General features: G+C 61.4%; 67 protein-coding genes and 2 tRNA genes (2 of these 69 cut by a window edge). 29 read left to right on the forward strand and 40 right to left on the reverse strand.

Features of this window, described 5'->3' with window-relative positions; translation table 11 throughout:
• The 33 genes from ASE49_RS12715 to ASE49_RS12860 form a co-directional block, all read right to left on the reverse strand.
• Nucleotides 1–300: the 5' portion of a glycoside hydrolase family 19 protein gene (locus tag ASE49_RS12715; protein ID WP_056772993.1), read on the reverse strand. 294 nt of this gene lie to the left of the window's left edge; 300 of the gene's 594 nt are visible here — the first part of the coding sequence; the start codon lies at nt 298–300; its stop codon lies off the left edge, out of view.
• On the reverse strand, nt 297–710 hold the full coding sequence (locus ASE49_RS12720; protein ID WP_056772996.1) for a hypothetical protein: 414 nt from the start codon (nt 708–710) through the stop codon (nt 297–299). Before ASE49_RS12720 ends, ASE49_RS12715 begins: the two co-directional genes overlap by 4 nt.
• A gap of 47 nt (nt 711–757) precedes the next feature.
• On the reverse strand, nt 758–2,236 hold the full coding sequence (locus tag ASE49_RS12725; protein ID WP_156370300.1) for a hypothetical protein: 1,479 nt from the start codon (nt 2,234–2,236) through the stop codon (nt 758–760).
• A gap of 147 nt (nt 2,237–2,383) precedes the next feature.
• On the reverse strand, nt 2,384–2,548 hold the full coding sequence (locus ASE49_RS18290; protein ID WP_156370301.1) for a hypothetical protein: 165 nt from the start codon (nt 2,546–2,548) through the stop codon (nt 2,384–2,386).
• Nucleotides 2,545–4,722, reverse strand: a complete 2,178-nt coding sequence (locus ASE49_RS12730) for a hypothetical protein (RefSeq protein WP_056773008.1) — start codon at nt 4,720–4,722, stop codon at nt 2,545–2,547. Before ASE49_RS12730 ends, ASE49_RS18290 begins: the two co-directional genes overlap by 4 nt.
• 63 nt (nt 4,723–4,785) lie before the next feature.
• Nucleotides 4,786–11,247: a hypothetical protein gene (locus ASE49_RS18575; RefSeq protein WP_200922035.1), complete on the reverse strand. Its 6,462-nt coding sequence runs from the start codon at nt 11,245–11,247 to the stop codon at nt 4,786–4,788.
• A 256-nt stretch (nt 11,248–11,503) separates the two neighbouring features.
• Nucleotides 11,504–13,537 carry a hypothetical protein gene (locus tag ASE49_RS12740; RefSeq protein WP_056773010.1) on the reverse strand — a complete coding sequence of 678 codons (2,034 nt, stop codon included), beginning with the start codon at nt 13,535–13,537 and terminating at the stop codon, nt 11,504–11,506.
• Between the two features lie 95 nt (nt 13,538–13,632).
• Nucleotides 13,633–14,004, reverse strand: coding sequence for a hypothetical protein (locus tag ASE49_RS12745; RefSeq protein ID WP_235522976.1), 372 nt, complete (start codon nt 14,002–14,004; stop codon nt 13,633–13,635).
• A 126-nt stretch (nt 14,005–14,130) separates the two neighbouring features.
• Entirely contained in the window at nt 14,131–14,589 is a 459-nt protein-coding gene (locus ASE49_RS12750) for a hypothetical protein (protein ID WP_056773014.1), read from the reverse strand.
• The gene (locus tag ASE49_RS12755; protein WP_056773023.1) at nt 14,589–16,400 is read right to left on the reverse strand and encodes a hypothetical protein; all 1,812 of its coding nucleotides are present in this window, start codon (nt 16,398–16,400) and stop codon (nt 14,589–14,591) included. Before ASE49_RS12755 ends, ASE49_RS12750 begins: the two co-directional genes overlap by 1 nt.
• Entirely contained in the window at nt 16,400–16,957 is a 558-nt protein-coding gene (locus tag ASE49_RS12760) for a hypothetical protein (protein ID WP_235522977.1), read from the reverse strand. Before ASE49_RS12760 ends, ASE49_RS12755 begins: the two co-directional genes overlap by 1 nt.
• Nucleotides 16,958–17,049: 92 nt before the next feature.
• Nucleotides 17,050–17,559, reverse strand: coding sequence for a hypothetical protein (locus tag ASE49_RS12765; RefSeq protein ID WP_235522978.1), 510 nt, complete (start codon nt 17,557–17,559; stop codon nt 17,050–17,052).
• Between the two features lie 825 nt (nt 17,560–18,384).
• The gene (locus ASE49_RS12770) at nt 18,385–18,762 is read right to left on the reverse strand and encodes a hypothetical protein (RefSeq protein ID WP_056773032.1); all 378 of its coding nucleotides are present in this window, start codon (nt 18,760–18,762) and stop codon (nt 18,385–18,387) included.
• A 317-nt stretch (nt 18,763–19,079) separates the two neighbouring features.
• Entirely contained in the window at nt 19,080–19,319 is a 240-nt protein-coding gene (locus tag ASE49_RS12780) for a hypothetical protein (RefSeq protein WP_056773037.1), read from the reverse strand.
• The gene (locus ASE49_RS12785) at nt 19,316–19,759 is read right to left on the reverse strand and encodes a Bbp16 family capsid cement protein (protein ID WP_056773039.1); all 444 of its coding nucleotides are present in this window, start codon (nt 19,757–19,759) and stop codon (nt 19,316–19,318) included. The genes ASE49_RS12780 and ASE49_RS12785 overlap by 4 nt, the downstream gene beginning before the upstream one ends.
• Before the next feature lie 22 nt (nt 19,760–19,781).
• A complete protein-coding gene (locus ASE49_RS12790; protein ID WP_056773042.1) occupies nt 19,782–20,792 on the reverse strand; it encodes a major capsid protein in 1,011 nt (336 codons plus the stop codon).
• 3 nt (nt 20,793–20,795) lie between these two features.
• Nucleotides 20,796–21,527 (reverse strand): hypothetical protein, encoded by a 732-nt coding sequence (locus ASE49_RS12795; RefSeq protein WP_156370304.1) that lies wholly within the window; start codon nt 21,525–21,527, stop codon nt 20,796–20,798.
• Nucleotides 21,472–21,819 carry a hypothetical protein gene (locus ASE49_RS12800; RefSeq protein ID WP_056773048.1) on the reverse strand — a complete coding sequence of 116 codons (348 nt, stop codon included), beginning with the start codon at nt 21,817–21,819 and terminating at the stop codon, nt 21,472–21,474. Before ASE49_RS12800 ends, ASE49_RS12795 begins: the two co-directional genes overlap by 56 nt.
• Nucleotides 21,819–23,477: a portal protein gene (locus ASE49_RS12805; RefSeq protein WP_056773050.1), complete on the reverse strand. Its 1,659-nt coding sequence runs from the start codon at nt 23,475–23,477 to the stop codon at nt 21,819–21,821. Before ASE49_RS12805 ends, ASE49_RS12800 begins: the two co-directional genes overlap by 1 nt.
• A 417-nt stretch (nt 23,478–23,894) precedes the next feature.
• Nucleotides 23,895–24,068 carry a hypothetical protein gene (locus ASE49_RS18300; protein ID WP_156370305.1) on the reverse strand — a complete coding sequence of 58 codons (174 nt, stop codon included), beginning with the start codon at nt 24,066–24,068 and terminating at the stop codon, nt 23,895–23,897.
• Nucleotides 24,069–24,248, reverse strand: a complete 180-nt coding sequence (locus tag ASE49_RS18785) for a hypothetical protein (RefSeq protein WP_235522979.1) — start codon at nt 24,246–24,248, stop codon at nt 24,069–24,071.
• A complete protein-coding gene (locus tag ASE49_RS12810) occupies nt 24,241–25,740 on the reverse strand; it encodes a hypothetical protein (protein WP_056773052.1) in 1,500 nt (499 codons plus the stop codon). Before ASE49_RS12810 ends, ASE49_RS18785 begins: the two co-directional genes overlap by 8 nt.
• A complete protein-coding gene (locus tag ASE49_RS12815) occupies nt 25,724–26,251 on the reverse strand; it encodes a terminase small subunit (RefSeq protein ID WP_056773053.1) in 528 nt (175 codons plus the stop codon). Before ASE49_RS12815 ends, ASE49_RS12810 begins: the two co-directional genes overlap by 17 nt.
• Entirely contained in the window at nt 26,248–26,592 is a 345-nt protein-coding gene (locus tag ASE49_RS12820) for a hypothetical protein (protein WP_056773056.1), read from the reverse strand. The genes ASE49_RS12815 and ASE49_RS12820 overlap by 4 nt, the downstream gene beginning before the upstream one ends.
• Nucleotides 26,593–26,673: 81 nt before the next feature.
• A complete protein-coding gene (locus ASE49_RS12825; protein WP_056773059.1) occupies nt 26,674–27,501 on the reverse strand; it encodes a hypothetical protein in 828 nt (275 codons plus the stop codon).
• A gap of 672 nt (nt 27,502–28,173) precedes the next feature.
• Entirely contained in the window at nt 28,174–28,515 is a 342-nt protein-coding gene (locus tag ASE49_RS12830; protein ID WP_056773061.1) for a hypothetical protein, read from the reverse strand.
• Nucleotides 28,515–28,670 carry a hypothetical protein gene (locus tag ASE49_RS18305; RefSeq protein ID WP_156370306.1) on the reverse strand — a complete coding sequence of 52 codons (156 nt, stop codon included), beginning with the start codon at nt 28,668–28,670 and terminating at the stop codon, nt 28,515–28,517. Before ASE49_RS18305 ends, ASE49_RS12830 begins: the two co-directional genes overlap by 1 nt.
• Nucleotides 28,670–28,906 carry a DUF2312 domain-containing protein gene (locus tag ASE49_RS12835; protein ID WP_056773064.1) on the reverse strand — a complete coding sequence of 79 codons (237 nt, stop codon included), beginning with the start codon at nt 28,904–28,906 and terminating at the stop codon, nt 28,670–28,672. Before ASE49_RS12835 ends, ASE49_RS18305 begins: the two co-directional genes overlap by 1 nt.
• On the reverse strand, nt 28,906–29,406 hold the full coding sequence (gene ssb, locus ASE49_RS12840; protein WP_056773066.1) for a single-stranded DNA-binding protein: 501 nt from the start codon (nt 29,404–29,406) through the stop codon (nt 28,906–28,908). Before ssb (ASE49_RS12840) ends, ASE49_RS12835 begins: the two co-directional genes overlap by 1 nt.
• Nucleotides 29,403–29,897 (reverse strand): helix-turn-helix domain-containing protein, encoded by a 495-nt coding sequence (locus tag ASE49_RS12845; RefSeq protein WP_056773069.1) that lies wholly within the window; start codon nt 29,895–29,897, stop codon nt 29,403–29,405. Before ASE49_RS12845 ends, ssb (ASE49_RS12840) begins: the two co-directional genes overlap by 4 nt.
• Nucleotides 29,897–30,340 carry a hypothetical protein gene (locus tag ASE49_RS12850; RefSeq protein ID WP_056773072.1) on the reverse strand — a complete coding sequence of 148 codons (444 nt, stop codon included), beginning with the start codon at nt 30,338–30,340 and terminating at the stop codon, nt 29,897–29,899. The genes ASE49_RS12845 and ASE49_RS12850 overlap by 1 nt, the downstream gene beginning before the upstream one ends.
• A gap of 206 nt (nt 30,341–30,546) precedes the next feature.
• Complete coding sequence (locus ASE49_RS12855; protein ID WP_200922037.1) at nt 30,547–31,887, reverse strand: class I SAM-dependent methyltransferase; 1,341 nt, start codon at nt 31,885–31,887, stop codon at nt 30,547–30,549.
• A gap of 120 nt (nt 31,888–32,007) precedes the next feature.
• Entirely contained in the window at nt 32,008–32,448 is a 441-nt protein-coding gene (locus tag ASE49_RS12860) for a hypothetical protein (protein WP_056773077.1), read from the reverse strand.
• 37 nt (nt 32,449–32,485) lie between these two features.
• Here ASE49_RS12860 and ASE49_RS18790 point away from each other — a divergent pair, with 37 nt between their 5' ends.
• A complete protein-coding gene (locus ASE49_RS18790) occupies nt 32,486–32,653 on the forward strand; it encodes a hypothetical protein (protein WP_235522981.1) in 168 nt (55 codons plus the stop codon).
• A gap of 12 nt (nt 32,654–32,665) precedes the next feature.
• Here ASE49_RS18790 and ASE49_RS18470 read toward each other — a convergent pair whose 3' ends face one another.
• On the reverse strand, nt 32,666–32,881 hold the full coding sequence (locus tag ASE49_RS18470) for a carph-isopro domain-containing protein (RefSeq protein ID WP_162234250.1): 216 nt from the start codon (nt 32,879–32,881) through the stop codon (nt 32,666–32,668).
• A gap of 72 nt (nt 32,882–32,953) precedes the next feature.
• Between ASE49_RS18470 and ASE49_RS12870 the strand changes: the two genes are divergently transcribed.
• The 17 genes from ASE49_RS12870 (at nt 32,954) to ASE49_RS12950 (ending at nt 41,740) form a co-directional block, all read left to right on the forward strand.
• Nucleotides 32,954–33,697, forward strand: coding sequence for a S24 family peptidase (locus tag ASE49_RS12870; protein ID WP_162234251.1), 744 nt, complete (start codon nt 32,954–32,956; stop codon nt 33,695–33,697).
• A 144-nt stretch (nt 33,698–33,841) separates the two neighbouring features.
• Entirely contained in the window at nt 33,842–34,219 is a 378-nt protein-coding gene (locus ASE49_RS12875) for a hypothetical protein (RefSeq protein ID WP_156370308.1), read from the forward strand.
• Nucleotides 34,220–34,484: 265 nt separating this feature from the next.
• Nucleotides 34,485–34,793 carry a hypothetical protein gene (locus tag ASE49_RS12880; RefSeq protein WP_235522982.1) on the forward strand — a complete coding sequence of 103 codons (309 nt, stop codon included), beginning with the start codon at nt 34,485–34,487 and terminating at the stop codon, nt 34,791–34,793.
• Nucleotides 34,790–35,065, forward strand: a complete 276-nt coding sequence (locus ASE49_RS18315; protein WP_156370310.1) for a hypothetical protein — start codon at nt 34,790–34,792, stop codon at nt 35,063–35,065. Before ASE49_RS12880 ends, ASE49_RS18315 begins: the two co-directional genes overlap by 4 nt.
• Nucleotides 35,066–35,100: 35 nt before the next feature.
• Entirely contained in the window at nt 35,101–35,328 is a 228-nt protein-coding gene (locus ASE49_RS12890) for a hypothetical protein (RefSeq protein ID WP_056773101.1), read from the forward strand.
• Between the two features lies 1 nt (nt 35,329).
• The gene (locus tag ASE49_RS12895; protein WP_056773102.1) at nt 35,330–35,614 is read left to right on the forward strand and encodes a hypothetical protein; all 285 of its coding nucleotides are present in this window, start codon (nt 35,330–35,332) and stop codon (nt 35,612–35,614) included.
• Nucleotides 35,611–35,922: a hypothetical protein gene (locus tag ASE49_RS12900; protein WP_056773104.1), complete on the forward strand. Its 312-nt coding sequence runs from the start codon at nt 35,611–35,613 to the stop codon at nt 35,920–35,922. The genes ASE49_RS12895 and ASE49_RS12900 overlap by 4 nt, the downstream gene beginning before the upstream one ends.
• 109 nt (nt 35,923–36,031) lie before the next feature.
• Entirely contained in the window at nt 36,032–36,817 is a 786-nt protein-coding gene (locus ASE49_RS12905; protein WP_056773107.1) for a hypothetical protein, read from the forward strand.
• 14 nt (nt 36,818–36,831) lie between these two features.
• On the forward strand, nt 36,832–37,788 hold the full coding sequence (locus tag ASE49_RS12910; protein ID WP_056773110.1) for a hypothetical protein: 957 nt from the start codon (nt 36,832–36,834) through the stop codon (nt 37,786–37,788).
• Between the two features lies 1 nt (nt 37,789).
• Entirely contained in the window at nt 37,790–38,278 is a 489-nt protein-coding gene (gene ssb / locus ASE49_RS12915; RefSeq protein WP_056773113.1) for a single-stranded DNA-binding protein, read from the forward strand.
• Nucleotides 38,278–38,628 carry a DUF968 domain-containing protein gene (locus tag ASE49_RS17865; protein ID WP_082456461.1) on the forward strand — a complete coding sequence of 117 codons (351 nt, stop codon included), beginning with the start codon at nt 38,278–38,280 and terminating at the stop codon, nt 38,626–38,628. The genes ssb (ASE49_RS12915) and ASE49_RS17865 overlap by 1 nt, the downstream gene beginning before the upstream one ends.
• Entirely contained in the window at nt 38,625–39,023 is a 399-nt protein-coding gene (locus ASE49_RS12925; protein ID WP_056773117.1) for a recombination protein NinB, read from the forward strand. The genes ASE49_RS17865 and ASE49_RS12925 overlap by 4 nt, the downstream gene beginning before the upstream one ends.
• A gap of 61 nt (nt 39,024–39,084) precedes the next feature.
• Nucleotides 39,085–39,363 carry a DUF6440 family protein gene (locus ASE49_RS12930; RefSeq protein WP_056773119.1) on the forward strand — a complete coding sequence of 93 codons (279 nt, stop codon included), beginning with the start codon at nt 39,085–39,087 and terminating at the stop codon, nt 39,361–39,363.
• Entirely contained in the window at nt 39,360–39,716 is a 357-nt protein-coding gene (locus ASE49_RS12935) for a hypothetical protein (protein ID WP_056773121.1), read from the forward strand. The genes ASE49_RS12930 and ASE49_RS12935 overlap by 4 nt, the downstream gene beginning before the upstream one ends.
• The gene (locus ASE49_RS12940) at nt 39,713–39,904 is read left to right on the forward strand and encodes a hypothetical protein (protein ID WP_056773124.1); all 192 of its coding nucleotides are present in this window, start codon (nt 39,713–39,715) and stop codon (nt 39,902–39,904) included. Before ASE49_RS12935 ends, ASE49_RS12940 begins: the two co-directional genes overlap by 4 nt.
• Nucleotides 39,901–40,338 carry a hypothetical protein gene (locus ASE49_RS12945; protein ID WP_056773128.1) on the forward strand — a complete coding sequence of 146 codons (438 nt, stop codon included), beginning with the start codon at nt 39,901–39,903 and terminating at the stop codon, nt 40,336–40,338. Before ASE49_RS12940 ends, ASE49_RS12945 begins: the two co-directional genes overlap by 4 nt.
• Before the next feature lie 151 nt (nt 40,339–40,489).
• A complete protein-coding gene (locus ASE49_RS12950; protein ID WP_056773130.1) occupies nt 40,490–41,740 on the forward strand; it encodes a hypothetical protein in 1,251 nt (416 codons plus the stop codon).
• 28 nt (nt 41,741–41,768) lie between these two features.
• On the opposite strand, the gene ASE49_RS12955 is transcribed toward ASE49_RS12950, so the two are convergent.
• Nucleotides 41,769–41,842, reverse strand: a tRNA-Gly gene (locus ASE49_RS12955).
• Between the two features lie 118 nt (nt 41,843–41,960).
• Here ASE49_RS12955 and ASE49_RS12960 point away from each other — a divergent pair.
• The 5 genes from ASE49_RS12960 (at nt 41,961) to ASE49_RS12980 (ending at nt 45,156) form a co-directional block, all read left to right on the forward strand.
• Nucleotides 41,961–42,377 carry a secondary thiamine-phosphate synthase enzyme YjbQ gene (locus ASE49_RS12960; protein ID WP_056773270.1) on the forward strand — a complete coding sequence of 139 codons (417 nt, stop codon included), beginning with the start codon at nt 41,961–41,963 and terminating at the stop codon, nt 42,375–42,377.
• A gap of 37 nt (nt 42,378–42,414) precedes the next feature.
• Nucleotides 42,415–43,260: a cytochrome b/b6 domain-containing protein gene (locus tag ASE49_RS12965; RefSeq protein ID WP_056773272.1), complete on the forward strand. Its 846-nt coding sequence runs from the start codon at nt 42,415–42,417 to the stop codon at nt 43,258–43,260.
• Nucleotides 43,257–44,018, forward strand: a complete 762-nt coding sequence (locus ASE49_RS12970) for a molybdopterin-dependent oxidoreductase (protein ID WP_056773132.1) — start codon at nt 43,257–43,259, stop codon at nt 44,016–44,018. Before ASE49_RS12965 ends, ASE49_RS12970 begins: the two co-directional genes overlap by 4 nt.
• Before the next feature lie 117 nt (nt 44,019–44,135).
• Nucleotides 44,136–44,810, forward strand: a complete 675-nt coding sequence (locus ASE49_RS12975) for a CDP-alcohol phosphatidyltransferase family protein (RefSeq protein WP_056773136.1) — start codon at nt 44,136–44,138, stop codon at nt 44,808–44,810.
• A 121-nt stretch (nt 44,811–44,931) separates the two neighbouring features.
• Complete coding sequence (locus ASE49_RS12980; RefSeq protein WP_056773139.1) at nt 44,932–45,156, forward strand: hypothetical protein; 225 nt, start codon at nt 44,932–44,934, stop codon at nt 45,154–45,156.
• Nucleotides 45,157–45,244: 88 nt separating this feature from the next.
• Here the strand turns inward: ASE49_RS12980 and ASE49_RS12985 are convergent, their stop codons facing one another.
• The 4 genes from ASE49_RS12985 to ASE49_RS13000 all read right to left on the reverse strand — a co-directional run bounded on the left by ASE49_RS12985 (nt 45,245) and on the right by ASE49_RS13000 (nt 49,057).
• Nucleotides 45,245–45,766: a CHAP domain-containing protein gene (locus tag ASE49_RS12985; protein WP_056773142.1), complete on the reverse strand. Its 522-nt coding sequence runs from the start codon at nt 45,764–45,766 to the stop codon at nt 45,245–45,247.
• Nucleotides 45,767–45,870: 104 nt separating this feature from the next.
• Nucleotides 45,871–47,172 (reverse strand): UDP-N-acetyl-D-mannosamine dehydrogenase, encoded by a 1,302-nt coding sequence (gene wecC / locus ASE49_RS12990; RefSeq protein ID WP_056773144.1) that lies wholly within the window; start codon nt 47,170–47,172, stop codon nt 45,871–45,873.
• Entirely contained in the window at nt 47,156–48,289 is a 1,134-nt protein-coding gene (gene wecB, locus ASE49_RS12995) for a non-hydrolyzing UDP-N-acetylglucosamine 2-epimerase (protein ID WP_056773147.1), read from the reverse strand. The genes wecC and wecB overlap by 17 nt, the downstream gene beginning before the upstream one ends.
• 45 nt (nt 48,290–48,334) lie before the next feature.
• Nucleotides 48,335–49,057, reverse strand: a complete 723-nt coding sequence (locus ASE49_RS13000) for a tetratricopeptide repeat protein (protein WP_082456462.1) — start codon at nt 49,055–49,057, stop codon at nt 48,335–48,337.
• 133 nt (nt 49,058–49,190) lie between these two features.
• Here ASE49_RS13000 and dcd point away from each other — a divergent pair, with 133 nt between their 5' ends.
• The 3 genes from dcd (at nt 49,191) to ASE49_RS13015 (ending at nt 50,565) form a co-directional block, all read left to right on the forward strand.
• A complete protein-coding gene (gene dcd, locus ASE49_RS13005) occupies nt 49,191–49,745 on the forward strand; it encodes a dCTP deaminase (protein ID WP_056773153.1) in 555 nt (184 codons plus the stop codon).
• Nucleotides 49,746–49,811: 66 nt separating this feature from the next.
• Nucleotides 49,812–50,393, forward strand: coding sequence for a DoxX family protein (locus tag ASE49_RS13010; RefSeq protein WP_056773156.1), 582 nt, complete (start codon nt 49,812–49,814; stop codon nt 50,391–50,393).
• Nucleotides 50,394–50,489: 96 nt separating this feature from the next.
• Nucleotides 50,490–50,565, forward strand: a tRNA-Val gene (locus ASE49_RS13015).
• 17 nt (nt 50,566–50,582) lie between these two features.
• Here ASE49_RS13015 and ASE49_RS13020 read toward each other — a convergent pair.
• The gene (locus ASE49_RS13020; RefSeq protein WP_200922038.1) at nt 50,583–51,191 is read right to left on the reverse strand and encodes a hypothetical protein; all 609 of its coding nucleotides are present in this window, start codon (nt 51,189–51,191) and stop codon (nt 50,583–50,585) included.
• Nucleotides 51,192–51,258: 67 nt separating this feature from the next.
• Here ASE49_RS13020 and ASE49_RS13025 point away from each other — a divergent pair, with 67 nt between their 5' ends.
• The 3 genes from ASE49_RS13025 to ASE49_RS13035 all read left to right on the forward strand — a co-directional run.
• Nucleotides 51,259–51,930, forward strand: a complete 672-nt coding sequence (locus ASE49_RS13025) for an RNA polymerase sigma factor (protein WP_235522984.1) — start codon at nt 51,259–51,261, stop codon at nt 51,928–51,930.
• Nucleotides 51,924–52,904: a FecR family protein gene (locus tag ASE49_RS13030; protein ID WP_056773170.1), complete on the forward strand. Its 981-nt coding sequence runs from the start codon at nt 51,924–51,926 to the stop codon at nt 52,902–52,904. The genes ASE49_RS13025 and ASE49_RS13030 overlap by 7 nt, the downstream gene beginning before the upstream one ends.
• 123 nt (nt 52,905–53,027) lie before the next feature.
• A protein-coding gene (locus tag ASE49_RS13035; protein ID WP_056773172.1) for a TonB-dependent receptor crosses the window boundary here: on the forward strand, nt 53,028–54,175 show its 5' portion. The gene runs 1,912 nt beyond the window's last position; the window shows 1,148 of its 3,060 coding nt (coding positions 1–1,148); it begins with the start codon at nt 53,028–53,030; its stop codon lies beyond the right edge, outside the window.

Raw genomic sequence — 54,175 nt, forward strand, 5'->3', positions numbered from 1 at the left:
CGTGTTGCCCAGATCGGCGCGGCCCTCGTAGCCCTTCTGCGCGGCAGTCGGACCCCAGATTTCCTCCATGTACCGGAAGCCACCGCTCTCATGGCTGACTTGCGCGAGGAAGTGGGCGAGCCGCAGGGCATTGTCCATGATGCCGTATTCCGCGAAGTGCTTGACGGCAGTGTATGCCAGCCCTTCCGCGCGATCGGTGGAGGCTCCCATCTTGCGAAACAGCGCGGCGAAGGAGAGGGGGCCGAATTGGCCGTCTGCTTTCACGCCAAGGGTGGTTTGGAGTTTGCGGGTGTCGATCATGGCGCTGCTCCATGCGGCTCAGAATGGTTTTGCACCGGATCGCGCCGTTCGACGGCAAGCGGCGCCTCGATCTTGGTCACGGTGGTGGGAGGTGAGCCAATCACGCCTGTCGCCCGCCCGATGATATACATCGCCACGAACAGGCTGAACACGACCGGCCCCCACACACGCAGGGCACCGATCGCGCCCATGGCCCCGCGCTGCTCGTCATGCGTGCGCTCAAGGGCATCGACACGCACGGCCAAGGCGCTAACAGCCTCGTGGACCCGCTGCTCCTCGATCCGCGCCAGGCGCTCCAAAATCACGACCTGCGTTGCTTGCATGTCGCGCATTACTTCACCGTTCACGCGCACGCTTTCCGCAAGCTGCTTGATAACCTCGAACTGAAAGCGCGTGTCACTCTCGGTCATGGTGGTGCCTGTCGATCATGGGGCGCATGGCTCTTGTCCGGTGGGGGTCACAGAACAGGTGCCTGCGCTGCGAGGATGTTGGGACCGGAAAGGGGGTGGATGCCGTCAGGGCTGGCAGGCGTACCCAGCACGGCGCGGCTCTTATAGACCCCGGCATCGCGCCCATTCTCCATCGCGTCCGCCACGTCGATGTAGTGGGTCTGGCCGGCGATGGCCTTGGCGCGCACCGAGTTGTTCCCCGCGATGCGTTGGGCGTTCTTTGACGAATCGGACACGCTCTGTGAAGTCGGAGAGGTGAACGACGACATGTTGCCCATGACCGTCGCATCGACCTGACCAGTCGTGACGATGCATTCGACCCAATTCGACCCGCTCGCTGAAACCGCCTTGTTCGCCACGTTGTAGATTGTGGGCGTCATGCCGGTAATCGTGATGGCATCACCCGTCTGCGGCAGATTGTCCGTGTTCGTGAAGTAATAGCGAAACACGTTCGACGCGCTGGTGCCGGTGTTCGTCGCGGACAGCACCGGGCGTGCGTCGATCGCCAGGATCGGATTGCAGGTTGTACAAATGACCCGTGCCGCGCTGCCTTTCCATTTGGCGATAGCCGTCCCGCGCCGGGTGACGGTATCCGTTGCAAGCAGATTTTGGTTGTAGTCGTTTGCGCCAAGCTCATCTATCAATGTGTTCCACGTCACGCCCATGGCTGCGATCATCGCATTGGTCAGCGGCTGTGTGCCGTTAGCCCAATCGAAAGCGCGCGAGCCGGAACGGCAGATGTTGAGATAGGAGCTATTGACAGTGAATCGGCGCTCGATAGGCCCGATGTTGCCATATGCATCCATGGTGCCGACATTTCCGACGTTCTCGGCCTGACCACCGCCGATGCTGTCGCCCATGAGCAGGACAACCTCTGTCACCGCGCCATCAGCATCACCAGTCAGGACAGGGAAGTAACCATAGCTGACGGCCACGGTGGTCGGCTTGGTGCCAGCGGCAATGCGGTCAGTCAGTGTGCCCATCGCGCCGCGCTCGCTACGGTCGCCTGCCGACAGCACCAGCAGGCGCTGGTTGTTTACCGGGAAGAAGTTGCCGCTGGCTGCGACACGGGGCTGGCTGTAAATTCCAAAAGCAGCACCGTCAGGGATCGAAAGGCCTGTGATGGCATCGGAGAGCATACCCCACTGCGCGATCGGCACTGTGATGCTGCGCTGGCCGCCCAGAGTGAAGTTGTAGAGCGTGCCAGAGCCCAGAGGGTATTCGATTGCACCTGTCCAGGTGAAATCCGCACTAGGGGCTGTTTCTGCCATTGTGGAGGCGCGCCAGAACGAGGGCAGAGCAGCGCGCAGGTTCGACAGGGTGCGCCCGCTGCGGTTGTACGCTACCTTGTAATAATTGCCGTCACCTGCCGTATCGTGGATGATTGTCGGCAGGTCGTTACGGGTTCCGGCGAACACGCGGACATAAGAAACACCCAAATTAAAAATGCGACGCCGCATCGCGGCAGATCGTCCGTTACCCGGCATAGCTAGTTCCTTGATACTGGAGTGATATTGGCGATGGCATGGCTTGCCTGGCGTAAGCGGCCAACTTCGGATCGCGCAGTTCTGCGGCGACCTGCGCTTCGGTCATCTGACCCGAGCGGATGCAGGCAATGAGATGGGCCCAATGGCTCATTGCGGATCATCCTCGCCCTGCCGCAGCACTTCTACGGTTGTGGGCCGGTCCTTTGCCATCTGCCGAACCGAGTCCTGGATAGCCTTTAGGCGTTCAGCGATCTCTTCTTCAGTCAGAGAACCCTGTTGGACGGCTGCCACCAAACCGGCAAAGCGACTCATGCCACGCTCTCCATCTTGATCTTGTATGGAACACCTGCGACCGTCACGGTCATGTACCGAACAGTGGTCGCGGCAGGGGCTGACGCAGTGACGGTGCCATCCATCACGACCGAACCCAGCCCAAAGGTGCCGAAAACCGTATAGGTGCCGTTGAAGATCGAGACGATGCTGCCGGTGAACTGCGCCCAATCGTAGGGGGCTACGTCAGCCAAACTGTTGTAGGTAATCTGGCAACCATAAGCGGCGAAGCGCGAGGGGTCGTTGGCAAGAGGATTTTCGAAAAGCGGATCAACACTCTCAATGCGAGGGCTGTAGAGCGATAAGACCGTCGCAGCGTTTGGGTTCTCCAGCAGAGACCCGAACGAGTGAGCGTTGTAAGTGGTGAGAGTGAAGCCCAGAACCTTCGAGCTAGCCCCAGACATGAACTTAACGCTCGATGATTGCCCAGCGCCCTCGAACAGAATGCTTTCCAGCACGAATGTCTCGATGCGCTGGAATCCTGCGTCGGGAAATGCTACCTCGATCGGCGGTTGGCCATAAGCTACGATATAGCAATCACGCATCGCAAAACCCTCGGTTCGGGCGATATAGATGGGTGATTGGGTGGCACGACGGATAGCAACCCCGCTGCCGCCGAATGTGCCGCGGGCTGTCGTATCGACGTTGACGGTGAATGTGGTTGATGTGCGCGCGCTGACCGTACCGATCACAGTCGGCATAGTCGGCATTCCGGCAATGTACTGGAACACCGCCTGATCGCCTATCTGAAAGGCATGACCGGGCGCCGTGATAACAGCATTGGCGGCGTTTGAAATGCCGGTGATCGAGGCGATATTCTCATCAGCTGGCAGATACCGCCAATCGCAGTTCAGGAACTGCTTGTTAATGAAGCTCGTCCCGCCGGTCATCGTCGTGGCATAGTCGGACGTCATTGCATGGGCGTCATAGCCCTCGTGGATCGCTACGCGCGCGGTATGGTCGCGGTTGTAGATCGTGCAGTGATCCCATTGCGTGGTTTCCTGCCCATAGTCATGCACCGCCGCGCGGGAGAACCAGCCATCGGTGAAGCATTCCTTGAAGCTGGCATTGTCGCAGAACCCGCCAGGAGTGCCGCGCTGGGCCTGAAATGCGACGGCGGGCCGGTTCGTTTTGTCGCCCCACACGCCGACGCTATCGAACGTGTATCCGCGCGTGCCGATCAGATCGAACACCGCTTTCCCCGTGCAGGCGCCCAGGATATAAAGGTTTACAACCTTGAGGTTCCACGCCTGAAGCCCGGTGAAGTTGAGGCTTTGCGTCGTGCGATACAGCTTGTTTCCGCCTGCAATCTCAACCGAAGCAAAGCCATTTGCTGTCAGCAATGCGCGTGCGGCTGCAGCCATATCATTGAGCGGGATGGCATCGTCTGCCACGCCATCGCCCACGGCCCCGAACTGCATCGGCGACAGGGTTATCTTTACAAACTCAAGCTGCTGCGCAACCCACACGGCACTTGGATAGCGGTTGATCTCGATCGACGCGGCGCCCTGACGGCGATAGAGAATTGAATAGTCATTGGCACCCCCCGCCTGCGGCACGCTGAAATATCCACCATCTTCAGTCGCATCCAAACCGGCTGCTATCGTGGGGAAAAGGCGTCCCGCCTGTGTGGCAATCTCAGCAGACAAAGCAGCGTTCGCGCTTGCCGCCCTTGCTGGTGCGGCGAAGTCGTCGATCGACACGGCGCTGGCTGCGCCATCATTGGTAAAGAACAGGGCTTTGCCAGTCCGACTATCCAAGTCCGGAAGAACAAATCCGCTTTCTCCCATCGGAACCGTGAGCCCGCGCTCTACGTCGCGTTTAAGCGCTTGGTCTCGAAGGGCTGAACGATCATATCCTTCATTAACGGGCTCGGCCAACCAAGCTGATCCGTTTTCAAATTCAAGATCCTGGGTAAAAGACGGATTCAAAAATGGAATGACAAAAGCGCCATCTGATGGCGCGCTTTGAAATGTTACCGACCCACCACCCGCGCCGGCGATTACAACGTCAAACAGGACCGGGCTGACCGTTACCCCGTTGACCTGCACACCAACCTCGCTTGCCGATGGCGCGACAAACGTGAACGGGAAAACCGTTGTCACGCCATTGGCGAGATACGGCCCCGAAAAGGCATTGTCGGTGGAAACAGCCATTTATCGCCTCGCCTAGATGGCGATGGCTTACGGGACGAGGTAACGGGGTTGAATCGCGCGGGGTCAGTCGTCCTTGATCTTGCCTGTAGACAGGCCCTGCAGCCAATCGCCAAACGTCTCGGGGTCAGCATCCCCTTGGCCAACATCAACAAGAAACTGCGTGGCACTGGCGATCTGGCCCGGCACAAGACCAGTCGAATATCCCACGGCCTCAAGAACGTCCTTGGTGGCGTGTTTCGTTTTCTCGCCCTTCGCCACCTTGGCGGCAGAGCCGGCGCCCTTCACGAAGGACTCCAGGGCGCGTGCCACTGGCGAGATTGTGGGCGCAAACACCTGATTGCCCACAACGGCATTCCATGACGGCTCGAAAACATCGCGCGCCACCGGGATAGGCCCGATCGCGTTTGCCAGGACTTTTCGGCTAAACCACTGGGCCCACCATTCGTCATCGTCTGGCCCAGCGCTGGCCCCAACCGATGCGCGCAGCAGTTCCGTTGCGATCGTCGGCAGGATCAGCAGGAAGAAGGCGCGGGCGGCCAGACGCGGAACGTTGCGCGGACGGCGCTCGTCTTGCCCCCCGATGTCGCGACCCAGCGTCCTCTCACGCTGATACTGCGCCGAAAAATAACTATAGAACATAGTCATGAGTTTAAGCGCCTCGCCCCATTTCCCCGTGCCACGCTGGATCGCGGCCAAGTCCTTCGGAGCCCCGGAGCCCTGCGATTGGCGCACAGCCTTGTCACCAGCATAGGCAGCATCCCGCTCGCTCATGCCGGCAGCCAAGGCGTTGTTGTAACCCGCCATCCAAGTGGGCACGGATACTACGCGGTCGATGTAACCGATGCCATGATAGAAGAACCGCCGACCATCAACCACCGTGCGCGCCGCCCTCCCGACCGGATTGGTAGCCGCGAGACGGTTGATTTCGGCGCTAACGTCGCGGTCCAGCGTGTCCATGCGGTGACGCACTTCGTCCGATCGCTCCATGACAAAGCGGGTCGTCTCGATAGGATGCGCGCTGAAACTGGCCACAGCCTTGGCGATTGCCGCCTCGCCCACAACTTCAGCAGAGTTTGAATAGCCCGCGATCTGCGTCACCATCGTTGTGGCGCGAAGGCCCATGCCGACCGCCGTCACGTTTGCGCGCAGCTTGCCGAGAAAGTGGCCAAACCCTTCATTGCCGGCGCGTTCCATCGCCCAGGCATTGGCGACGTGCTTCACCCATGGGCGGAATTGCTGGCCAATCTCTTGCCCCAAGGCGCCCTCGACCGCGCGCCTCACTTGCTCGCTCGACAGGAAACGATTGGCTTTGATAACCGCCTCGCGATGGGTGACATCATGGATAACCTCGCCCAGATGCCGGTTGATCACGCCAAGATCCAGGAGGATCGGGCGTTTTACTTGCTCTGATCGCTCCTTGGTTGACGAGGCTCGCGTGGTAGCCCGCGTGTATCGGCTTTCGAATACGTCGCTCTCGCGCCCGCTATGTTGTTCTGCGCGATAATCACGGCTGCTGTCATAGATCGCCGGGTAGTAGCCACCCTTCATTTTCGTGCCGTTGCCCAGCGTAAATTCGCGCGGCGCGATCTTCTCAGGAGCTACCCCGTTCACGCGGCGCTCCAACGCCTCAATCTGAGGCCACAGGGTGTCTATCGTGTTCCATACCCCTTGAACGAACGTCCATTCGTCAGCAGTCAATGTCTGGTCAAGATGGCTGATGATCGCCTCAGGATTGACCCGATAGCCATCTGCGAGGCGCTGCAGGTTACCTTCGTTCCCGACATTGAGCGCCATGGCGACAAGCTGCTTGCGATTGACCCGCATCGGTCGCTCGGTATGGGGATCGATAAACGGCGGCGTCTCTACGTCATTCCATCGCTCGACCGTTGACGCTGGAACAGCTTCAAACAGCGCCTTGATCCGGCCATAGTAGTCCTTGAGCATATCCTGCTCTTGCGCCTGAGCCTCAGCTACTGGACGAAAAGCAACCCGGTTGAAAATCCCATTAGGGTCGCCGCCGTCGAGCCAATCGAATACTGTCTCCATTTTGAGAAGGGACGCGTCGATACTGAACACGCGCGACTTCAATCCGTCCCACCAACCGCGCTCCGCCAGATCGGCAGGCGGCTTACCCCGCAGATTGCCGGCAGCGTCAACCGCCTCGTTAATCACTGCTTCCCATTCGCGCTCTTCCTGGTTGTCCAGCAAGGTTTGCTTGAGCCGGCCCAGGTGCATGATCTGCTTGACGGTTTCGTCCAGCGTGAGGATCGCATCGGCGGGAAGCTGGCTCCAGTTGGTCTGTCCCAGCGTCACTTCGAAGGTGTCAGGCACGATGACATCGTATCCCTCCGTCTCACGCGCCTGCGCCCATGCAGCGAACCGCCCTTTGCGCTTTTCATAAATTTGTGAGCGCCGTCGCAGATCGACGGCCTCCAGCAGCGTTTGAGCCTGTTCAAGATACTCCTGATCTACCGATTTGCGCGTTGTCGCGCGCGCGATGGCATCCATGCGCTTGACCGCAGATTCTACCTCATCAGCCGCCGCCTTGGCCTCAGTGATCAAGGCGCTGTTGAGCATCTGAAACTGTTTCTGTCGATACGCTTCTTCCCGGTCACCCTTGGCCAGCGCTTCCTCTGCCAGGCGCCCGGCCTTCGCGGCGTTGCGCGCATGTCGCTGGATGGCCCCGGGCGATACCTCATCCACCCAGCGGCCTGAGCGAACCTTGCTGCGCGCCCAATCTCGCGCAGCCCGGTACGGAGTAGGGCGCCCGCCTGTGGTGCGACCAAGCACACGTATCTCGGCAGCGATGACCTCGCCCTGCTGCTCGTTTTCGACCGCCGCCAAGGCTTCGCGCTCTATCGATCCATCGTTCAGCGGATCGCCATAGCGGCGGTTCATTTCCTCATCGGTTGCGGTTTCGATGGCCCGCTCCCGCATAGACCTTGGATCACCTCCCTCCTTGGCTTGCCGGTGCGCTTGCTCCGCACCAATCAGAGATTCCAGCATTTCCGTTGCCGAGCGATAACCAGACATTTCAGCGATCGTTTCGGGATTGACCCCGCCGTCGCGATACAGCGGCGGAACGCGCTTTGGCAGCAGTTCCAGCGCATCCAAGGCCATGCGATCGACAATCCATTCCTTGCTGATGCGATCGGCCTTGATATTGGCAAGCGCGCGGTAAACAGGAGATGCGTCTATCCGCTGCACTTGCTCCTCGCGCACCCCCTTACGGGCTTCACGATAGCGCTCCGTCTCACGGCGGCGGATGGCCTTCATGGTCTTGTCGAGCAGAGACGCATGGCTGGCTGCCCGCGCTGCACCTGCCTGCGCCTGGTATGCCTGAAATTCAGCATCGCTCATGCCAACGCTGGCGGCATCCTTGAACAGCGCAGCTATGCCCTGGCGCTCCTGGGCTGCTGCGATTTCCTCATCGGTCGCCAGCATGCGGTCAAAGACTTCGCGAATTTCCGAAGAGATCGGCGCGCGAAGATTGGCCACCGTCTTGTAGATCGAGACCATCCACTGCCGAACGTTTTCGAAAATGCGGGTGAGGGCAGGCGTGGGCGCCTTGCCTTCCATGAAATAGGCCTCGATGCCCCGCGCAAACAACTCGTGCGCATCGGTCGGGATGGCGCCCGAAAAGCTTTCTGCCTCCGCCTCACCGCGCCTGCCGAAGCTGGCAATCGCATCCTTGTTAAGCACCGCATATTCAACCCGTCCGCGCGGGTCTTTACCATAAACCGCGTCAACGCCACGCGCCCGGTATTCTGCAATCTGTGCAGCCGTAAGCCGAGTGATGTCGCCTTGCTTTTCCTCGATCACCGCATCCGGGGAAAGCCGAACCTCATAGACGCTGCCATTCGCTCCAGCATAGCCTTCAGCATCCGAGATGCGATCTTCTGCGGCGGCATAGAAACCGCCATATTGGCGCCCCTTCTTGCCTTGCTTCTGCAACGCTGGATCGCGAAGTATCTGCACATCGTTGAGAGTCAGATTGGCGTTGGGGGAACCGTGGAGAAGCGCGACGCCCTTTGGTCCACCGATCGGGTGGCCGTTCGCCGCAAACCAGCGCTGGACAGCGGCCCAATCCGCTTTTACCTGCTCAGGGGCTTCCGGCAGACTGGCATCGAAACGCAGTTCCTCCAGCCACATATGGCCGAGCTCATGGATTGGCGTCGACAGATTGCGGCTTTGAAATAGCTCGATCGTTTGCCGGCCCTGGTCAAATACGATCTGGCCGCGCGCGTCCTGTTGGTATGCCCGACCGCTTGCTGGCGGTTTCGCCATGTCATCGATCACGCTGCGTATCTCAGCGTCGCTCATTTCGGACGGCGAATGCCCGGCTTCATCAAGCATCTGGCGCAGGTCTTCCGCAGAAGCCCGAACATCATCTGTCCGATTATCCGCGTATCGAGGCCGGCCCGCTATTTCTTCAGCGATCGCATCCAGAAGCGTTTGCGTATCAAGGGTTGAGGGACCAGCCTCATTCTCGACGTTGGCCAAGTCAGGGAAATAGCCGGCAGTGATCGCAGCCTGGAGCGTGTTATCCAGCCCATAGTCACCGATGCCGGATAGGCCGCCCATCATTTCGGTTTGGCGCGGATCAAAGCCTGTCAGGTATTTTGACGGAACCCCCATCGATGCCAGATCACCGCCGACATCGTTCACGCCGCCGCGCTTCTTGATGAAATCCAACAACGATGGGCCGACGCCGTAATTGGCATCCGCCCGCTTGCGCATGGCATTGATAACAAGATCAAGGCGATCGGCCTGCCGCGCCTGTGCAACGCTTTCAGGCAGCACTTGCCGCACATCGAGATTGTTGAACTCGTCGCCCTTCAGGTCCATGCCAAGGCGCGCAGCCCGTGCCTGGGCGCGCTGCACGGCAATCTCTGCATACTGCCGCGCCACGGGAGACGTGAACGAGCCGCCGAACATCGTGGCGACCTGATCCACCAGTTTATCCCGCACCGATTTACTGGCTTGGTCAGCCTGATCGCGAACCCGCATTTCATCTGCAGCCCGTCCGATCACATCGCTCATCGCGTCGTCAAAGGCCTGCGCTTCACGTGGCGAGATACCGCCTTGCGTCAGGCGCACATCGTCCTTGATCGCATCCCACGCTGGGGTGCCGACCACATCAGTAAGGAAATCCTCGATCGGCATGACGACATCGCCGCCCGATTGGGCCGCTTCCTGCCAACCACGCCACAATCCCGGATCAGCACCGAGATCATCGCTTTGCTGCATCAGTGTTCGGATGGCATCGCCGGGGATGAACACCGATTGCGCGTTGGCATCCTGCGCATGCTCGCGGATCAGGTCCCGAAATGCTTCCGGGTCGCGCTGCTTGAGTTTGGAAGACGTTGCGGCGGTAGCAGCCTGATCAAGAAAGGTGCGCTCAGCCTGCGCCTGACGGGCATCCTGGACGCGGCCTGCAACAGATGCCGTGGCGTCGGTGGCGCGGTGTACAGCGCCGACAAGTGCAGTCGTGCCGCCAACACCGCCGATGGTCGCCAAGGTGGTGTCTAGCGCCGCTTGGGGGCGCGCCTTGAGGTAATCCGCGAATGTCTTGTTGCGGTTCTCCGGGAGATATGCCCAATCTGCCAAATCCTGCACGACCGTGGCGGTGTTCTCGCCAACCAGCTCTTGGCTGAGTTCGCGCAAGACCGTTTTACCAAACGGTGTTCGCCGCGTGATCAGATCCGCCAGCGTGCCTGCCGGCATGTATTCCGTCAGCGCCTCGGTGCCGCCTTGGGCCAAGCCGTAACGCAGCGCCTCAGGACCGCTGAGGCCTTTGCCCAGCCCTTCTTGGTAAGACGTGGCGCCAGTCGTTGCGCCGATGAAGCCGGTGCCGATGGCCGGGGATCGGGTTAGTGCGGTGAGCGCAGCGGCGGTCAGAGACGAGGGGATACTCCGCACACCCTGCAAGATTGAGGTCGATGTTTTTCCCCGGCCTTTGGGGAAGGCGGCATCTCCTCTGGCGGTATAATCCTTGGAATAGGATGCCTCCTGATCCAGGAGTGCTCTGGCACCATTGGGGTTGGCGATCGGCAACAAGACTTGGTCGATTGACCGGGAAAGATCGTTGATGCCCCGCGCGCCATCTTGAAGGCCCGCATTCAGCGCGCCGGGAATGCCGGTGACAAAACTCTTGAGCCCGTCCCAGGCTTGGCCAAGTAGGCTGAGATTCTGCGTGTCATCCGCCGCCGCCGCAGCGCCGCGTGGATTGGCAATTGCCCAGCGACCCGTGGCGTGATTCGCCTGCGCGACATCGGCAAACCGCTTGGCGGTCAGCGCCTTTTCATAGGCATCGGCGTTGCCCTCGACATCGGACGGGTTCTCGCCAGCATCGCGCGCAATGCGTGTGGTCCGCGCCACATCGTCGGGGTTGCCGCTTTCGAGAATGGTCTGGCGAGCATCTTTCGCTCGCATGTTGGCCAGCGTGTCCGCTACCGGATCTGAAGCGCGGGTTTGACGCCGCTGCCTTTCGTAGTAATCGAAGGGAATAACGGGGCCTGCCATGCCTCCGGGATAGGCTCGGGGCAGGGGGCATTGAATCGCGAGGCCTTATGGACGCCGACACGGTATGGGGATCTGTCTTTGCTGTTTACGTCCTGCTTGGTCTTTACCCGATGAGCGAATCAGCGGTGAAGCCCAACAAATCCCTTCCTGACGAACTGTGGCGAGAACAGTGGTCGCGAGATTATTGGAAAAGAAGCCGCTTGTTGGTTTATTGGTGCGCGGGGCTGATCTTGCTTATCATAGCTTGGTCAGTGTTTCAGTGACGCTGCCTAAGACCCCCAGCCTGCACCCACTGCTGGTACGCCGAAACCATATCGCCATTTGTGGGCGGACGATTGCCCGACCAGCTTGACATAAATTTCTGCCGAAAGTCGTCCGGCACATCAGTCAACAGTTCGTAGACCGGTTTGCTGGAGCGGCCAAGGATACCGCCAGCGTTCGGGATCTGTCGCATGCCGGACTGGAAAATGGTCGATACGTCCTGCTTCGTCAGAGTGCCCTTTTTCTGGTAGACCTGCGACAGCGATCCGCTCATGTAATCGTACATGGCGACCTTCTGCCGATCGTCCAGCTTGAGCCCGTTGTGCTTATCCTGAAAATTGATCTCGGACTGGATTTGGCCGCGATAATCCACTTCGGAATAGGTTTTGGGCGGCCTACTCGCGAGATCGGCCTGCTTCATCGCCAAGGTGTTCAACTGTGCAGCCGGGATCACACCGACGTATTTCTTCAGGTCTTGTGACTTGAAGCCGTCAGGGTCAAACCGCGCCTGCGCCTCAAGCTGCCACGTTGCCGACTGGCCGCGATCCGCCGTTTCCTGTTTGGCCTTTGCTTCTGTGATGCGGCGCTCCGCCGCCCCATATTCAGCCATATCCACGGGCGCCAGATTGTCGCGGACGGCTTTGGGCAGCATAGAGACCTTAAAGTTGTCGCCAGCGTTCAGGGCGATCGTGCGGGCTTGCTCATCGGCGCTGCGGTGCTGTTCCTTGAGCAGGCTCTCATCGGTCGCCATGCGCTTATCCCAGACCTGCTCGACCCGCTTCGTGACCTCTGGCGACCAACCTTCCGATAGCGCCTTGTCCTTGATCTGCTGATAAATCGCAGGACGGTCCCATTCACGCGGCGCATTCGTATATCCCACCGCGCCACCAAGCCAGCCCTTGGCCTTCTCTTTATGCGCGCCGAGGATCTGCTCCACATGCGTCGTGACGGTGCCATTACCGTCGCTGGCATTGTAGCGGCCTGGCGAGCCGGCGTTGATCGTGGAATAGAGATCCATCACGCCCATGCCGGATTTGAAGCCGCGATCCTGCAGATAATCGCCAACCGCCTTTGTCCAGGCCTCGGGAGACGATGACTTGTCTATGCCGTATTTCTTGCGTTCCGCAGGGCCGAACTGGATCAGGCCCATATAATTCCCGCCCTTGCCGCCCATGATCGTGGGCGAAAAGGTGCCTCCCGTCTCGTAGGACATCACCGCAGCCATGTCCGCAGGATCAAGGCCGAAGCGTTTGGCGACATTGACAGCTACACTTTGCCACGGTCCAGTTGCTGCCGCAGGCGCGTTTCCAGCTGTCGGAGCGACCTGGATCAGATCGGCGCGGTAGTCATCCACGCGATCCTGCAACGGACCCTGCATCCGCGCCAGCGTCTTTGTATAAAGGTCGCCGGTCATCTCATCACGGTATGCGCCAAGATATTGGCCCACCGCGTCGATGTCAGGATCAGGCGCCGAGAACATGCGGTCCAACACCCCGCCGTGCATTTTCGTCAGCGCGGCTTTTTCCGCAACAGCATAGGCGGTAGGGTTGGCCTTTTCGTCCCAGCCCTCGAACTGCAGCTGCCGGCGCACACTGTCGCGCAACTGCAAACCTGAATTGTCCCGAAAAGCCGGATTGTCGGACGCCACGGCAGCATCGACGAGCGCACTTTGCTCGATCCCGAAGCTGGCCTTGGTTTCTTCATTGGCCTGCCCAAGCGCCCAATTAGCGCCCATGCTCCGGGCTGCGCCATCAGACTCCAACAGCCCCATGGCGATCATCTGGCGCTGGCGCGGGGTCTTGGCGGACTCCAGCACATCGGTTTTGATCTTGTCGAGGGTCTCGTTGAATCCCTGTTGCCCGGCCCGCGCCTGGCCAAGCTTCAATTGCTTGAAGCCGTCCAGCGTCGTTGAAATCTGTTGGCGAGCGCCGGCAACTGCTATGCGTGCTTGGGTTTCGTCATTGACTGCGTTGATCTTATCCTGCTGATCGGCAAGGCCGGCAAGACCCTTGAAGCCTTCGGCCAGCATCTCCAAGCCGGTCGGCCCCTCAGGCGCACGAAAGCGAGCTCCTGTCGTCTGGACGGGTGCAACCTGGCCGGGCTGATACGTGGGAACGCGGGGCATTATGTGCCGCTTTTCATCTTGTTATATTGGTTGGCGCCGGAAAGGATCGACGATCCCGCATCGAACCCCGACTTGATCAGTGCCATGGTTCCAGCTTGACGCGAGGCCGATGCTTGCCCGGTATAGTTTGAAGCCTGAATGTCATGGCCGCGCACGTTCTGCGCACCCTGCTTGTAGATGCGATTAGCATCCTCGCGGCCCAGCATTTCGGTGTCGTCCTGTACCCATTGCGCTGTGCCCATATCGACACTGACGCCGCCTGCCGCAGCGCGGGCACGTTGAGCACCTTTCAGCTGGCCAACTTTGCGGTAGTGGTCCAGCGCCGCCTCGCGCGTGTTTTCCATTTCCTGCTGGCCGGCTTCGCGCTCCATATCGGCATTGCGATCAGCAATCTTTGCCTGAAACTTCGCCTGCGCGTTGGCAGCGAGGCCACCAGTGATGGAGCCCGCCGCTGCCAGTCCCGCTGCTATGATAGGAAGCGCTGCTGGTCCGCACATTCACCCGATCCTTTCGAAATGCCGGAACGGCACGCCGCGTACCACCACGTGTTCCTTGGCCACCGTGAACCCCCAGCGCTCAAGCAACCGGATGGCGCGCCGATTATCCGCAGACACTAGGTTGCATAGCCGCAGCGATGAATCGCCCATGCGCGCCAGGATACCGGGCCCCCACATCAAGAGCGCTTTACCGTGACGGTAAACCTCATCGGTCCCCAGAAACCAAGGCGTCCCCACCCGGTCTATCAGGCTTTCAACGACCACTCCAAACACGGCCTCAGGCCGGCCATCGACAAGCGCGGTCCATGCTTTGTCGCTGGTCACGACGCCGTGGCGAAGCGCGTCCTTGCCGCTGCGGCCCATCGCCTCGCATTCGCGCCGGTCAATATCACGAAGGCGATTTGCCACCGTATTGATATGCCTCCACTCTGCTGGAACGATGCGGATGCGCTGATCCATCAGCCACCGATCACCATGTCCCGCGTCACGCCCAGAACCGTCATTGGCAAAGGATCGACAGAGCGTATCCAGCACGTGACTTCGTTCCACGCCTTGCCATCGGTGGACAAAACGTAATCATCGCCATTCATCAGATCGTCGGGCGCGCCATAGGCTTCACTTGTGCGGCTTTTGATCAGGAACAAATGCTCAGCATCGATGCCCGCGTAGACCGATCGGCTATCGCGAAGGATCAGGCAAACGTCGCCCGTCTGCTGGCGCCGGCCAGTGTTGTTTCCACCGTCTGGCAGGTTGGCCCTGATCGGCAAAAGGTCTATGTCAGAGGTGTAGGGCAGGCCAAATGTCACCCGCTTTGCGGTAGGCTTGTTCGGCGGCAACGTGACGTGTCCGTTCGTGACGGCAAGGCCATGTACGACCACTCCGTCAACCAGCCCCGATACCGTGCGGCCCTCCAGATGCCATAGCCCGGAAAACGTAGATTGCGGCTCATCGAACGATGCCGAGATAGCGCAGTCGAGATACACGCTGCTGGCCACATCGTCCCATAGTTGCGGGGCCATGCGCTCCACAAAGCGCCGGGTCACGCCGCCCACAATCCTATCCACCAGGAAATAGACCCGGTTCTCACCGCCCTCGGATATGCTGATACAATCCACAAATGACCCATCCGTCTCGCAAATGGTCCACCCCCATACGTTTTGATCCTGCTCCCAGGTGAAGCATAGCAGGGCTCCATCCGACCTCACGGCCCAGATCATGGATCGAGGCTCTTGCGCATAGCACCACGCTTTGATCGAAAAGCCCTCGAACAGGTGCGGCGAGAAAATCGAAACATCGTTCGACTTCTGGCCATCGTACTCAAAGCTATACTGGATCGTGCGGACGGACGAGCCTACGGATGGTGCGTAGAAAACGACGTTATCGATAACCAACGCACCAAGCCGCGACGCCCCGCGCCCGATCTGGCGCTTCACCGAAGGAGGCGAATTGCCCGTCAGGATGCCGCCCTGGCCATCGCCATCGACCGTAAAGATGCTGTCGGACGTAAGCGCCAGCAGGCCCGTGGTGGATACCAGCTGGTTGATCGAGTTGACCCGGCCCGCCACGATCGAAAACGCGATGCTGTCATCCTCGCGCAACGGCTGCGATCGGTCCATGTTTTCAAGCAGCGCCGATCGCGTAGCCCATATGCCGTTGGGCGTGTTATAGGATCGCGCCCACATCGCCCGCTGCTCGAACAGGGCAACGGTAGACGGATAATCCCCAGCGCCGGGGAACGGGTTGTAGGCCTCAGGAGGCGCGCGATCGAGAGCGGGACCTATATTGTCGTCGCGGAATGTCAGCTTATCGGTGGTGCCGATGTATCCGAAAAACTGCGAATTGTCGGCTTTGTAGACGTTATACCGATCTGCGCCCGAAACCGCCGCCCATCCGAATGTGACGTAGTTGCGCTTGAGGGAAAGATCGACCGTGGCAGTCTGAATGCCTGATGCCCGGCTCTCTTCCCCGGTGTCCTCATTCACGGCGGTGACGCAATACGACACGGGCTGCGGGAAAAAATTGTCGCCGTCGTTCTCGGAATCCACATTGGGCTGCGTGGGAACGATTGTCGTGCTGCCGGGCGCAGCCAGGACGGGAGAGAACGTCACCTTGATAAACCGCCAGTCGGTATGGCCGTAGCGCACCAGTTTCCACGGCTCATGGTCGATGTGCGCCATATACATGGTGTCTGCGGTCTGCTCGTAATCGACCTCAGACAGTTCAACGCCGTTGTAAGGTGTCGGGGCGATATACGCGCGCGAAACGCCCATCAGTCCACCCCATAGTCGGGGCGGAATGGTTCGCCAGGCTTGATCACCACGGGCCGCGTCGGTGGCTCCACAACTGGCGGGACAACCGGAGGCGGCGGCGGCGGATCTGGCGTAACCGTCCTCGTGATCCCGCCTGTTGCCCCGGTAAAAGCAGGCATCGCGCTGGTGTCGATGTTGATGGAAAATGTATTGTCGTCGATAACCTGCACCACCTTGGCGATGCGACCGTTTAGCTGCTCGCCCAGCGCGCCGTTGATGCCATTCAGGAACACGCGATTCTCGGCTACATACGCATGGTACGCGGCTGTGATGGCAGCATTCGGCGCATTGGTTATACCGGTGATGGCAAGCTCATCCTCTACGATGCGCCCGCCCTCGGTCATCGGTGCCATATAGGCCTGCCCCATCTCAATGGCATAGGTCTGCGTCAGGCTGAATTGAAACGGGACAAGCCGGTTGTCGCCCAAGGTGTCGAAGACCTCTCCCACCAAGTGCGTGCCGGGCCGCTTGGTCAGGCCCCCATACTTGAGGACCATGACGTTGCGCGCTTTGCGCACGCCAGAGTTCCAAGCCTCGACATCGAACCGGCCATAGAGATGGGGCGCGATCTCACCGCGCGAGAAATTCGTTTGCGCCGACCGAAAGTTGCTCACGCGCCGTAGCCCTGACGCGCGTATTCGGCTTCGGTGACATATCGGATCTGGTGGCGCTCGACCTTGTTTTCCTCGTCGGCCAGCGCCTTTGCCTTGGACTGTTCGGCCATGATCGAGAGCGTTTGCACCAGCTTCGGCTCTTTGGTCAGCGGCATTGCGATGCGCGCGGACAGTTCGTCGCAGAAGGCCTTCTGCAGCAGGGGCGTTAGGCTTCCGGCGTCAACGGTCGATCGCGTGTAAATCAGGGTGGCGTTGGTCACGTTCGTGTAGATCGAGCCGGACTCGTTCAGAAAAGCGAGGGGCGTCGCGTTCTGCAGCGGGAAGTTCGACGGTCCGGCCAAGGGCAGATATTGCGCGGCCTCGCCAACCTCACGAATGGCGAGCGGCTGCGCCATGTCCGAGGGGACGGCATACCGGTGCAGCCATTCGGACGGCCTGTCGTTCACCAGCTCTGCCAGAGGCGCTCTAGCCTGCGCAATCGCGAGACTATCGGACCAGTCGGCCATCTCGTTCAGCAGGGGTTGCGCAAATCGCTTGCACTCACGCGATTCCAAGCTGCCTTCATCCAGGCTTGCGATCTGGCCCTTTGCGATAGCGGCAAGGGCGCGGTTGCAGAGGTCGATGAGTGCAGCCATAGCGCTGGTTTACGGCGCAGGTGGGCAGGGTTGAATCGCGCTATCGTATGGCCGTTACCTTCACGGGCACCGAGTAGTTGGTGAGCAGCGTGACGACCGGTATATACAGTGTCACCTCGACCTTACCGGGAACTGCGCAGCGAGCATCGCCCAGCATGTAGCCAGTAGGCATGGCATTAACTGGCGTGAGCACAAGCACGTCGCCCACAAGGGTGCCCGCGCAATCCAGAGTATGCAGACGAGGTCCGGCAGCAACGCCGACCAGAATACTGCCTGAAATCGTGACATTCGGCAACGCGACTTTGGCCGATGGACCGGTGGGGCCAGTAGCCCCTGCTGCTCCAGCTGGGCCTGTAGGTCCAGTCGGTCCAGTAGAGCCTGTATCTCCCTTTGAGCCCTGAATGCCGGCTGCTCCGGTGTCGCCTTTCGCGCCTTGTGGTCCGGTCGCGCCCGCAGCCCCCGCGTCACCTTTGGTGCCTGCCACACCCTGGGTTCCGGTATCACCCTTGGGCCCGATTGGTCCTTGCGCACCCGTGGCTCCAGTTAGGCCGGCGAGGCCTTGGTCGCCTTTTTGCCCCTGGATGCCCTGTGCACCTTGGGGGCCGGCATCGCCTTTGCTGCCGGGGGCTCCGACAGGACCGCGCGCGCCAGTATCGCCCTTTGGCCCCGGAAGGCCATAGCCAGGTGATCGAACGCTCATGCCCCCGAACCATAAAACAGTTCGAGCGCGGCATCGGGATAAAGCAGCGCGCCGCTATCATCATAAGTCGGGAAGTTAGGGCGCGTGACGGCGATGCAGGACAAGCCCATTGGGAATTGCGTTGAATAGATGCCGAAATGGCCGGGCGGGAAAAGCCAGCCATCATGCTCATTGGCTTTCGCGGGCTCTGTAGCGCCCATTGGCGTACCGAGAAGCCTGATCCAGATTGGATAGGAATTCACCACGCCAAAACTGGTAACGCCGTTAGGAAGCGCTCCGAGCAGTACGTATGATGCGGTATCTATGGCCGGCACCATGATCGGACTGACCGCCAGATTCCGCCGAAACGGAGCGTTCTTGATCTGGATGCTCATTGCTTCACCCAGCCACTATCGCCGGTCTGCACGCCATTACCCCACAAGTAGGTCCGAACCCATGTCTCCGTTCCATCCGTGACCGTATCGGTGCGGAGATTGCCAGACGTATCATAGGTGAACGCGTGTGCCTTCCAGGTCGGCACCGGATTACCATCTGTGTCGCGATCAGCGCCAGCCATGGCGACTTGCTCCGGGGTTGCAGCGGGGCGGCTGACGAACTGCTGCCCACGACGGACCGGCAATCGCCCAGGGTTGTTAGCGTTATCCTGCCTCATGGCAATAGGGCCGGCCTTTGATTGACCGGCCCCGCCTTCTCAGTTTTTCAACTTCAGCGTTTCAGCCGAAATGCCGGAACCGTCCGGCTTGTCCTTCTCGGCTTCGACAATCTTGGCGTCAGCCTTGGTCTGCTTCTTGACCTCGGCAGGGGTGATGTCCTCCGCCCAGCTGCAATTGGACAGATCCTCGTCGGTCGAGAACACCTCGTCTGCTTTGACGTAGCGGGATTCTGCCGACAGAAAGCCGTCAGCGGTTGCGCGATAGGTGGTGCGGCTCACGAACGGCCTCCATAGCTGTAGTTGGTCTGACGGGCCATGACGAGGCCGGCAGTGATCTTGCCCGTGGTGGGCGCGGTCCCGGTGATGTCGTAGAACAGGCGGACATACCGGACGTTGGTGCCCTCAGGCAGTTCGTCGATCACCTTCACCTGATGACCAGCAACGAGCGTCGCGAGCGGGATCTGGCGCCCGCTTTCGATGGTTTCCCAGGTGGCGTTGTCGGCAGAGGTCTGCACCTGCACCTGCAACGACGTGATGTTGTTGAATGCCTCCGTCACCAGAATGGCGAGGGGGACGCACGAGGCACGTCCGACATCCTTCTGTATGGGAGAACCGCCGAGCGGCGAACCCGTGGCAATCAGATCGATCGTATTGGTCGATGCCGCATCGGCGGTGATCGCCTGATTGTCGCTGAGCAGGAGCGTATTGTCGAAGATCATGGAATTATCCTCTGTTCAGCGTTCAGACGACGCGGGTTTCGGTGTTCAGCAGGGAATCCGTCTCGCGGATCGGCAGCCCGCGCCAGGTGCGGACTTCCTCGCCCTGGAGTTCCATGCGACCAAGCGTGAGGGCGTTGTTGAGGTTCGCATTGGTGGCCTCGGCGTCGAGCCCCTGCATCATCTGCCGGTTCATGTAGATCACCGTGCGACCCGGACTCGCTTCGCCGGGCTTTTCCATTTTGAAGGCGCGACGACCTTGGAGGGCGTAGTATGCCTTGCTCATCAGCTTGTTGAGACTGACAGTGCCCGCCGCCACGTCGGACACGTCGATGTTGGCGACGCGGGCATTGTAGCGCCAGTCCTTGACGGTCAGACCGATGTACTGGCGGAAAATGCGCTCCAGCACATAGTAAGGGTTCATGTTGCCATCGGGGACGCGCTGCTTGCCCATATCCTCGGTCTGGAGGCCGGCAGGCACGTTCTTGGGCACGATGATGCTGGTCTGCGCATCGCCGTGCGTGACGAACACGATCGAGGCATTGTCCGCGCCGGTGCCACCGCCGTCGATGACGTTCGGGTTCGCCAGCGTGTTGTAGCGGGCGAACAGGCCATGGAACTGCTTGGGGCTGACAGCGACGTTGGAGTACCAGATCGCGCTGCCGATGGCCTGCGAAAAGCTTTCCATGAAGCCCAGCGATTCCATCGCGCGTAGCTTGGCCGAGTTCTCCGGCTCCAGATCTACGAGGCGCGTGTCGATCGCGTCCAGGCCCTCCAGGAAGCCGGTCGTGTCTTCGACGCTGGTGTAGCCGCTCTTGCTCTGCGGAATGCCCTGATAGAGCGCGCCCCAGGTTACAGCGGGAAGGCCGGTGCGCATGGAAACCATGTGCGATGAGCCCTTGTTCGCCTTGATCACGTTGGCGTCAGCGTAGAACGGCTCGAGAGAGTTCAGAACCTCGATGATGCCGCCTTCCGCCGTATCGCGAACGGCTGCGACATCCAGCAGGTTGAGGAACGTATTGCCGATAATGGCCATGGGTTAAACCCCCTTTGCTTCAGATGGGTAGAGCCGCTCGTGGAGAGGCTTGGGCGCGGTAGATCCGCCCGCATTGGCGCGGACAAAGCCGTCTTCGGACAGCATCTCGCCTACGGAGCGCATCAAGCGCACCATCTCGGGATGATTGCCAAAGCCGGTTTCGGTGAGCAGCTTGCGGAAGTCGGACCCTTCGGGATGGCCGAAGTGATCCAGTGCCTTCGCGGCAAGGTGCACTGTCTCGTCTAGCTTGCCGCCGCCGATCTCGGGATCAGCCTTGGTTGCAGCAAACCATTCGGATTTTTGCTGAGCGTGGCCGTCAACCAGTTCCTTCAGGGTGGCGGCACGTGTTTCGGTTTCTACCTTTTCGCGGAATTGGGCCGCGACGGGCATCAGCTTGTTGGCCTGCTCGTTCGATAGATTCAGATCTTTGAATACGGGTTCGGCCATCTCAATGGCGGCGGCGTCCAGTTCCAGACCATCAACCGACAGCTCGTACTTTTCCGGCACGACGTGGGCAGGCTCATCACCTTTCGCGGCCTCACCTTCGCCCTCTGGCTGGGCCTCTACCGAGCCGCCGAGGAGCGTTGTTTCTTCTTCACCGGACGCTGGCGCAGCAGCTTCGACGGCTTGCGTGTCGGACGCGGGCGATTGTTCGACGGGCGCTGCAACGGGCGTCGCCTCAGTCGGACTCGTCGAGGTCACTGTATCGCTGGATGTCTCGGCTTCGGGCGGCACTCTTCTTCTCCTTGGGGGCTGTCACTGCTGTCTGGATCACTGAGTTGAGGGTCACGAGCGCACTGGGATCGGCGTTGCGGACGTCCTCAGACTGACCGAGGTGGGCCATCTGCAGTATTTCGAACCCCAGGCTGCGGCGTCCCTCTGCAAAGCTGAGGTCACGCGGTGTCTGCCCATGAGCAGGACCTTCTTGGCTCAAGATGCCGGCTCGTTGAATCGCGGCGAAAACGAAGCGGCGAAAGTCAGGCTGGCTAAGCAGCAACTCGACTTCGGAGGGCGTGAGGTCGGCCATCAGTTGCCCAACAGCGTGTCGAGCGCGGGCCTGCCGCCTACGTCGGTTTCGGAAAGCAGGCGGGCGGCATCTGCGCCTTGCTGCAGGGCAGGGGCCATCTGTGCCGCCTGCGCCATCTGCTGCTGCTGAGCGCGGCCTTGGCGGATCTGGTCCACCTGGCCCTTATCGCGCATGATCTTGGCCGGGACGCCGAGGCGGTCGAAATACTCCCGCGCCGTCTCGTCGGTGTCCACGTTGTCCATGATGTCGGGCGCAGCGGCAGCGAGATTGCCGACGAACCCAAGGCCGCGTTCGATCTGGCCGACGCCAACGGCCCGCTGCATCTGCGTGAGGATCGAGACGAACTCGACATCGATACGCGCGCCGGGTATCTCAGCCAATGCAGGCGGCGGCGGGGGAAGGAGATTGCCGCGCGACATGATGCCGAACACGCGGTCAATGACGACCTCAAGTTTTTCGTTGCTCACACGCTCGATCACAGGGCCAAGCTGGGTCAGCTTCTCCTCGTTGCGGCTTGCGATTTCTTCCATGTTGCGGGGCTGGATCCCGCGCATGTTGGTGATGGCATTGAACAAGTCCGCGAACGAAAGCCCGTCAATCTGCTGCTTGCACTTGTCGATTTCGCCACCGATCGCTGCGACGGCTTGGTAGGGTATCTGGTAGGCCGGCATCGCCACATTCTGGTCGATGCTGCCGACGCTCACCGTGCGACCCGGCTCACCGGTCAGGCGGACACCCGCCTTCACCAGCATTTCAGGCTTCACCATCTTGTCGATGGCTTCATTTCGGCGCTTGGACTGCATCTGCAATTCGCGCAGGGCCGGCAGCGCCTCCATGCCGGGAGACACGCCGTAGGTATCGCCGCCCACTACGTCCCAGCGCGGTGCCCAGAACGGTTGCTCGTTGTAGCCCCTGACTCGCATTACCCGGTCAGCATCATCGCCATCGAACCAGTAGACCGAGCGCCAGGACTTGGAGCCGGCGCGCTGCGGATTATGATCCGGATTGGGCTCGATCAGATTGTAGAAGGTGAAAACCTCGTCACCACGTGATCCATCAAAGGCATCGCGGATCATGCGGGGAGCGTCATTGCCGAACGTCTGCACAACCTGGCGCGCGGTCATGGCGCATTCTCGGGCTAGCGTATCGGGCACCAAGGCGTCGGAAAGTCCGATCCAGTATTCGCCAGCGGTAAGTGAATGGCAGACAGCACCTTCGCCGGCATGCTCGACCATGACGCACGCCTCAGTCCCGAACAGGCCCATTTCGCCATATCCGGCCTTCGCAGCGCCGTAGAAGTTGGTGCGGGCCAGAAATGAGTAGATCGCCTTGTCGCAATCCGACAGCCAGGCGCGCGCACCCGGTTCGTTGTTCAACTCCTCGTCGCCCAGCTTGAGCGTGAACCAAGGCCGTGACGCGGACGTGAGGCCCGATGTCATGCCGTTGGTAAGAGTGCGGAATGCCTCGATGCCGTGCGGATCGAACAGCTTGGCATTTCGGATGCGCCGCGTCGTGCCCCTGTTGGTTTCCGTGGATAGGAAGCGCGTGCGAGCAGGCTGGGCAAAGCGCGCGATGTCGCGCCACTCGGCCTCGTAATCCGTGCGGATATTCCTGAGGGCCGTCAGACGTTGCCGGCAGTGATCGCGCAAAGCCTTCATCAGCCGAGCGTGGGCGAGCCCGTGGCGGCAGGCGTCAGCACACCTTGCGGCGATGTCATCATCCCGGCGAGGATGGCCTTGCGCCGGTTGTTCGTGGTCGCGCCCTGCGGAGCCCCGGAGTCAGGCAGCTTGACAGCCTGCCGCTCGGGGACGGTCGGAACGTCGGGGGTGCTGCAGATGGTCGCCTCCTGTAATCAGGAGGCTTTTGCGCTTAGTTAGTCAGGGGTTGAATCGCGCTTGTCTTTGCCTGTTAGCGGGTCGCGCTCGGCCATACCCCAGCGCCAACCCTCCTGCTTATCGATGCAACGCTTGATGGCGCCAGGATATATGTCGCATAGACAGTATCCAGCCTGCTTGCACGTCGCTCCATCAGGCCGAGGAGGCTGAGGGCAGTAGTTTGGCCTGCAAATCGGGTGGTCAATCATGTTCTTTCACCCAGCGGATGGCGCTAACAGTCTCGGTGCCAAAGTCATACGTGCCAAATGGCGTGTCGCGCAGATCGGTAATGGTGGTGACTTCTGCCTCTGCGATCAAACCTAGGCGGGGCATGGCAGCAATGCGGCGTGTCTCGGTGTGGATTTCAGGGGGCAATCACAATTCCTCATACCGATCGCGCGCCCGCTCCGGTGGCGCTGGACATGCCGGCATAGCAGCGCCGCCCGTGTCGTCGAAGCGTTTGCGCAGACCGGGCAGGTTGTTGCTGATCCATATCCGTTCATAGCCTAGCGCGGGGAGAGTGGCGAGCCAGGTTTGGAAGGGGGCGTCAGTCAAGTTCGCCATACCTGTTCCCTCCATTTCCGTAGTTTATCGGATCAAGATACCCTGGTAATTGTCGGGGCATGATCGGCTCGGCGAATGTAACGGCCAGCGCGTCGCCATCGTCCGGTGACGACAGGCCGCGCTTTTTCATGTCCTGTTTGCGCTCCAACGCCACCGCCTGCTTTTCATCGAACGAATAGAGCGGCCCGACCAGATCATCGCGCAGCTTGTCGCCAGTGGGGATTGCACCGGTCCGCAGCCAGGCGCGCATCTGCGTCCATATCTGGGCGCGCTTGTTTTTGGTGCGGATTGTGACGCCGGGCTCCAGTTCCGCGTCGCGCCCTTCACCGCCGAACCACACTTCCATGACCGGCGTGTCAGGCAGCAACTGGCGCAGACGATCGATCACTGCGCCACCGATGTTGCCAGCGTCCACGAGGATCGCGTCAGGATGCTCCTTCTGCGCTTCAAGAGCCACGTCAGCGGCCAGCGTCATCGCGTCCATCTTGCTCCAGCGCTTCCAAGGCCTGGACTTCGCATCACGCCCGCAGCGCTTGGCCAGCACGCTTTCGTCATCGCCAAACCGGGCGCAGTCCAGCCCATAGATCAGCGGATCGGACCCAAGCCCAATGCCGACCTCTCGCAACTGCGCCGCCTCGACGAGATCGTAGCCGATGAACTGCATAGACGACGCCGACGGGAACATGCCCCGCACGCGGACCTTCGCGATGTCGCTATCCTCGCCGTATGTATCGACGATCTCTTGCAGGTATGTCTTGTTCGTGCCCTCGACCGTGCGGCTATCAATCTGGCGGGTTTTCCAGAGATTGCGCTGCTTGCCGAAGCACTCGCGAAATGCGCCTGTGTTGAGCGTTGGGTTACCGAAAGCGAGCCAGATGATCTCGGTGTCGGCATCGGTCAGCGCGCCGAGCGTCACCTCCCACACCTTGTCGGAAATGCCTGAGCCTTCGTCAAACACCACGATCAGCCGTTTGCCCTGGTTGTGCAGGCCGGCGAATGCCTCGGTGTTGTTCTCGCTCCACGTAACCAGATCCGCGCGCCAGCCTTTGTCGCGGCCCGGCATAGTGGAGACGATCGACGTTGCATTGGCCTTGAACCAATCCGCCGTGATGGCGAGCCGGCACCACTTGGCTATCTCGGGAGAGGTCTTGGTGAGCAACTGGCCTTCGGTGTTGGCTGTCACCACGATGCGCGTATCTACGCACGTATCGAGCCCCCACTTGATGAGCATCGCGATCAGCGCAGACTTGCCGATACCGTGGCCGGATGCGACCGCAATACGGCATGGTTGATAGCGCGTTTCAGGATTGGTCAGGTGCGCGCCAATGTCCTGCATCACGTCGCGCTGCCAGTTGCGCGGTCCAGCGTCGGGAAGTTGCGGCGACACCCAAGGGAATGCGTACAGGGCATAGCGGTAGGGATCGTGAGTGAACGATCCTATATCCGATGCCAATTCGCGCTGGAGATCAGCCGCTGTTGCCAATGGCGCGCTCCCGTGCCTTGCCAAGTAGCGCCGCAAGATCCTTAGTCACATCAACCTCAAGCCGATCCTTGAACGCCTGCACGCCAACATGCTTACCGATCAGCTCAATGCGCTTGATGCGGTCGCTGATCTTGATCTTATCGACGATCGAAATATCATCAGCCGAACCCTCGCGCACCGTCTCCACACCTTGGATCAGACCTTGCCGCCAGATGAGAGGCCACTCCTTCACTGGCTTCAGACTACCACCTTCCTCGTACAAATCGGCAAGATCGGCCTGCGCCTCCATAGCAAGGCGCGCCAGTACCCAAGCAGCATCAATGCCGGTCTTTTCGGACCTCGCCGCCTTTTGGGCGCAAACGGCACTCTGGACGTCAACATTCCTCAACAGGCGTTCTGCCTGCGAAGTTGCTGTCTTCGCGCTGTATCCTGCCCGTATGGCGGCCTGTGTGCCATTCAGGTCAATGAGGTACTCGTCAACGAAAGTTTGCTGCTTGGGCGTCAGGCTCATCGCACCAACACCTTGCCACCAGAACGCGACCCAGCCCCACACCCACGCGGTACATGCGCACTCGTCGTCTGGTGGTTGCTCGCTTTCATGGTCCATTCCCCTGTAGCGCAGATTTTGACGGTGCGGAATCGCTGCCAGCGCAACACCTCGATCAGCCCACGTGCTTCCAGCCTGGCAACGATCGTCGGTGCGACGCTCGACGAATTGCATCCGATCATCATTTCCAGATCGAGGTTCGACGGGCAGGGCATCTTGTCGCGCGCCGCCTCACACAACGCGTCGTAGATGATCGTCTCGCTCGGGCTCATCTCCTGCCCGGTCCGCGGATTGAGCGACCGCATATTAGTTCCCCTTGATCGCGCTGATGATCGTGTCGGTAAACACGAGGGCGAGGATGGTGGCGCCGATAATCGTCACAGCGTTCATGCCCCACACCCCCCATCGATCGGATGCATGACCCGGTGGTTGTGTCGTTGGGCTTCCTCATGGCAATCCGGGCAATCGACCTCGTTCCCGCCGAGGTCGAGAATGCGCCCTAAGTCCTGGCACTTGCGACACGCCGGCTCTGCGCGCTTCGGAGTGACTTCCACCGCTTCGGGATACGGCACACGCTCGCCATTCGGCAAAATGCGGGCCGTGTACGAGCCATCCGCATGTGCCCACAGGTAGCCGCGCGTTTCGCCAACGACCTTCCAGCTATCGGGCATCGCGTCTATCTGGTCCTGCGTGTAACCGCCGGCGGCAAGATCGCTCATGACCTTGCGAAAGCGGATCTGGCGATCGTCGAACACCATCGACCTGGCGCGTTCCTGCAATTGCAGAGGGGCATCGTTGCGCTTCCATTCGCCAATGATCCCGAGGCATTCGGCGATGGTCGGAAACCACTCGCAGCGCTCAAGAGCCTTGTCGGTCATGTAGGCGATCTGTTCCGCCGAATAGCCGCCGAGCTTGCCTGAATAGGCGAGGATTAGAAGCTCGCCGCTCAGGTCGTCCGAATTGCGCTTGGGGAGCGCTGCCAGCAGAAGGCGCAGGCATTCGTCGAAGCGATCATCCGAACAAGCTACGAGGGCCGGCAAGGGCGCGTCCGCGATCTTTCGGGCCTGGGCGATCGTCATGGTAGCGGGGCTCACTCGGGCCACCGTCAAGTCCCATTTTTCGGTCAAGCGCAGCGATTGCTCCGTCTTTGGGCTTTCCGCCATTTCGGGCAGGATGCGATCCAACGTTGTTCCGAGAGTTTCCATTTCCGCCATTCCACTTCCTGCTATTCAAAACCCACGTTGACCACGCATCCTGCCAATCGACGAACCTTGAGCCTTTCCCGCGATGATGGACGGTGAAATGCTCAAGTTGATCCTCGAACTCGCCCGGCGGCCAAGCCTGCATCACGGCATGCGATTTCGTCTCAGGTCCGAAGGGGTGGGGTCTCCAGTCTCCCGCAAGCGCATGCGCCCGCTTGTGTGTATTTCCCTTATCTTGTTCCCTTGTTCCCTTGTTCTTATTTGTCCCGCTGTTGTCCCGCTGTTGTCCCGGCCTTGTCCCACTTTTCGCATCGTCGTTGTCCCGCTCCACATCGCCGAATGACTGATATCTGTCGTAGTTACAGATACTTATGATGCTCTGTCCTTGTCCCGCTACATGCCCCGCTGTTGTCCCGATTTTTGAACGCGTTTCGATCATGCCTTCATCACGCAAATCCGAGAGGAAGCGGTCCACCCGGCTTTTCGACCAGCCCCAGTTGTCGGCCAAAAAGCGGACGGAGAACGTCAGGTCGCCACGGTCGATCTCAACCATCGTGCCCTTGATGCGGGTACGCGTAGGCTTCCACGCGGCATTGGCGATCAGCCAGAACCACGCGCGAAACCGATCCGCGTCCTTCAAAAGGGGGTGGTCAAGCGCACCTCGATCCATGGCGATGAAACCCGTCACAGGACGATCTCAACCTTGCCAGGGGCCTCAGGCTCGCAGAACTGATACGACGGCAGAAACCGGCGATCGTTCACGCCCAGCGCGTCGGCAATGCCGTCCAGGATGGGCTTTAGGCGGTTGGGGAAGTTAGCGCGGTCGCTGCGGCGATTGGGCGGCGTGAAGCGGATGGTGACGGGTATGTCGCCTGCATCGGCGCACTGGTACGCAGACCCCTGACGCGCGCCTATGGTGGCAGCGTGTGCCCATGCGCGCCACTTCTTCGTCTCAGCTGCTTTCGTGCGCCAGTGCCCTTTGGCATGGCCTGACAGCGACGAGGGAGGAAAGGGCAGCGTGACCATCACAGCGCCGGCCACTCCACAGGCGGCAAACCCATGTCGGCACGCATCTGATCGGCAACGGCGCGGATCTTCGCCCGGCGCTGCTGATGCCCGATCTTAGCGAGGGCCTCGCCGGGATTAACCGGCCCCGGCTTGCGGTTGAACAGCCAACCCATCAGTCGAGCCCCAGAGCCGACTTGTACGTCTCCAGTTCCATTTCCATCTGGCGGCGATCGTCGGGCTTCATCTTGCGCAGCTTGACGACGGCGCGCATCATCTTTGGGTCGTAACCAACTGCCTTGGCTTCGCGGTATACGTCCAGAATGTCGTCGCTGATGCCCTTCTTTTCCTCTTCGAGGCGTTCGACGCGCTCGATCAACAGGCGCAGGCGGTCGTCGGTGTTGGCGGTCATCACCAGATCCCTTTGTTAGAAATGAAAGGTATGTCGTCGAAATCGTCAGCATGATCAGTCGGAAACGAGTTCTTCGGCCCGCTGCCCCAGCTATCGGAGGCGCCACGCGAGCCATCCGGTTCACGACGCTGGCCGCCATCCTGGCCGCCCTTGGGGCCATCCAGCATAACCAACTTCGCATCGAAGCCGTTCAGAACGATCTCGGTAGAGTACCTATCGTTCCCGTTCTGGTCTTGCCATTTGCGGGTCGAGAGCTTGCCCGAAATGAAGACTTTTGAACCCTTGCGAAGGTAACGCTCAGCGACGCCGACGAGACCATCATTGAAGATCGCAACGCTGACCCACTCCGTCTTTTCCTTGGAGTTGCCCTCGCGATCCTTCCACTTCTCGGTGCAAGCGAGGCGAAGGTTCGCGACCCGGCCGCCATTCTGAAAGGACTTCACTTCCACGTCGGCGCCAAGGTTTCCTATGAACTGGCACTGGTTGAGACTGGACATCATGCGGCCCTTTCGATGTTGGATTGGGCAGCCTTGAGGGCGGCAAGAAAATCAGAGGAGCCGGTCGCCATGCTGGCCTCGCTCTTGTCAGTGTCGCAGCCGCTAAAGTCGTTGCGAGCTTTCACGGCTCTGCGCGCAGGAGGCGCAGGCACTATCACCGATGGTTTTGGCAGCTCGACGGTCGGGCTGATCCGATCGCCGGCAAACGGTTGGACGTTGGACACCGCCGTGCGCAGACGCTTTAGGAACGCGCGGTATCGCGGTTCTTCATGCGCCGTGATGATGGCCTTCGACAGCCCGTGAATGATCGTCGAATGATCGCGACCAAGTGCGCGCCCGATAGCGGGATAGCTTTTGCCGGACTCCCGCGCGATCATGTAGCAGGCGTTGCGAACGCGAACGACGCGCGCCACGCGGGACTTGCTCATGATTTCCTGACGCGACACGCCGGAAAGCTCAGCTGCGATAGTCACAATGTCAGCTATGCGGACCATCACGCAGCCCTCACCAAACCGGCAAGCTGCGTCCCACGCGCCACCATGCGAACACCGACAGTGCGCAGGTTCTTGCGCTCATCATCGTCGAACACGCCATCCATGGCCGCGCGCACGATGCAGGCATTGTCATCCGTGTTGGCGATGGCGAGCGCGCCGGGATCCGGCTCATTGGTGGGCAGGTCAAATGCGCCCAAGCCGGCGATGGCCAGCACCTGGCTAGTGAAGTCCGCGCCCAGGAACGTGAACAAGGAGAACATCGCTTCGGGCTGCAGGCGGCGATGATCGGGGTCATCCGCAGGAAGCATAGCCGCCTCGATCACGCGATCTTTGATGCCAGTCCCGTTGGATAGCTGCTTGACGCTGTAATGCCGGCCACGGCCAACGTAGAGGCGCAGGGCGTTGCGCAATGCGTCGTTTGCTGCACTGCGGGAAACGAGCATAGGGAAGTTCACGGACTCGGGGCCTGTCATCGGGCTACCTCGGCTGCATGAGTTACAGATTGTTCATCGAAAGGAGTTCCCGCCCGGCGCACAGGAGGAGGGGCTTGCCGGGCGGGCACGGCGGATGCGCCGCCGTTGGTGTGACCCGCATATGCGTGGTCGGTGTGGTCGCAGAGGGGGCGGTGGCACTGGGCGCAGAGCATGGTTCAGCCAGCCTTCTTGACGACACGCAGCATGACCGTGGGCACGTTGGTGCCTGCCTCGGCAAAGCTCGCGACCGGCAAATCACGCCATTCACCCGACAAGACGCCGTGGTCGTACCGAGCGGTAGCCGGGAGTATGGAAACGAGTGTGCCGCCTGGTTTCAGAAAGCGAAGGGCATGTTCGACGTGCTTGACGTAGTGCTTTCCGTAAAATGGAGGGTTCATCACCACAGCGTCGAACTCGGGTGTGGCTGGATGCTCCAGAAAGTTTGCGGTCAAAACTGCATGCCCCTTGCCACGGGCTTCGGAAGCACGGGCAGGGTGATATTCAATCCCGAAAGCGCTGTGTCCATGCGCGCGCAGCGCATCGAGAATACGACCGTCGCCGCAAGATGGCTCCAGAACGCGTTTGACAGGCATCGTCGATCGCCCGCCGCTGTAGTGGGCTGGGTTGGGTATGCCTGCAAATTCAATGGCCGCTTCCGTTACCTCGACCGGGGTCCAGTAAAACTGGAGATCCTTGGAAACGGCGGTGCTGGCGCTAGGCTTGACGTTATCAGCCTCTGCGTCGGGCAGCACCTCGCCATAGAACTCGGCAAGGGCCTTGTTGATGTCGATCAGCGCCCACTTGTCGAAGAAAACATGAGCATTGCCATTGGCGAATTTGCGGATTGTCAGACCACGATCGACGGTCGCAAATTCCTCAACCTTGCCATAGCGGTCCGTACTCGAGTAGTTCCGGCCATCAAGCACAGCATCGTCACCGCGACGGTTAGCGAGGTCGATCGCACTCCACTCTTTCCACTCGAACGCCGGCTGATTGCGCAAAGCGGCAAGCGCATTCACCATATCCTCGAACCGCTTGCGCCCCCAATCACTGGTATATTCGCCGAAGCCGCTAAGGATGACGCGCTTGGGCAATCCCTTGACGCCGATGCGAACCTTGCTGTGGCTCTTGTATGCGGGGTCAAGGTCGACAAAAGCCTCGGCCAGGCCCTTCAGGATATGGAAGCGCGGGCGGATAAGGTAATCGCCAAACGTGGCCTTCGTGTTCTCCATCGTCAGCGGCGGCGGACTTGCCAGCGCTTGGTCAAAGAGCTTTTTGTCTTTAGCGCTGGCAATGCTGTCGATCTGGAGGCGGTTGTAAACAGCCCGCCAACCAGACTTGAGCAAGTTGTTACGCAAGCTGCGCGCGTTCAGGTACGACTTGGAGCCTACAGGTTCGACATAGACACCCTGAACAGTGGCACACATGCCGAGACGATCATACGCTTGGTCGAATTGCGAAATCGCTTCCTCAATCGCAGCGTCTTTAGCAGCGTACTCGTCGATGATGTCCGCCACAGTAGTGGGGAGAGCCAGCGCCCCCATCTACCCCACCCCCAAAGCCGCAGCCCGAAGCGCGACGAACGCACAGAGCAGGATGTTGGACAGGGGGATGGCGTGGGCGAGGAGGGCGCGCATTTAGTAGCCCATCCATTCTTCGGGCGAGCAGTTGCAGCCAGGATAGCGGGCGCGACATTTCGCACACCGCCCGGCCATGTCGCAGCACGGCCCCTCCAGACGCGCGCACGGGGAGACACTGCAACACCTGTTCATGGTGGCGGCGAGATCGCGCATCAAGGCATCCTGCCAGCGCGCCAGATCAGCCCCCGCAGCTTGATAAAGGGCCACCCGAGCCGTGCTGGCTTTCTTTTTCCCCAGCGGCGCAGCGAGAGCCAGAACGCGATCATCTGGCAGCGCTGCGAGAATGCCCTTAATGCTCGCCTTGAGGTTGCTGACACGGGCAGCGCGTTCTTTTGCGGTCACCTTTCGGGCGTGCGCCTGCTCGATTTTGTACGCGTCGATCTGCGCGTCAATGTTGCCGCGCTTCGCCAACGGGATGTTGAGCTGCCCGTGATCCATCACGCCGCTCCCCCGGTGGTGCGGGTGGGGGTGCGAAATGCCGATATACGAACGCTCGGACGAAAGGTATGATCAGTCCATGTCGATCCTGCGCAAACTGCTCGCCCACTTCCGAAACCCGCCGCCGTGGTATTGCCGCTACGGCGACGCGCGGTGTGTGCATGAAGCGCCGTGCGACGAGTGCCGGGCTGACAAGCACTGGTGATCTGAGGGGCGGTCATGCTGCGTCCTGCCGCAGATCGGCGGGGAGCAACTTCTCAGTCGTGATTTCTTTGCCGCCCTCTTTTGCTGCGGCAATTACGTCCGGCCATTTTGCAAGCGGAATCCTGTTTCTGTCGAACCAGCCTTGCACAGTGGTGTGGCTGTTATGACCCAGCTTACGGGCCAAGGCGCGAATGCCGCCGAGGTCGGCTATAATGGCTTGATGGTTCATACGCATGGTGTACACAGCGTGTGTACGCCAGTCAACGTGGAAAGTGTACCGCCTGCTCGCGATAATGCGGACATGGCAAACGTACGCACCACAGGTGAGATAATATCCGAATTCGTGAAGCGCGCGGGTATGTCGATGCGCACTTTTGCGGCAGCGTGCGGCTACAAGGCTGCCTCTGGCGTGCAGCGCTATATGGACCCCGAATTTGACGCACGCCTCAGCTTAACTGTCGCTGAGAAGATAGCTGGCGCCCTAGAAGGTAAGGGCAGTCCAGCGATCACGCGCGACGATGTTTTTGCGTTGGCAGGTCTGCCGCCGGCCAATGCCGTGCCTGTTCAATACGAAGGGGCATCTATGGAGCGCATGAAGCAGGACGTGCCGATCCTTGGGACGGCGCTAGGCGCCGACCGCATCGAGGATAGCCTATCTATCGAGCAGACCGCTTTATATGATCATGAAATCATAGGATACGCCAAGCGTCCCGTAATCCTTGACGGACGCCCGGACGTTTACGGCATCTATGTCCAAGGATCATCAATGTTTCCGGCGTTCGAGGACGGCCAGATTGTGTTCGCGGAAACGACACGACCGCCGCGCATCGGGGACAATGTGATCGTCTACCTGCGCAAAAACGGCGAGGGCCAAGATGGTGACGATGGTGAAAGCGCTCGCACGGTGTTGGTGAAGCGCCTGGTGCGCCGATCCGGTTCATATGTTGAGCTGGAGCAATACAGGCCGGGGCTGACGTTTCAGATCGACGCCAAGGAAGTGCTAAAAATTCACCGCGTCCTAAGCATGAATGATCTCCTGTCTTGATGCGAGAGCTAAAGGATACGGGCGGTTTTACGTGATGATTGCGTGTACGCAAAATATGTAAAATAGCCCTTGACCGTACGTACACAACGTGTGTACATCTACCTCCAACAGCAGCCCCACCGGCGCTGCTCGGAGGTCAGTTCAGTGCAGATCACCCGCATCACCGCAGCACCATGGCACGAGGCTCCCGAAGCCCGCGCCTTGCTTGCGAGCATCGACGTTTCCGACCTGTCTTTGCACCGCCCGATCGTGGTCATGGGCGACGATTGCCTGCACTACACTGGCGATGCCGTTGAGCGCTTGCAGGACATGCGCCGCGACCTGATCGACGGCCTGTTTGGCTGCACGTACCGCGAAGCCGAGGCATCCGGGCGCGCACATGATTACCTCGACTTCGAGGCGACCCAGCCCCGCGCAGATGATGTTCTGGCGGACGTGTTCGGCTGCCCCATGCGCTTCGGCAACATCGACCCTTACGACGCCACCCGGCTGATGCGTCATTACGGGAGGCTGGCGGCGTGATGTACGCCGAGCAAGCCTATTTCGACGGCGTTCCGGTGCAGCACTGCGCGGACTGGCAAGAGCGGAACCGCCTGAAAGCCATCAACCAGCGTTGCCACGAAACGGCGCGGCGCGGTCAGACTTTTCACACATTCGCAGAAGGACGCACCTCATGACGGACGCGCAGAATAGCGGGGTCGAGTTGCTGCCGTGTCCTTGCTGTGGGTCTGGGCCCGCAAAGGCGCCCGGTCGCTTCACGCAGGCATCGTTCAGCGGCGTGGAAGTCATGAACGAGATCTACAGCCCATATGTTTGGTGCGGCACTTGCTGCCTCAGAACTCGGGAATGTGACAGCAAAGCCGAAGCCATCATCGCATGGAACACCCGCGTCCCCACGCCCTCGGACCATGCGGGGTGGCAGGACGCGCTGACAGGCTGCGTTGGCATCGAAAGCAACGGTGGGAATGGCGGCCATCCTTGGGTTCGCGTGTCCTTCACCGAGCCGGGTCAAGAAGTCGCTCTGCATTATTCATTGCTGGCCGAACTTATCCCCACCCCGCCCATCCTCACCGCTGGCTCGGGAGAAGGGGCGTGAGCGAACAGATGCCGCCTGATTGGGCGATTGAGCGGGCTTGCACTGCATCAGGGCACAGCAAGCATCACCGGGACTCGGCCAAGGCTCAGCCTAAACAAAACCCAACGATCATCGCCTTCGCCCACTACATCGCCCAGCACGAAGACGCGCCGGTTGATCCGCTGCAAGAGTGCTTGCGCGAGACTTACGGCGCTGCGGCTCCTGAGTCCGTCTCGGCTTTCCGTGCCGCTCTTGGAAAGCATGGCCTCGAAATCCGCGAGGCGGCGCAATGATCCGCCATTCCTCTCTCCACACCACGCGCCCACCGATGACCGAGGCACGCAGGCAGCATGTATTCGGTGCCCTGCGCCCCATGGACCCACCCGTAACCCTGCGCGGCAAATACGCAGCGATGCGGGCCGAGGAAGCGCGTCTCGCTGCCGAAGATGGCGATGCGTCGGAGCCTCATCCGCTGTTCGGGGTGATCATCGCGGCGGGGCTGTTTGGGGTGCTGATCATCGGCGTGCTTGCCGCAGCTATTATGATTGGAGGTTGATGTGAGCGTTACCCTTTATCGCGAGATCGACGCCCTCGGTGGCGCTGCGGATACCTCGACGCCGTACAACAACGCCCACGACGAGGGATACAGCGCGGCTTTGAGTGACGTGCTGGTTATCCTCAGTAAGCGCGGGTTCTCGGAGGCGGAGGACGCGCAGCCCGAAGCCCTGATCGCCCTTGCTCACCAGTACCGCAGCGACATGCTCTATCCGCCAGCGGCTGACAGCCGGGTGCGCCGGATTGAAGCGATTGATGCGGTTCTTTTTCCAGGACGCAAATCATGACCCATCGCGGCTCATTCACTACCACCCTTATGTGGCACGACAGCCGTGGCAGCGAGATCGAAGCTGTCGTGCGCGTCACCTATGTTGGTCGCCCTGGCTCACCCCAGACCATGACAGACCCGGAAGATCCAGCGTCGGTCGAGATCATCAACATCGCTCCCGCCGACAAGAGCATCTCCGTTCCACAATCCTTTTACGAGGACGAAGAACTGATGGGCGAGTGTTTTGACGACTGGCGAAACGATGAGGAAGAAGCCGCTGAATGGCGCGCTCAATCCCGCCGCGACCAGTTGATGGGAGGCTTCTGATGGACCGCCCCCTCCACCTCGTGTGCCTGGCGATCACCGCGGTTCTTGTCCTCGCGATCTTTGTTGCGCCGCCTGAGCGCCAGACCATCCATGCAGAAAGGAAAGTGCCGTGAACGCTCTCGTCCAAGTTCCAACGAACGGCCATGAGTTTCGCCAGTCCACGGACGCGGCCGGACTCTGCGGCGCGATTGTCAAGCAGACCGCCAAGAAAATTCAGGGTCGTGGTTACGTCACTGTCGAAGGCTGGCAGGCGATCGCAATTGCGCACGGTTGCGCAGCGTCCGCGCTCAATGTCGAACGCGTCAACGACGAAGGCATGTCCGGCTTTAAGTGCGTCGCCGTGGTGCGTCGCATGGATGACGGCAGGGAAATTGCCCAAGCAGAGGGTTTCCTCGGTGATGACGAGAACGTCTGGTCCAAGCGCCCGGTCTACGCTCGACGCGCTATGGTGCAGACGCGCGCGATTTCGCGCGCCTGCAGATCGGCTTTCGCGCACGTCGTAGTGATGATCGACGCCGGCCTGTCCACGACCCCGGCCGAGGAAGTGCCGGAAGGCGGATTCGTGGAGGCGCAATACACCGAGGTCCGGGAATCGGCCCGGCAACAGCAGTCAAAGCGACAGCCCGCCACCGACGAAGGCATGCCGGCTGCAGCTTGGGCGAAACTGATCCAGTTGATTGAGGCTACCAACGCCGACACTGGAAAGATGCTCAAGCACTTCAATGTGGCGGATCTGAAAAAGCTCTCCCCAGCACAATACGATCAGGCAGTTGGCAAGCTCCAGAACGATCTGGCGGCCATGGCGAAAGCCAAAACCAACCAGGCTGGCGAAGCACAATCCGACACCACAGCCGGCGAGTTCGACAACCTCGACGCCGCTTCGATCCCCTACTGAAAGGGCCCCGAACTATGCTCTACAAATCCAGCAAGGGCGACAAAGATATCGCCACCATGCCTCTGTCCTACGCGAAAAACGCCTTAAACAAGCTGACGCGCACCGAGCCAGAACGCATTGCCGAGATTGAAGCGCTCCAGGCGCACGTCGATAAGCTCACTGCCGAGGCAACGGAGGTCGCGCTTAATCCGCCGGCACCGCGCCCGGCCGTGATTGGCGACAACAACCCGCCACCCGACGAACAGGTTTCGGTTGATCCACAGTGGGCTGCCGTAAAGCTTCACCTCGACGACCTGCTGAGCGAGGCCCGCAACTGGGCGGACGGCGCGCAGATCACCACGCAGGGCCAGGCCGATGCCGTGGGCACCCTTCGCCAGCAGCTTCAGGACGGCATGAAGCTGGCCGACGAAGCGCGCATCGCGGAGAAGAAGCCGTTCGACGAGAAGATCGACGAAATCCAGACCCGCTACAACGCCTACATCGCCCCGCTCAAGAACAAGGTGCCGGGCACCGCAAGCAAGGCGGTATCGGCGCTGGGCAATGCCCTGACGGTCTGGCTCAACAAGCTGGAAGCCGAGAAGCGCGAGCGCGAACGCGTCGCCAAAGAAAAGGCGGATGAGATCGCCGCCGCCGCGATCGAGGCACACAAGGAAGCCGCGGCATCCAGCGACCTCGACGCGATCGACGAAGCCGCCGAACTTATGGCCGCTTCCGACCAGGCCGCCAAGACGCTCCGCTCGGTCGAGCGCGAGAAGGTGCAGGCCTTTGGCGAGAACCGGGCAATCGGCATGCGCTCGTACTGGAAGGCAGTTCCGGTCGAAGGCGAGGGTGGTAAGGCCCTGGTCCATTATGCCAAGCGCCAGCCCGACCGGGTGAAGGCTTTCCTGCAGCAGATGGCCGACGAAGACGTGCGCGCCGGCATCCGCGCCATCCCCGGCTTCACCGTCAACGAAGAACGAAAGGTCGCCTGACATGGCCGGCAGCGTCAACAAGGTCATCATCGTCGGCAATCTGGGCGCTGACCCGGAGGTCAAGTCGTTCCAGAACGGCGGGCGCATTTGCAACCTGCGCATAGCTACGTCGGAAAGCTGGAAAGACCGAGCTACCGGGGAGAAGAAGGAGCGCACCGAGTGGCACTCCGTCACCATCAACAGCGACGGCCTGGTCGGCGTGGCCGAACGCTTCCTGCGCAAGGGCTCCAAGGTCTACATCGAAGGCCAACTACGCACCCGCAAGTGGCAGGATCAGACCGGCAATGACCGCTATACCACTGAAGTTTCCGTAGGCGGGGTCGGCGGCGTGCTGACCATGCTGGACGGCGCGCAGGGGAGCGAAGGCCGAAACGGGAATTCCCGTAACGACGACAAGGAAGTTTTCAACAGCAACAAAGGTGGCTGGCAAGACGGCAACAGCAATGCTGGCAGCGACTGGGGCGACCTTGATGACGAGATCCCCCTGTGATGGCCTTGCCTCGCCGCATCCCCAAGGAGCGCAACCGCTCCGAACGCAGGCGCTCACAAGCGCATTGCACGTTCGTCCGGTCGCATCAGTGCTGCGTGCCGGGCTGCCAGGATATGCCGATTGAGGTTGCGCATGTTCGCGCCGGGTCGGACGCAGGCATGGGCCGGAAACCTTCGGACTGGTTCACCGTCAGCCTTTGCCGGGGGCACCATTCGGAGCAGCATCGCATCGGGGAAGGTCCCTTCGGTCGCGTCCATGGCATCGATCTGCATACGCTCGCTGCCGAGTTCGCCGCCGCCAGCCCAAAGGCAGCGGAAATCCGTCTCCAGCAGAGAGGGCGCGCACGATGAACGGCCAGACCATCATCCTGTCGAACCCGGCCAACCGGATACGTGCCCATCGCCTGATCGAAGCTGCGCCAGATCGCGCTGTGCTGAACGTGCGGGAGGCGAACCGAAGCAGCGACCAGAACGCGAAGCTTTGGGCCATGCTGTCCGACGTGGCGCGGGCAAAGCCGGGCGGACGGGTGCTGACCACCGAGAACTGGAAGTGCCTGTTCATGAACGCGGCGGGCTTCAACTGCACGTTCGTGCCCGCGCTGGACGGCACTGGCGTCGTGCCGCTGGGTTTCAAATCGAGCCGCCTGAACAAGGCAGAGTTCTCCGATCTGATCGAAGCAATTTACCAATTCGGTGCCCAACATGGCGTCGAGTGGACTGATCCTGCCGAAAGGAAAGCAGCATGACCCCGGCCATCGAACTACAGCAGGCGCTTGATTTGAGGGCGCGTGAGTTGGGGGAAGGGTGATGGAGCAGATCGGCTATTCATTCACTTGTGGCATGATCAGGGCAATTGCTGTCTTTTCCATCGCCTTGCTCGTTTTCACTGCAGCTACCAGACTGACATTTCGGTATTTTAGCATAGGCTACGATGAGACGGACAACAAGGCGACCGGAGAACGGTCGGGCCTCCGCATCTACACCGACCATGCGACTGGCTGCCAATACATTGCCACCAGCAACGGAAATCTGACGCCGCGCATAAATGCGGATGGTGCCCACATCTGCAAGGAGCCGACCCCATGACCACCACCAGCGCGGGGGAGATTGTGGGCGTGACCGAGGGGGATCGGCGGGCGATGATCGCGTACGAATCGCTGTCGGCTATCCCGTTGTCTCCGGGGTTCATCGCGGAAATTTTGGAGGGCCGACACGACGGCATAGGTCGCATCCAGTTAATCGCTCGCCATCGTCTCGCGGCCTTGGAGGATGCGGCGAGGGCTTGTGAACAGCAGGCCCGCGATTTCCTTTCGCCGCAATACGCGACTGGGCAGCCGGCGTCATCGATCAGCGAGCGGTTCGCTTGTTCTGAGTGCGCCACCGCCATCCGCGCCCTCAAATCGCCACCTCCCGCCAGCAGCGAGGAGCCTTCTGTATGAGGGGCACTCTGAAAATCCGCCAGATCGTCGTCGAAACGGACGACGGCGGCTTGCACTGTGTTTCTTTGGATCAGGACCGCTTGGACTTCCTTGTGGCCTTTATCCAGACCCTATCAGAAGGCCCAATCCGCCTCGTCAAGCTGCCGACCGACGTGAAGATGCGGCCTATCAAGGACATGGACCCATGACCGACAAGCAAACCCTGCTCGATCTGGCTGAGCGTTGTGAGGCTGCGATGGGGGCGGATCGGGAGTTGGATGCTCTGATTGCGGCCACCTGTAGATTTTTCCCGCGCTATGTCGGCTACATTTGGAAAGCGGGCCTTCGCGCCAACGTTCCCGAAGTTGGCCGTGTCGAATGTCATACAAAAATCGGCGCGGGCGGGCTACACTATTCCGCCGCGAAGTTCACCGCTTCCCTCGACGCCGCGATGACGCTGGTGCCCGAGGGCTGGAAACTACGCCAGATGGCGTTCAGTGCGCCGTGTGCTGATGACCGCAGCTGGCACCTGAATTTGCACGGGGGCAAAGTCGGAGAACATCACCTTGTCGGTCGCGGCAAAACCCCCGAACTCGCCCTCTGTGCAGCAGCCCTACGCGCTCGGGCGGGAGGTGGGGTGTGAGGGCGCATCCTCCCGATCTCCAGCGCAAGTTCGACAAAAAGCTGGACGAGCGCAAGACCATCCAGTTGTCGCCAGAGGAAATGGACCTCCTCGTCGAATGCGGAGCCTACGACGCGATTGTTAAGGCAGCTCAGGAATTCAGGAAAGCACAATGCCGAGAACGAAGCGCCCGAAGCCGCTCTATCAGCGCGGCCAGTTCTCCCTCTACCCCCGCGCCGGACGCAATCCGGAAATCGTCTGGTACGACGACACCGCAAAGCGCGAACGAAGCGCTAGCGCGGGCACAAGCGATATTGAGCAAGCCAAACTAGCGCTCGATCGCAAATACCTACAGGCGCATGGGGGCCATTACTGCCCTCGTTGTGGACAGGCAACGGATGGGGAAGTCGCAGCCTTGCTGCTGAGCGCGATAACCGATTACATGCTCAAGAATGAGCATCAGGCAGGATATGTCCGATCGACCAAACCTCGCTTGTCAAAGGTCATAGAATACATAGCGGCGACCGATCCCGCCGTCACCGTGCCGGCCGTCACCCCGCAATGGGTCGAGAAGTTCCGCCGCTGGTTGGCCGCGCAGCCTGTCGTCAACAAGGCGGGCGCAATCGTCAGGGATCGCTCGCCAGGCGGGATAGAGGGCTGCGTTCTCCAGTTGGCGGCAGTTATCAACTCTACCACCGGGCATAAGGCGCAGTTTAAGGCCCGTTCGGTCAAGGATCTGGCGCGTTCGCCCGTCTACCGCGCCGACGTCGATACGCTCGCCGCCATGTTTCGGTTCTGCCTCTACCCCGAGGCTAAGCCCAAGCAGAGGTGGTCCGCCAAGGTAGCGCAGGTAATTGTCGAGGGCCGAACCAATCTCCTGCGGTATTTGCGCGCCGCCGTCACCACGTGGGCAAGGCCGGATGCCATCTACGATCTGCGAGCCAAGGGGCAATGGTACAAGGATGCCGGCGTGCTGGCATTGAACAGGCCGGGTCGGGTGCAAACCAAGAAGTACCGCCCATCCATTCCCGTCGCACGCCAGTTTAAGCCGTGGCTAGACGAGGCGATGGAGCGGGAGAACTATCTGCCCGTTAGTACGATTCGCCACACGTGGGATGCCATGCGCACGCATATCGGCCTACCTGGCGAAGCGGAGGCGGGCGAAAAACTGATACGTCGCAGCGTGTCCACGATCTGCCGCCGCTACATCGGAGAGGCGAATTGGGCGCAAGGGGAAATGATGCTCGGCCACCGCAAGGCGAGCATATCGGACATCTACGCGCTACCTGATCCGGCTAATCTTGGGCTCGCGCTGGAAGCAACAGAGCGCCTGATTGACGAGATCGAATCGCGTGTTCCAGGGGCATTTACCGCGTCGTTACCGCGCGATAACGCTATACGCCCTTCGCTGAGGGTGGTATAAAAGCTAAGGTTTCTGCTGGATTTGGTGCTGGAGCGGGTGAAGGGAATCGAACCCTCGTATTCAGCTTGGGAAGCTGCTGCTCTACCATTGAGCTACACCCGCGCGCCGGGGGCCGCATGACATGCAGGGGTGTTCGCGTCAATCGGGTTTGCGGTCGATCAGGCGCTCTTGGCGCTGGTGGGTGGTTGAAACGCCGGTTGGGCGGGTTCAAGATGCGGCGATGAGACAGGAAACCACCATCCTTGCGTTCGATACGACCGGTCGGGGATTCACCGATGTTACCCGCGCCGTTGCCAGATGGCTGGACGATACCGGTATCGCGGAAGGACTGCTGACGTTGCTGTGCCGCCATACCTCCGCCTCGCTGGTGATCCAGGAAAACGCGGCGCCTGAGGTTCGCACCGATCTGGCCGCCTGGCTGGACCGGATCGCGCCCGAAGACCATCGCTACGCGCATGACGATGAAGGGCCGGACGACATGCCTGCTCACCTGAAAGCCACGCTGACGGGCGTGAACGTGCAGGTGCCGGTGATCGGCGGGCGGCTCTCGCTGGGCACGTGGCAGGCGATCTATCTTGCCGAACATCGCCGGATGCCGCATCGTCGCCAGATTGCCGCTCACCTGATCGGCGCATGAAGTCAGGGACTGTCATGAACCTGCCATGGGTGACCGCATGAGCGCAGATGCTATTCCTGGAGATGTGCCAAGCGGCGATCTGGTGAGACGCCACCGGCTGTCCACCCGGGTATGGCACGCGATCAACGCGCTCACCCTGCTGGTCCTGCTGATGAGCGGTCTGATGATCTTCAACGCTCATCCGCGCCTGTATTGGGGCGAGTATGGCGCCAATCCGGACTATGCGTGGTTGCGCGTGGGTTCGGCACGGTCCGGCCCTGTGGAGCAGGGGTATCTGCAGGTAGGCAGGCAGCGGTGGGACACCACCGGTAAGCTCGGGCTGTGGAAGGACGGCGATGGGCGCGTGCAGCGCCGCGCGGTTCCTGGCTGGGCGACGATCCCCTCGCGCTATAGCCTGGCGGTGGCGCGGATCTGGCATCTCGCGTTTGCGTGGGTACTGGCGCTGGGGCTGCTGGCATATCTCGTGCGCTCGCTGGTGAACCGCCATCTGCAGCGCGACATCCACATCACCCGTGGTGAGTGGCGTCCAGCGCATCTGTGGCAGGACGTGCGCGATCATGCGCGGCTGCGCTTTCCGACCGGGCAAGCCGCGCGGCGGTACTCCGTGCTGCAGAAGATCGCCTATGCCGCCGTCTTGTTCGTGCTACTGCCGCTGATGATCCTGACCGGCCTTGCCATGTCGCCAGGTACGGATGCGTGGCTGCCGGTCAGTGAAGTGCTGGGCGGTCGCCAGTCTGCACGCTCGGTGCATTTCCTGTGTGCCGGCGCGCTGGTGGGCTTCTTTGTGGTGCACATGGTAATGGTGGTGCTGGCAGGACCGCTCAACGAGGTGCGCAGTATCGTTACCGGCTGGTATCGCCTGCCAAAGGAGCGCAGGCCATGACGCTGATCGTAACCCGGCGCGGCCTGATCCAGACCGGCATGATCGGCGCGGGCAGCTTGCTGCTGCCCGGCTGTGACAAGATCGCGCAGAACCCTGCGGTCCTCGATACGCTGGGCCAATCGGAAAAGCTTCACCGGCTGACCCAGCGCGCGCTCGGCCGCAATGCGCTGGCCCGTGAATACCGCGAATCGGAAATGTCCCCGGTTTTTCGCGCCAACGGCAGCCGCGAAGTGGTCGATCCGGCGTATCGCGCGCAGTTGGCGCAGGGCTTTGCGAACTGGGCCTTGCGGATCGACGGACTGGTGGAGCAGCCGCTGGCGATCCCGTTGCACGCGCTGCGCACGATGCCCCAGCGCGCCCAGATTACCCGTCACGATTGTGTAGAAGGGTGGAGCGCGATCGGGCGCTGGCAGGGGCCGCGCCTGTCGATGTTGCTCGATATCGCCGGGCTCAAACCTGCCGCGCGCTATCTCGTGTTCCATTGCGCGGACCGGTATCTGGGCAAACCGTACTACGAATCGATCGACTTGGTCGACGCATTCCATCCGCAAACGATCCTGGCGTGGGCGATGAATGGCAAGCCATTGGAAGAAGCGCACGGCGCGCCATTGCGCCTGCGGGTGGAGCGCCAGCTGGGCTACAAGCACGCCAAGTTCGTTAGCCGGATCGAGGCGGTGGCCTCGCTCGCAGGCCTGTATGGCGGCAAGGGCGGGTATTGGGAGGACGCCGAAGCGTACGCGTGGTACGCTGGCATCTGATCATCGCGGACACCTGAAGGCGCGCGGTTGCGGCCAACTTGCATCATTCGCGACGGAACGCGCCGCGCGATGGATGGTTTGCCTTGCCTTGTAATCGCGTTGCCACAATAAAGCGCGATGCACGAAAACAGGATAATTCCGCCCGCGCGAATCCAACGTAACGTCCTCGCGATCGGGGAACGGCGGGTGTTGAACTGGCTTTGTGCCCGCACTCCTAGCTGGGTAAAGCCAGATATGCTCACGGCCCTTGGCATGTTCGGGGCGCTGCTGATCTTCGCGGGATACACGACGAGCCTTTTGAACGAGGACTGGCTGTGGCTGTGCATGCCCGGCTACCTGCTGCACTGGGTAGGCGATTCGATGGACGGCAGCCTGGCCCGCTTCCGTCACATTGAGCGCCCGCGCTACGGCTATTTCCTCGATCACAGCTGTGATGGTCTGGCGACGTTCCTGATCCTGCTGGGCATCGGCCTCAGCCCTTACGTGCGGCTGGAAGTGGCCCTGATCGCGATGATCGGCTACCTGTTGCTGTGCATCCATACCTTCCTGGCTGTACGCGTGCTGGGCGAAATGCGCCTCTCGTATCTGAATGCCGGGCCCACCGAACTACGGGTGATCCTGGTCTCCCTGACATTCGCGATGCTGCTTTTCGGAGACAAGCAGCGCGACATGACCGCGATGACGGGGTTTGATTGGTTCGTGGGCGGCGTCGGTCTGGTGTTGATCGGACTGTTTGTGGTGCAGACCGCCAGTGCGGTGCGGCGTTTGGCGCGGATAGAACCCGCGCTGTGACGCGGCTTTAATCGGGCTGGGGGTCGGGCGTGCGCAACCTCACGCCGTTTTGTGTCTTTGTGTGTTTGACGGGGCGGCGATGTATATCGTCGCGCGTCGCTCCAAACATGGGAGACCACACGTGATCAAGACGACCAAGACCATTCTCGCGGCACTGGGTGCCGTTACCGCGCTGGCCGCCGTGCCTGCACTGGCCCAGCCTGCCGGTTCGCACGTCACCAAGGTCGTGGTGAAGAAGGGCCCGACCGTGAAGAAGACCGTGATCCGCACTGGCGGCCATCCCCGCCACCACGTGGTGTGCCGCACGCACTGGCGTGACCACAAGAAGGTCCGCGTCTGCCGCTAAACCCTATGTTGCCCTTTCCTCATCGGCGTGCCGAGGGGAAAGGGCGCTTTCGCGGGCATCAGCGTCAAGCCCGTGAAACAAACACTTGTCAGCCCTGGGCGGGCAAGTTTGCGAAAGCGGCCTGAAAGGCGTCGTCGCTGACAGGGGAGGCGGCGGGGGCCGATTGCGCCTTGCTCCCGGGCGCGTAGATAAATCCGAATGCGGGGCTGACGCGCAGACCAAGCGAATGGGTGGGCGCGTACCACACCCGCACGTTGCTCCAATCACCGTTCGCCGAAACATCTTCCGCCATAGCTGAAGTTTCGATCATGCCGGGGCGAGACCAGTTCGCATGGTTGAGCACGACATGGCGCTGATCTACAACGGTCTTCACGACGGCCACGTGGCCGACACGCATTGCACCGGATGCCTTGAACACCAGCACCGAACCCGCCAGCGGCGTGTGGCCGCGCGCATAAGTTCCTTCGGCTTGTCCCCACCAGGTAGCGGCATTGCCGCGCAGAGCGATCGCTGAATGGTCCCTTGCATATTCAACGCATTGCAGCGGGCGAGCCACGGCGGGGGTGGCGAATGCGAGAGCCGCCATGGCGATCAGGGGAACCAAATTCATGAACAGGCGTTATAGCGGCCAAAGGATATTGCGATAGCGAACGGGATTGCCGCTCGTCGGTTACCCCGAACGCTTTGTCGCAGTTTGTATCCGCGCCCTGTGGACTACCCCGCCAGCGCCAGCTTTGCTGCATCCTCGCGCACCGCGCGGGGCTGATCTGGCCAGATTCCCCGCGTATCATAGACCAGCTTGTCCGCCCTTTCGGCGAGCGGGACGACGCGGAACACGTCGTGGTCCACCAGCACGATCAGGATGTCACAGGTCTCCAGCGCTTCGTCGATGTCGATATGCACCACGCCGGTGTCGGTAAACTCGATCGGAAGGGTATCGGCGTAGGGCTCCACCACACTCACGCGCTCGCCGTACTTGCGCGCGATGCGGCTGGCCACGAAGCGGGCGGGGCTTTCTCGGAAATCGTCGATGTTGGCCTTGAATGCCAGGCCCAGGCACGCGATTCGCGCGCCGGGATGGGCATCGATAAGCGCTTCGGCCTTCGCGATCACGTGGTGCATCTTGCCGTCGTTGACGCCGCGCGCGGTGCGGATCAGCGGGGTTTCCTCCGGTGCGCCATGCACGATGAACCAGGGGTCCACCGCGATGCAGTGGCCGCCAACGCCGGGGCCGGGTGACAGGATGTTCACGCGCGGGTGCCGGTTGGCGAGGCGAATGACCTCCCATACGTCCAGCCCCATGCGATCGGACACGATCGACAGTTCGTTCGCGAAGGCGATGTTGACGTCGCGATAGGCGTTCTCGACCAGCTTGGTCATCTCTGCCGAACGCGCGTCGGTGGTCACGCATTCGCCCCGCACGAAGCGCTTGTAGAACGCCAGCGCCTTGCGGGCGCACCGCGGGGTCACGCCGCCGATCGAACGGTCGTTGTTGGTCAATTCCTCAAGGATGCGGCCGGGCAGCACCCGCTCCGGGCAATAAGCGATCGAAATGTCGGGCGTCTCGCGCGTCAGGCCGGGAATTTTCAGGTCCGGGCGCATGTGGGCAATCATGTCGCGCATCTTCTCGGTGGTGCCGACCGGCGAGGTCGATTCCAGGATCACCACATCGCCCGCCTTCAGCACCGGTGCGATCGTGCGGCCTGCCGCCAGGACATAGGAAATGTCCGGCGCATGGTCCTTGTCGAACGGGGTGGGCACGGCGATCACGAACACGTCTGCAGGCGCAACCTCGGTGGACGCGCTCAGCAATCCGCGCGCCACGACGCCCTGTACCAGTCCGTCGAGATCGACTTCCTCGATATGGATCTCGCCCCGGTTGATCGTGTCGACCACCTTTTGCGACACGTCCAGGCCGAGCACCTTGCTGCCCGAACGGGCGATGACCGCAGCCGTGGGCAGTCCGATGTACCCAAGCCCGACGACGCAGACCGATGGCTTATTGTCCGATTTCATGCGCAAGCAGCTCCACGATACGGCGCGATGTCTGCCCATCTCCGAAGGGATTGTGGGCGCGCGCCATGGCCTCGTATGCGCGCTTATCGTCCAGCAGGGTTGATAATTCGGTAACGATGCGCGCGGCATCGGTCCCAACCAGCTTCGCAGTGCCTGCTTCCACGCCTTCGGGCCGCTCCGTGGTCTCGCGCATGACCAGCACCGGCTTGCCCAGCGCGGGCGCTTCTTCCTGCACGCCGCCCGAATCGGTCAGCATGATCTCGGCGATGGACAGCAGGCGGGCGAAATGGGGATAATCCAGCGGCTCGATCAGGGCCACATTGTCCAGGCCGCCCAGCGCGCCGTTCATCACCTGCCGCACGTTGGGGTTGAGGTGGACCGGAAAAATCACCGCCACGTCCGGGCGGGTTGCAATGTCCCGCACCGCCCGCGCGATGCCTTCCATGCCATCGCCGAAGTTTTCGCGGCGGTGGCTGGTCACCCCGATGATGCGCCGCCCGGCGAATCGAGCCTCAAGTTCGGCAAGCCCGCCGGCGAGGGCGGGTTTGCGCGCGATCTCGTCCGTCACCCAGTGCAGCGCGTCGATCACGGTATTGCCCGTGACGTGGACGCGGGCCGGGTCGACGTTCTCCTTCAGCAGCGCGGCCTGGCTGGTGGTGGTGGGGGCGAAATGCAGGCTGGCCATCGCGCCGATGATCTTGCGGTTCACTTCCTCTGGCCAGGGATGGTAGATGTTCCACGAGCGCAGCCCCGCTTCCACGTGATCGACCGGGATCTTGCGGTAATATGCGGCCAGCGCGCCGGACATTGCGGTGGCGGTATCGCCCTGCACGATCACCCGATCGGGCTTTACCGCGTCCATCACCTTGCCCAGCCCGATCAGCAGGTTAGCGGTCAAGGCATCGAGCGTCTGGTCCGGTTGCATCACGTCCAGATCGTGGTCCGGCACAATGCCGGCGATCGTCAGCACCTGGTCCAGCATCTGGCGGTGCTGCGCCGATACGCCCACCACGCATTCGAACCGGGGATCGGCCTTGAGCGCGTGAACGACGGGGAACAACTTGATCGCCTCGGGCCGGGTGCCAAAAACGACGAGAATGCGGGCAGGTGCTGTCATGGGCGCAGGCGATACCCGCGAAATGTTAAACGACCCATAAGGCCATCATTGCGTCTGTTGTTGCTGTTGCTGGATAAACGCCAGCTCGGACTTGGCGACGGGGCTGTCCGGATCGTCCTGCAGCGATGCCTGATACGCCTCGCGTGCACCCTTGAGATCGCTTTGCTCCACCAGCATGTAGCCGATGCCGCGCCGCGCGCCCGCCCGCATCTGCTTCCTGCTCGCATCGTCCGGGGCCAGTTCCGCATAATCGAGCGCTGCGCGATACGCCGCCATCGCCTTGTCGTTCTGCCCGGCGGCGCGATAGCTAAAGCCCAGTTCGATGAAATAGTGGGCGTGCTTTGGTGCCAGGGCGGTGAGCTGCTCCAGCGCCGCCAGCGCTTCCGCCTTGCGGCCCAGTTCCACCAGCGCATAGGATTTGGTGAAATACGCCTCGCACACTTCCGGGCCCAGCACCACGGCAGAGCGTTTCTGCTGCGCCGCCGACACGAGATACAGGAGTGCCTCCTGCGCGTTGGGACCGCAGAATACCACGCGTTCGGACCGTGCCTGTGCGATCTGTGCATCGAACCGGGTGAGCATCGGCGCCAGCATCGTGAGCGCCTGTGCAGACTGCTTTTGCGCGATGAGGCCGGCGGCTTTCTGCACCAGCGCCATGTCGGCATCGGCGGTGGGACTGGCCGCGGTGGCGGGCGCGGTTTCGGCCAGGACGGGCAGAGCCGTCGCGGCAAGGTTCATCGCGATTGCGGTCAGGACGGACTTTCTCATTCACGTAACCCCCCGGCTCGTCAGTCCCGGGCACAGTAGGCCGGTGACGGCGTTCGGCAACCGGTTTTGCGATTGGTGGACAAATCCACCCGCACTCTTGTTCGCGGGGCGCGGTTGGGCAATCACGCCCGCCATGTCTATCCTCAGCGACAAATGGATCCGTACACAGGCGCAGGAGCACGGCATGATCACGCCGTTCGTGGAAGCGCAGCGGCGGGACGGTTGCATTTCCTACGGGCTGTCGTCCTACGGCTACGACGCGCGCGTCGCGCCGGAGTTCAAGATCTTCACCAACGTGAACTCGGCGGTGGTGGATCCCAAGAACTTCGACGAAAACTCCTTCGTCGATCGCACGACGGACGTGTGCGTGATCCCGCCCAATTCCTTCGCGCTGGCCCGTACGGTTGAATACTTCCGCGTCCCGCGTGACGTGCTGGTAATCTGCCTTGGCAAAAGTACCTATGCGCGCTGTGGAATCATCGTGAACGTCACGCCGCTGGAGCCGGGCTGGGAAGGACACGTTACGCTGGAGTTTTCGAACACCACGCCGCTGCCCGCCAAGATCTATGCCAACGAGGGCGCATGTCAGTTCCTGTTCCTGAAGGGGAACGAACCGTGCGAAACCAGCTATGCCGATCGGGCCGGTAAATACATGGGCCAGCAAGGGGTTACGCTGCCGCGCCTGTGATGCGGGAACAAAGGGCCGGTACGGTCACTTCTCTTCGCATCAGATAAACAGGCCGGGAGACGTGCAGTGTCGAAGATAGCCGCCATAATCGGGCGCATTCTGATCGCCATCATCTTCATCTTGTCCGGCGCGGGCAAGCTGGCAGACCTTTCCTCGACCCAGGCCTATATGGCTTCGCACGGGCTTTCCGCGCAGTTCGCGCTGCCGGCGGCGCTGTTTGAGCTGATCGCCGGGTTGTGCCTTGCCGCCGGTTTCATGGTTCGGCTGGTATCGGTCCTGCTGATCGGCTTCGTGGCGCTCACGATCCTGTTCTTTCATTCGCAGATCGGTGATTCGGATCAGCGGATCGAAGCGCTCAAGAACCTCGCCATCATCGGTGGCCTCGCTCTTGCCTTCGCGCACAGCCACATGTGGAGCCACTACTACGCAATCCGCAGCCAGCGCCGCGGTGAAGTTGCCGCGCGCACCGCTGAAGAGCGCGTGCATGACGCCGAACTTCGCGCTGCCCGCGCCGAAGCCCGCGCCGAAGCACTCGAACAGGGCGGCGTCGCCACCACCACTGCGGCTTACGAACCGCGCACCGTCGTTACTGACGTAAACCACGATGGCGTTCCCGAAGTCCGTCGCCGTCGCTGGTTTGACTGGTAAGCTGACCAAACCCCAATCTTTGATGGGGCGATGCAAAGCGCGTCGCCCCATTGACGTTTGCGGCGAATCGCAGCAATAGCGCCGCTCCGGCATGCCGGGCGGTTAGCTCAGTTGGTAGAGCATCTCGTTTACACCGAGAGGGTCGGGGGTTCGAGCCCCTCACCGCCCACCATCCAAAACACACGTAATTCAAGGCCTCCCACCCTTCCGGGTGGTGAGGATTTTGTTGTTGTCGGCGGTAATGGTCAGCAAATGGCCAGCACGCCAACGGGTCGCCTCGCGCTCCACCTGCGCCCACAGTTTGGTCAGCGCCCGATTCGTCGCCTTCATTTTCAGCGGGTCGACGTGGGCATAGATGTCGCTGGTGCTCTCCGGCGTGTCGTCCTTGTCCTTGTGCCCGAGTAGGGCGCTGATCTGCTCGCCCGGTACCGCCTGGCCGCGAAGGTAGGTCGCGAAGGTGGGGCGGATCTTCTTCTGGATAACGGCAGTCGGCAGTTCCAGCTTCGAGCGCATCGTGCGCCACCAGATCTTGCGCGACTTCACCGGTGCCGCGCCGGGCCACACGGCGAACAGCTTCTGGAGCGGCTCGATCACCGGCACGATGGGGTTCCGCTTGTCGGTCCGCGGCCAGTCTGCCGGGTGCAGGTCAGCCACCTCACCGCGCCACTGGCCCGCCGGGTTGAAGGCCAGCAGCGCGTCAGGGCGGCCGGCGGTGCCAATCATCAGCCATATCCACGCCTGCACGTCGGGCTCGTGATCCGCGAAGGCGACGATCGCGCCCAACTGAGCCGGGGTCACCCGAACCGCCGCCTTCCGGAAAAAAATTCAGTTTAGCAGAAGGAATCTTCCTCACCGGGTCTCCTACATGCCAGAACGGGAATTCAATCTCGGCACAGATCCGGTGAAGGAGGGTGTCACGCCAAGAGAGGCAGACGCAACAGGAGCAGGCGGCGAGCCTGCCCGGAGGCGCCGGATCGCGGTCTGGGTCGCGCGCGAGATCATGCCGCATGAGGCGCGCATCCGCCGCTGGCTCGCGCGTTCGCGCCTCTCGCCCGAGGATATCGACGAAGTTATGCAGGAAGCCTACTGCCGGATAGCCATGCTGCCTTCGGTTGATCACATCGACCAGCCGGTCGCCTACATGTCGGCGATCGCCCGCAATCTGATGCTGCGCCGCCTCAAGCGCCAGCAGGTGGTGGTGTTCGAGGCCGTCAGCGAGATTGAGACTTGGCGCGACGACAGGACCCCTTCGCCCGAGGAACAGGCCGCCAGCCGGATGAGCTACGAGCGGGTTATGGTGATCATTGCCGCTCTGCCCGAACGCTGCCGCCGCGTGGTTGAACTGCGCAAGATCGAGGGCTGGAGCCAGAAAGAGATCGCCACGCATCTCGGCATGACCGAGAAGGCGGTGGAGAAACAGGTCTGGACCGGGGTGCGCGCCATCCGCGACGCTTGGCTGAGCGTCGAGGCGCTGGGCGAAGACCGCATGCGCGCCTCCGAACTACGGGCCTCTGCGCAGGAGGGAGGCCGATGGTGACCGCCGCTGCCGAAAGGGTTCGCGACGAAGCCGCGCAGTTCGTCGCCCGTATGGACGCCGACACCTGGAGCGCGACGGACGAAGCCGAACTGCAGGCATGGCTGGACGCCGATCCGCTGCGCCAGGGCCTGCTGCTGCAGGTACAGGCGCACTGGCTGGCGCTGACGCCCGCAGCGCAGAACGCCCCGGCCGAAATCGACGAAGCCAAACCCGAGGTCGCGACGGCTTCCGGCTCCTTGACCCGCTGGGGGCGACGCGGTGTGATGGCCGGGATGGCGGCATCTGCGGCGCTGGCCTTCACGGGCTGGCGCTGGATGCAGACCCCGGCCGCCTACACCACGCGGCTGGGCGAGATCCGGCGGCTGCCACTGCCGGACGGCTCGGTGATGACGATGAATTCGGGCAGCGACTTGACCGTGGCGATGGCACCGCAGGCCCGCGAGATCGACTTGCGGCAGGGCGAGGCATGGTTCGAGGTCGCTAAGGACGCGAAACGCCCCTTCGTAGTCGCGGCGGGCGACGTGCGCGTGCGCGCGGTGGGCACCGCCTTCTCGGTGCGGCGGCGCGAGACGGGGGTGGAAATCCTCGTCACCGAAGGCATCGTCGAGACTTGGGCCGAGGGCGACCGCGGGCTGCGCATGCGTCTGGAGGCGGGCGACCGCGCGATGATGAGCGCCCATGCGGTGATCGATTACGAGACCGGCATTTCCTCTTCGGTCGACCGGGCGCTGGCATGGCGCGGCGGGATGATCGACCTCGACGGGCGCACGCTCTACGACGCGGCGGACGAGTTCAACCGCTACAACAGCCGCCAGATCATCATCGCCGACCCCCGCGTGGCGCGCGAGCAGCTGGACGGTCTGTTCCGGGTCAACGATCCCGAAGGTTTCGCGGCCGCCGTGAAGGCAGGCCTTGGCGTATCGGTGGACACCAGCAACCCGGCGCTGATCCGGATCGAGGGAAGCGGGGAGTAGCCGCACGAAAATCCTGATCCGCGCAAATTTTTTCACTTTCCCCCGGAAGGATTTCACAGCAGCAGGTCTCTTGAAAAACACAGGCGGAAAAAAGTCCGTCGGACAGGGGAATTGGGAGGGATCATGAAGATTTCCACGCTGCGGGGCGCGTTGTTCACGTCTGCCGCGATCGTATGCACGATATCGTCGCCGGTGCAGGCCGCCGCCCAGACGCGCAAGTTCGCGATCGAGGCGCAGCCTGCCGAAACCGCGATCACCCAGCTTGGGCGGCAGGGTGACATACAGATCATCGCCGCACGGCGGCTGACGCAGACGGTGCGCACCAATGCCGTGCGCGGCGAGATGAGCGTCGACGAGGCATTGGCGCGGCTGCTGGCGGGCACCCGCCTCGTCGCCAAGCGTACCGGGCCGGGCTCCTACGCCGTCGTCGCCCGCGCCGGAACGCCGTCGACCACGATTTCCGCGAACACGCCGCGCGCGATGACGCTGACCAGCCTCACCGCTGCACCTGCCGCACCTGCCGCGCAGGAAAGCACCGGCGGTTCCGCCGTGCGTTCCGCACCCGATGCCGAAACACCCGACGAACCGGCGAACGGGACCGAAATCCTCGTCACCGGCTTTCGCGGCAGTCTCGCCAAAGCGCAGGACCTGAAGCGTCGCGCGGTGAACCTCACCGAAACCATCATGGCCGAGGACATGGCCAAGATGCCCGACCTCAACCTTTCGGAATCGATCCAGCGCCTGCCTGGCGTCGCGATCTCCCGCGAGGGTGGCGAGGGTCGCAACATCACCCTGCGCGGCTTCTCTCCGGACTTCACCCGCACGACGCTGAACGGGATGGAAGTGCCCGCGAGCAGCGACGGCCTAGATTCCGGCGGCTTCACCATCAACGCAGGCCGTGCGTTTGATTTCCACGTCTTCGCGTCCGAACTGTTCAACCGCATCGATGTGCAGAAGACCCAGCGCGCCTCGATCGAGGAAGGGGGCATCGCCGGCACGGTCGATCTCTATTCGGCCAAGCCTTTCGATTTCAAGGGCTTCCACATGGTCGGCTCGGCACAGGGCGGGTACAACACGATGACGCGCAAGGTCGATCCGCGCGCCACCGTGATGATCTCCGACACTTTCGCCGACGACAAGATTGGCGTGCTGTTCTCCGCCGCCTATTCAAAGCGGACGGTCTATCAGGAAGGCTTTTCCAGCGTGCGCTGGACATCGCCCTACGTGAACGGTGACAGCTGGGCGGACACCAACCCCACCGTCACCGGCAC

Origin of the sequence: Novosphingobium sp. Leaf2, from assembly GCF_001421325.1 — a bacterium.
Lineage (GTDB): Bacteria > Pseudomonadota > Alphaproteobacteria > Sphingomonadales > Sphingomonadaceae > Novosphingobium.

Bases quoted from the DNA above. Each gene is read 5' to 3' on its own strand.
- ASE49_RS12720 (WP_056772996.1), bottom strand. From the start codon at position 710: ATGACCGAGAGTGACACGCGCTTTCAGTTCGAGGTTATCAAGCAGCTT.
- ASE49_RS12725 (WP_156370300.1), bottom strand. From the start codon at position 2,236: ATGCCGGGTAACGGACGATCTGCCGCGATGCGGCGTCGCATTTTTAAT.
- ASE49_RS18290 (WP_156370301.1), bottom strand. From the start codon at position 2,548: ATGAGTCGCTTTGCCGGTTTGGTGGCAGCCGTCCAACAGGGTTCTCTG.
- ASE49_RS12730 (WP_056773008.1), bottom strand. From the start codon at position 4,722: ATGGCTGTTTCCACCGACAATGCCTTTTCGGGGCCGTATCTCGCCAAT.
- ASE49_RS18575 (WP_200922035.1), bottom strand. From the start codon at position 11,247: ATGGCAGGCCCCGTTATTCCCTTCGATTACTACGAAAGGCAGCGGCGT.
- ASE49_RS12740 (WP_056773010.1), bottom strand. From the start codon at position 13,537: ATGCTGGCCGAAGGCTTCAAGGGTCTTGCCGGCCTTGCCGATCAGCAG.
- ASE49_RS12745 (WP_235522976.1), bottom strand. From the start codon at position 14,004: ATGGAGCGCGAAGCCGGCCAGCAGGAAATGGAAAACACGCGCGAGGCG.
- ASE49_RS12750 (WP_056773014.1), bottom strand. From the start codon at position 14,589: ATGGATCAGCGCATCCGCATCGTTCCAGCAGAGTGGAGGCATATCAAT.
- ASE49_RS12755 (WP_056773023.1), bottom strand. From the start codon at position 16,400: ATGGGCGTTTCGCGCGCGTATATCGCCCCGACACCTTACAACGGCGTT.
- ASE49_RS12765 (WP_235522978.1), bottom strand. From the start codon at position 17,559: ATGGCCGACTGGTCCGATAGTCTCGCGATTGCGCAGGCTAGAGCGCCT.
- ASE49_RS12770 (WP_056773032.1), bottom strand. From the start codon at position 18,762: ATGAGCATCCAGATCAAGAACGCTCCGTTTCGGCGGAATCTGGCGGTC.
- ASE49_RS12785 (WP_056773039.1), bottom strand. From the start codon at position 19,759: ATGATCTTCGACAATACGCTCCTGCTCAGCGACAATCAGGCGATCACC.
- ASE49_RS12790 (WP_056773042.1), bottom strand. From the start codon at position 20,792: ATGGCCATTATCGGCAATACGTTCCTCAACCTGCTGGATGTCGCAGCC.
- ASE49_RS12800 (WP_056773048.1), bottom strand. From the start codon at position 21,819: ATGGCCGACCTCACGCCCTCCGAAGTCGAGTTGCTGCTTAGCCAGCCT.
- ASE49_RS12805 (WP_056773050.1), bottom strand. From the start codon at position 23,477: ATGAAGGCTTTGCGCGATCACTGCCGGCAACGTCTGACGGCCCTCAGG.
- ASE49_RS12815 (WP_056773053.1), bottom strand. From the start codon at position 26,251: ATGAGCCTGACGCCCAAGCAGCAAACTTTCGTTGACGAGTACCTCATT.
- ASE49_RS12820 (WP_056773056.1), bottom strand. From the start codon at position 26,592: ATGCGGTCGCTCAATCCGCGGACCGGGCAGGAGATGAGCCCGAGCGAG.
- ASE49_RS12825 (WP_056773059.1), bottom strand. From the start codon at position 27,501: ATGGCGGAAATGGAAACTCTCGGAACAACGTTGGATCGCATCCTGCCC.
- ASE49_RS12830 (WP_056773061.1), bottom strand. From the start codon at position 28,515: ATGGTCACGCTGCCCTTTCCTCCCTCGTCGCTGTCAGGCCATGCCAAA.
- ASE49_RS18305 (WP_156370306.1), bottom strand. From the start codon at position 28,670: ATGGGTTGGCTGTTCAACCGCAAGCCGGGGCCGGTTAATCCCGGCGAG.
- ASE49_RS12835 (WP_056773064.1), bottom strand. From the start codon at position 28,906: ATGACCGCCAACACCGACGACCGCCTGCGCCTGTTGATCGAGCGCGTC.
- ssb (WP_056773066.1), bottom strand. From the start codon at position 29,406: ATGATGTCCAGTCTCAACCAGTGCCAGTTCATAGGAAACCTTGGCGCC.
- ASE49_RS12845 (WP_056773069.1), bottom strand. From the start codon at position 29,897: ATGGTCCGCATAGCTGACATTGTGACTATCGCAGCTGAGCTTTCCGGC.
- ASE49_RS12850 (WP_056773072.1), bottom strand. From the start codon at position 30,340: ATGCTCGTTTCCCGCAGTGCAGCAAACGACGCATTGCGCAACGCCCTG.
- ASE49_RS12860 (WP_056773077.1), bottom strand. From the start codon at position 32,448: ATGGATCACGGGCAGCTCAACATCCCGTTGGCGAAGCGCGGCAACATT.
- ASE49_RS18790 (WP_235522981.1), top strand. From the start codon at position 32,486: ATGCCGATATACGAACGCTCGGACGAAAGGTATGATCAGTCCATGTCG.
- ASE49_RS18470 (WP_162234250.1), bottom strand. From the start codon at position 32,881: ATGAACCATCAAGCCATTATAGCCGACCTCGGCGGCATTCGCGCCTTG.
- ASE49_RS12870 (WP_162234251.1), top strand. From the start codon at position 32,954: ATGGCAAACGTACGCACCACAGGTGAGATAATATCCGAATTCGTGAAG.
- ASE49_RS12880 (WP_235522982.1), top strand. From the start codon at position 34,485: ATGAACGAGATCTACAGCCCATATGTTTGGTGCGGCACTTGCTGCCTC.
- ASE49_RS12890 (WP_056773101.1), top strand. From the start codon at position 35,101: ATGACCGAGGCACGCAGGCAGCATGTATTCGGTGCCCTGCGCCCCATG.
- ASE49_RS12900 (WP_056773104.1), top strand. From the start codon at position 35,611: ATGACCCATCGCGGCTCATTCACTACCACCCTTATGTGGCACGACAGC.
- ASE49_RS12910 (WP_056773110.1), top strand. From the start codon at position 36,832: ATGCTCTACAAATCCAGCAAGGGCGACAAAGATATCGCCACCATGCCT.
- ssb (WP_056773113.1), top strand. From the start codon at position 37,790: ATGGCCGGCAGCGTCAACAAGGTCATCATCGTCGGCAATCTGGGCGCT.
- ASE49_RS17865 (WP_082456461.1), top strand. From the start codon at position 38,278: ATGGCCTTGCCTCGCCGCATCCCCAAGGAGCGCAACCGCTCCGAACGC.
- ASE49_RS12925 (WP_056773117.1), top strand. From the start codon at position 38,625: ATGAACGGCCAGACCATCATCCTGTCGAACCCGGCCAACCGGATACGT.
- ASE49_RS12930 (WP_056773119.1), top strand. From the start codon at position 39,085: ATGGAGCAGATCGGCTATTCATTCACTTGTGGCATGATCAGGGCAATT.
- ASE49_RS12935 (WP_056773121.1), top strand. From the start codon at position 39,360: ATGACCACCACCAGCGCGGGGGAGATTGTGGGCGTGACCGAGGGGGAT.
- ASE49_RS12940 (WP_056773124.1), top strand. From the start codon at position 39,713: ATGAGGGGCACTCTGAAAATCCGCCAGATCGTCGTCGAAACGGACGAC.
- ASE49_RS12945 (WP_056773128.1), top strand. From the start codon at position 39,901: ATGACCGACAAGCAAACCCTGCTCGATCTGGCTGAGCGTTGTGAGGCT.
- ASE49_RS12950 (WP_056773130.1), top strand. From the start codon at position 40,490: ATGCCGAGAACGAAGCGCCCGAAGCCGCTCTATCAGCGCGGCCAGTTC.
- ASE49_RS12960 (WP_056773270.1), top strand. From the start codon at position 41,961: ATGAGACAGGAAACCACCATCCTTGCGTTCGATACGACCGGTCGGGGA.
- ASE49_RS12965 (WP_056773272.1), top strand. From the start codon at position 42,415: ATGAGCGCAGATGCTATTCCTGGAGATGTGCCAAGCGGCGATCTGGTG.
- ASE49_RS12970 (WP_056773132.1), top strand. From the start codon at position 43,257: ATGACGCTGATCGTAACCCGGCGCGGCCTGATCCAGACCGGCATGATC.
- ASE49_RS12975 (WP_056773136.1), top strand. From the start codon at position 44,136: ATGCACGAAAACAGGATAATTCCGCCCGCGCGAATCCAACGTAACGTC.
- ASE49_RS12985 (WP_056773142.1), bottom strand. From the start codon at position 45,766: ATGAATTTGGTTCCCCTGATCGCCATGGCGGCTCTCGCATTCGCCACC.
- wecC (WP_056773144.1), bottom strand. From the start codon at position 47,172: ATGAAATCGGACAATAAGCCATCGGTCTGCGTCGTCGGGCTTGGGTAC.
- wecB (WP_056773147.1), bottom strand. From the start codon at position 48,289: ATGACAGCACCTGCCCGCATTCTCGTCGTTTTTGGCACCCGGCCCGAG.
- ASE49_RS13000 (WP_082456462.1), bottom strand. From the start codon at position 49,057: ATGAGAAAGTCCGTCCTGACCGCAATCGCGATGAACCTTGCCGCGACG.
- dcd (WP_056773153.1), top strand. From the start codon at position 49,191: ATGTCTATCCTCAGCGACAAATGGATCCGTACACAGGCGCAGGAGCAC.
- ASE49_RS13025 (WP_235522984.1), top strand. From the start codon at position 51,259: ATGCCAGAACGGGAATTCAATCTCGGCACAGATCCGGTGAAGGAGGGT.
- ASE49_RS13030 (WP_056773170.1), top strand. From the start codon at position 51,924: ATGGTGACCGCCGCTGCCGAAAGGGTTCGCGACGAAGCCGCGCAGTTC.